At 71.0% G+C, this 56,732-nt stretch carries 48 protein-coding genes, 5 tRNA genes and 4 pseudogenes; 23 read left to right on the forward strand and 34 right to left on the reverse strand.

The annotated features are described in order from the left end of the window. From ABD54_RS03990 to ABD54_RS04035, 10 genes are all read right to left on the reverse strand, one after another. A partial coding sequence (locus ABD54_RS03990; protein ID WP_047868104.1) for a cytochrome P450 occupies window positions 1-1,163 on the reverse strand: 1,163 nt, incomplete at its 3' end. A gap of 260 nt (window positions 1,164-1,423) precedes the next feature. Continuing rightward, on the reverse strand, window positions 1,424-3,718 hold the full coding sequence (locus ABD54_RS03995) for a cation-translocating P-type ATPase (protein WP_047868057.1): 2,295 nt from the start codon (window positions 3,716-3,718) through the stop codon (window positions 1,424-1,426). Window positions 3,719-3,895: 177 nt separating this feature from the next. Beyond that, complete coding sequence (locus ABD54_RS04000) at window positions 3,896-4,111, reverse strand: heavy-metal-associated domain-containing protein (protein ID WP_047868058.1); 216 nt, start codon at window positions 4,109-4,111, stop codon at window positions 3,896-3,898. 361 nt (window positions 4,112-4,472) lie between these two features. Further along, the gene (locus ABD54_RS04005) at window positions 4,473-5,072 is read right to left on the reverse strand and encodes a GNAT family N-acetyltransferase (protein ID WP_047868059.1); all 600 of its coding nucleotides are present in this window, start codon (window positions 5,070-5,072) and stop codon (window positions 4,473-4,475) included. A 255-nt stretch (window positions 5,073-5,327) separates the two neighbouring features. Continuing rightward, the gene (locus tag ABD54_RS04010) at window positions 5,328-6,821 is read right to left on the reverse strand and encodes a sodium:alanine symporter family protein (RefSeq protein WP_047868060.1); all 1,494 of its coding nucleotides are present in this window, start codon (window positions 6,819-6,821) and stop codon (window positions 5,328-5,330) included. 164 nt (window positions 6,822-6,985) lie between these two features. Beyond that, a complete protein-coding gene (locus tag ABD54_RS04015) occupies window positions 6,986-7,273 on the reverse strand; it encodes a GNAT family N-acetyltransferase (RefSeq protein ID WP_047868061.1) in 288 nt (95 codons plus the stop codon). 166 nt (window positions 7,274-7,439) lie between these two features. Then, window positions 7,440-8,192, reverse strand: a complete 753-nt coding sequence (narI, locus tag ABD54_RS04020) for a respiratory nitrate reductase subunit gamma (RefSeq protein ID WP_047868062.1) — start codon at window positions 8,190-8,192, stop codon at window positions 7,440-7,442. Next, on the reverse strand, window positions 8,189-8,923 hold the full coding sequence (gene narJ / locus ABD54_RS04025; RefSeq protein WP_047868063.1) for a nitrate reductase molybdenum cofactor assembly chaperone: 735 nt from the start codon (window positions 8,921-8,923) through the stop codon (window positions 8,189-8,191). Before narJ ends, narI begins: the two co-directional genes overlap by 4 nt. Further along, window positions 8,920-10,686: a nitrate reductase subunit beta gene (gene narH / locus ABD54_RS04030; RefSeq protein ID WP_047868064.1), complete on the reverse strand. Its 1,767-nt coding sequence runs from the start codon at window positions 10,684-10,686 to the stop codon at window positions 8,920-8,922. Before narH ends, narJ begins: the two co-directional genes overlap by 4 nt. Then, window positions 10,686-14,363: a nitrate reductase subunit alpha gene (locus tag ABD54_RS04035; RefSeq protein ID WP_047868065.1), complete on the reverse strand. Its 3,678-nt coding sequence runs from the start codon at window positions 14,361-14,363 to the stop codon at window positions 10,686-10,688. Before ABD54_RS04035 ends, narH begins: the two co-directional genes overlap by 1 nt. A 162-nt stretch (window positions 14,364-14,525) precedes the next feature. Between ABD54_RS04035 and ABD54_RS26980 the strand changes: the two are divergent. Next, window positions 14,526-15,287 (forward strand): annotated as a pseudogene (locus ABD54_RS26980) (nitrate/nitrite transporter); the annotation flags it as partial. 43 nt (window positions 15,288-15,330) lie between these two features. Here ABD54_RS26980 and ABD54_RS04045 read toward each other — a convergent pair. Together ABD54_RS04045 and ABD54_RS04050 are read right to left on the reverse strand one after the other, a co-directional pair. After that, window positions 15,331-16,062, reverse strand: a complete 732-nt coding sequence (locus ABD54_RS04045; RefSeq protein ID WP_047868067.1) for an rRNA methyltransferase — start codon at window positions 16,060-16,062, stop codon at window positions 15,331-15,333. A gap of 82 nt (window positions 16,063-16,144) precedes the next feature. After that, window positions 16,145-16,219: transfer RNA gene (locus tag ABD54_RS04050), tRNA-Asp, on the reverse strand. A 96-nt stretch (window positions 16,220-16,315) separates the two neighbouring features. Here ABD54_RS04050 and ABD54_RS04055 point away from each other — a divergent pair. Continuing rightward, the gene (locus ABD54_RS04055) at window positions 16,316-16,732 is read left to right on the forward strand and encodes an RNA-binding S4 domain-containing protein (protein ID WP_047868105.1); all 417 of its coding nucleotides are present in this window, start codon (window positions 16,316-16,318) and stop codon (window positions 16,730-16,732) included. 86 nt (window positions 16,733-16,818) lie between these two features. Here the strand turns inward: ABD54_RS04055 and ABD54_RS04060 are convergent, their stop codons facing one another. The 6 genes from ABD54_RS04060 to ABD54_RS04085 form a co-directional block, all read right to left on the reverse strand. Beyond that, window positions 16,819-17,616 (reverse strand): alpha/beta fold hydrolase, encoded by a 798-nt coding sequence (locus ABD54_RS04060; protein ID WP_047868068.1) that lies wholly within the window; start codon window positions 17,614-17,616, stop codon window positions 16,819-16,821. Window positions 17,617-17,726: 110 nt separating this feature from the next. Continuing rightward, on the reverse strand, window positions 17,727-18,101 hold the full coding sequence (locus ABD54_RS04065; RefSeq protein WP_235431971.1) for a DUF6188 family protein: 375 nt from the start codon (window positions 18,099-18,101) through the stop codon (window positions 17,727-17,729). A 172-nt stretch (window positions 18,102-18,273) separates the two neighbouring features. Continuing rightward, window positions 18,274-18,347, reverse strand: a tRNA-Phe gene (locus ABD54_RS04070). A 25-nt stretch (window positions 18,348-18,372) separates the two neighbouring features. Beyond that, a tRNA-Asp gene (locus ABD54_RS04075) sits at window positions 18,373-18,447 on the reverse strand. 89 nt (window positions 18,448-18,536) lie between these two features. Beyond that, window positions 18,537-18,609 (reverse strand) — tRNA-Glu (locus tag ABD54_RS04080). Between the two features lie 96 nt (window positions 18,610-18,705). Then, window positions 18,706-20,262 (reverse strand): metallophosphoesterase, encoded by a 1,557-nt coding sequence (locus ABD54_RS04085; RefSeq protein WP_047868106.1) that lies wholly within the window; start codon window positions 20,260-20,262, stop codon window positions 18,706-18,708. A 97-nt stretch (window positions 20,263-20,359) separates the two neighbouring features. Between ABD54_RS04085 and ABD54_RS04090 the strand changes: the two genes are divergently transcribed. Then, the gene (locus ABD54_RS04090; protein ID WP_047868070.1) at window positions 20,360-20,710 is read left to right on the forward strand and encodes a metallopeptidase family protein; all 351 of its coding nucleotides are present in this window, start codon (window positions 20,360-20,362) and stop codon (window positions 20,708-20,710) included. A gap of 334 nt (window positions 20,711-21,044) precedes the next feature. Continuing rightward, window positions 21,045-22,349 carry an MFS transporter gene (locus ABD54_RS04095; RefSeq protein ID WP_047868071.1) on the forward strand — a complete coding sequence of 435 codons (1,305 nt, stop codon included), beginning with the start codon at window positions 21,045-21,047 and terminating at the stop codon, window positions 22,347-22,349. Window positions 22,350-22,486: 137 nt separating this feature from the next. Here the strand turns inward: ABD54_RS04095 and ABD54_RS04100 are convergent, their stop codons facing one another. The 3 genes from ABD54_RS04100 to ABD54_RS04110 all read right to left on the reverse strand — a co-directional run bounded on the left by ABD54_RS04100 (window position 22,487) and on the right by ABD54_RS04110 (window position 24,148). Then, window positions 22,487-22,747 carry a PspC domain-containing protein gene (locus tag ABD54_RS04100; protein WP_047868072.1) on the reverse strand — a complete coding sequence of 87 codons (261 nt, stop codon included), beginning with the start codon at window positions 22,745-22,747 and terminating at the stop codon, window positions 22,487-22,489. Between the two features lie 273 nt (window positions 22,748-23,020). Next, window positions 23,021-23,635 (reverse strand): TetR/AcrR family transcriptional regulator, encoded by a 615-nt coding sequence (locus ABD54_RS04105; protein ID WP_047868073.1) that lies wholly within the window; start codon window positions 23,633-23,635, stop codon window positions 23,021-23,023. Between the two features lie 126 nt (window positions 23,636-23,761). After that, the gene (locus tag ABD54_RS04110; protein ID WP_047868074.1) at window positions 23,762-24,148 is read right to left on the reverse strand and encodes a PPOX class F420-dependent oxidoreductase; all 387 of its coding nucleotides are present in this window, start codon (window positions 24,146-24,148) and stop codon (window positions 23,762-23,764) included. A 275-nt stretch (window positions 24,149-24,423) separates the two neighbouring features. On the opposite strand from ABD54_RS04110, the gene ABD54_RS04115 reads away from it, so the two are divergent. Together ABD54_RS04115 and ABD54_RS04120 are read left to right on the forward strand one after the other, a co-directional pair. After that, window positions 24,424-24,918, forward strand: a complete 495-nt coding sequence (locus tag ABD54_RS04115) for a GbsR/MarR family transcriptional regulator (RefSeq protein ID WP_047868075.1) — start codon at window positions 24,424-24,426, stop codon at window positions 24,916-24,918. Beyond that, on the forward strand, window positions 24,915-25,787 hold the full coding sequence (locus tag ABD54_RS04120) for an alpha/beta fold hydrolase (RefSeq protein WP_047868076.1): 873 nt from the start codon (window positions 24,915-24,917) through the stop codon (window positions 25,785-25,787). Before ABD54_RS04115 ends, ABD54_RS04120 begins: the two co-directional genes overlap by 4 nt. A 224-nt stretch (window positions 25,788-26,011) precedes the next feature. On the opposite strand, the gene ABD54_RS04125 is transcribed toward ABD54_RS04120, so the two are convergent. The 3 genes from ABD54_RS04125 to ABD54_RS04135 form a co-directional block, all read right to left on the reverse strand. Continuing rightward, window positions 26,012-27,283 (reverse strand): hypothetical protein, encoded by a 1,272-nt coding sequence (locus ABD54_RS04125; RefSeq protein WP_047868107.1) that lies wholly within the window; start codon window positions 27,281-27,283, stop codon window positions 26,012-26,014. Between the two features lie 126 nt (window positions 27,284-27,409). Then, complete coding sequence (locus ABD54_RS04130) at window positions 27,410-27,976, reverse strand: NADPH-dependent FMN reductase (RefSeq protein ID WP_047868077.1); 567 nt, start codon at window positions 27,974-27,976, stop codon at window positions 27,410-27,412. Window positions 27,977-28,112: 136 nt separating this feature from the next. Further along, the gene (locus ABD54_RS04135) at window positions 28,113-28,601 is read right to left on the reverse strand and encodes a MarR family winged helix-turn-helix transcriptional regulator (protein ID WP_235431972.1); all 489 of its coding nucleotides are present in this window, start codon (window positions 28,599-28,601) and stop codon (window positions 28,113-28,115) included. A 149-nt stretch (window positions 28,602-28,750) separates the two neighbouring features. On the opposite strand from ABD54_RS04135, the gene ABD54_RS04140 reads away from it, so the two are divergent. Next, window positions 28,751-29,176: a Rid family hydrolase gene (locus ABD54_RS04140; protein ID WP_047868079.1), complete on the forward strand. Its 426-nt coding sequence runs from the start codon at window positions 28,751-28,753 to the stop codon at window positions 29,174-29,176. 318 nt (window positions 29,177-29,494) lie between these two features. Here the strand turns inward: ABD54_RS04140 and ABD54_RS04145 are convergent, their stop codons facing one another. The 3 genes from ABD54_RS04145 to ABD54_RS04155 all read right to left on the reverse strand — a co-directional run bounded on the left by ABD54_RS04145 (window position 29,495) and on the right by ABD54_RS04155 (window position 32,439). Further along, a complete protein-coding gene (locus tag ABD54_RS04145) occupies window positions 29,495-30,883 on the reverse strand; it encodes a DEAD/DEAH box helicase (protein WP_047868080.1) in 1,389 nt (462 codons plus the stop codon). Window positions 30,884-31,125: 242 nt separating this feature from the next. Continuing rightward, entirely contained in the window at window positions 31,126-31,329 is a 204-nt protein-coding gene (locus ABD54_RS04150) for a cold-shock protein (protein WP_047868081.1), read from the reverse strand. A gap of 474 nt (window positions 31,330-31,803) precedes the next feature. Further along, window positions 31,804-32,439: a TetR/AcrR family transcriptional regulator gene (locus ABD54_RS04155; protein WP_047868082.1), complete on the reverse strand. Its 636-nt coding sequence runs from the start codon at window positions 32,437-32,439 to the stop codon at window positions 31,804-31,806. 109 nt (window positions 32,440-32,548) lie between these two features. On the opposite strand from ABD54_RS04155, the gene ABD54_RS04160 reads away from it, so the two are divergent. The 5 genes and pseudogenes from ABD54_RS04160 to ABD54_RS04175 all read left to right on the forward strand — a co-directional run bounded on the left by ABD54_RS04160 (window position 32,549) and on the right by ABD54_RS04175 (window position 36,391). Continuing rightward, window positions 32,549-33,331 carry an SDR family NAD(P)-dependent oxidoreductase gene (locus tag ABD54_RS04160; protein ID WP_047868083.1) on the forward strand — a complete coding sequence of 261 codons (783 nt, stop codon included), beginning with the start codon at window positions 32,549-32,551 and terminating at the stop codon, window positions 33,329-33,331. Between the two features lie 340 nt (window positions 33,332-33,671). Further along, a pseudogene (locus ABD54_RS29460) lies at window positions 33,672-33,863 on the forward strand (NUDIX hydrolase); the annotation flags it as partial. A gap of 614 nt (window positions 33,864-34,477) precedes the next feature. Continuing rightward, a complete protein-coding gene (locus ABD54_RS04170) occupies window positions 34,478-34,918 on the forward strand; it encodes an NUDIX domain-containing protein (protein WP_235431974.1) in 441 nt (146 codons plus the stop codon). Window positions 34,919-35,784: 866 nt separating this feature from the next. After that, window positions 35,785-36,033: pseudogene (locus ABD54_RS26990) on the forward strand (tyrosine-type recombinase/integrase); the annotation flags it as partial. 282 nt (window positions 36,034-36,315) lie between these two features. Beyond that, window positions 36,316-36,391, forward strand: a tRNA-Lys gene (locus tag ABD54_RS04175). Window positions 36,392-36,810: 419 nt separating this feature from the next. On the opposite strand, the gene ABD54_RS04180 is transcribed toward ABD54_RS04175, so the two are convergent. The 4 genes and pseudogenes from ABD54_RS04180 to ABD54_RS26995 form a co-directional block, all read right to left on the reverse strand. Beyond that, entirely contained in the window at window positions 36,811-37,470 is a 660-nt protein-coding gene (locus ABD54_RS04180; RefSeq protein WP_047868085.1) for an ABC transporter ATP-binding protein, read from the reverse strand. A 17-nt stretch (window positions 37,471-37,487) separates the two neighbouring features. After that, the gene (locus ABD54_RS26665) at window positions 37,488-38,165 is read right to left on the reverse strand and encodes a hypothetical protein (RefSeq protein ID WP_053063532.1); all 678 of its coding nucleotides are present in this window, start codon (window positions 38,163-38,165) and stop codon (window positions 37,488-37,490) included. Between the two features lie 66 nt (window positions 38,166-38,231). Next, entirely contained in the window at window positions 38,232-39,560 is a 1,329-nt protein-coding gene (locus ABD54_RS26670) for a hypothetical protein (protein ID WP_053063533.1), read from the reverse strand. Window positions 39,561-39,608: 48 nt separating this feature from the next. Beyond that, a pseudogene (locus tag ABD54_RS26995) lies at window positions 39,609-39,812 on the reverse strand (lactococcin 972 family bacteriocin); the annotation flags it as partial. 365 nt (window positions 39,813-40,177) lie between these two features. Here ABD54_RS26995 and ABD54_RS04190 point away from each other — a divergent pair. Then, window positions 40,178-42,265, forward strand: coding sequence for a hypothetical protein (locus tag ABD54_RS04190; RefSeq protein ID WP_047868086.1), 2,088 nt, complete (start codon window positions 40,178-40,180; stop codon window positions 42,263-42,265). A 557-nt stretch (window positions 42,266-42,822) separates the two neighbouring features. Then, a complete protein-coding gene (locus tag ABD54_RS04195; RefSeq protein ID WP_047868087.1) occupies window positions 42,823-44,385 on the forward strand; it encodes a GMC family oxidoreductase in 1,563 nt (520 codons plus the stop codon). Window positions 44,386-44,495: 110 nt separating this feature from the next. Here the strand turns inward: ABD54_RS04195 and ABD54_RS04200 are convergent, their stop codons facing one another. Beyond that, the gene (locus tag ABD54_RS04200) at window positions 44,496-45,395 is read right to left on the reverse strand and encodes a metalloregulator ArsR/SmtB family transcription factor (protein WP_047868088.1); all 900 of its coding nucleotides are present in this window, start codon (window positions 45,393-45,395) and stop codon (window positions 44,496-44,498) included. Between the two features lie 98 nt (window positions 45,396-45,493). Between ABD54_RS04200 and ABD54_RS04205 the strand changes: the two genes are divergently transcribed. After that, entirely contained in the window at window positions 45,494-46,822 is a 1,329-nt protein-coding gene (locus tag ABD54_RS04205; protein WP_047868089.1) for an FAD-dependent oxidoreductase, read from the forward strand. 5 nt (window positions 46,823-46,827) lie between these two features. Here the strand turns inward: ABD54_RS04205 and arsB are convergent, their stop codons facing one another. Together arsB and ABD54_RS04215 are read right to left on the reverse strand one after the other, a co-directional pair. Then, the gene (gene arsB, locus ABD54_RS04210; RefSeq protein WP_047868090.1) at window positions 46,828-47,910 is read right to left on the reverse strand and encodes an ACR3 family arsenite efflux transporter; all 1,083 of its coding nucleotides are present in this window, start codon (window positions 47,908-47,910) and stop codon (window positions 46,828-46,830) included. Then, window positions 47,910-48,194, reverse strand: a complete 285-nt coding sequence (locus ABD54_RS04215) for a helix-turn-helix transcriptional regulator (protein ID WP_019607642.1) — start codon at window positions 48,192-48,194, stop codon at window positions 47,910-47,912. Before ABD54_RS04215 ends, arsB begins: the two co-directional genes overlap by 1 nt. A gap of 228 nt (window positions 48,195-48,422) precedes the next feature. Between ABD54_RS04215 and ABD54_RS04220 the strand changes: the two genes are divergently transcribed. The 8 genes from ABD54_RS04220 to ABD54_RS04255 all read left to right on the forward strand — a co-directional run bounded on the left by ABD54_RS04220 (window position 48,423) and on the right by ABD54_RS04255 (window position 56,682). Next, window positions 48,423-48,842, forward strand: coding sequence for an arsenate reductase ArsC (locus ABD54_RS04220; RefSeq protein WP_082166688.1), 420 nt, complete (start codon window positions 48,423-48,425; stop codon window positions 48,840-48,842). A 575-nt stretch (window positions 48,843-49,417) separates the two neighbouring features. Beyond that, window positions 49,418-50,584: an undecaprenyl-diphosphate phosphatase gene (locus ABD54_RS04225; protein ID WP_047868091.1), complete on the forward strand. Its 1,167-nt coding sequence runs from the start codon at window positions 49,418-49,420 to the stop codon at window positions 50,582-50,584. A gap of 744 nt (window positions 50,585-51,328) precedes the next feature. Then, window positions 51,329-51,553 carry a hypothetical protein gene (locus tag ABD54_RS28805; RefSeq protein ID WP_235431975.1) on the forward strand — a complete coding sequence of 75 codons (225 nt, stop codon included), beginning with the start codon at window positions 51,329-51,331 and terminating at the stop codon, window positions 51,551-51,553. Between the two features lie 505 nt (window positions 51,554-52,058). Further along, entirely contained in the window at window positions 52,059-52,862 is an 804-nt protein-coding gene (locus ABD54_RS04235) for an ABC transporter ATP-binding protein (protein ID WP_047868093.1), read from the forward strand. A 14-nt stretch (window positions 52,863-52,876) separates the two neighbouring features. Continuing rightward, a complete protein-coding gene (locus ABD54_RS04240; protein WP_047868094.1) occupies window positions 52,877-53,722 on the forward strand; it encodes an ABC transporter permease in 846 nt (281 codons plus the stop codon). 9 nt (window positions 53,723-53,731) lie between these two features. Then, window positions 53,732-54,841, forward strand: coding sequence for an ABC transporter substrate-binding protein (locus ABD54_RS04245; protein ID WP_047868095.1), 1,110 nt, complete (start codon window positions 53,732-53,734; stop codon window positions 54,839-54,841). A gap of 141 nt (window positions 54,842-54,982) precedes the next feature. Continuing rightward, window positions 54,983-56,077 carry an LLM class flavin-dependent oxidoreductase gene (locus ABD54_RS04250; protein ID WP_047868096.1) on the forward strand — a complete coding sequence of 365 codons (1,095 nt, stop codon included), beginning with the start codon at window positions 54,983-54,985 and terminating at the stop codon, window positions 56,075-56,077. A 269-nt stretch (window positions 56,078-56,346) separates the two neighbouring features. Further along, a complete protein-coding gene (locus ABD54_RS04255; RefSeq protein ID WP_047868110.1) occupies window positions 56,347-56,682 on the forward strand; it encodes a DUF2795 domain-containing protein in 336 nt (111 codons plus the stop codon). Window positions 56,683-56,732: the final 50 nt, after the last annotated feature.

Raw genomic sequence — 56,732 nt, forward strand, 5'->3', positions numbered from 1 at the left:
GCCTCCTCGGGCCCGCTGGGCGGGGGCTCCCGCGGGGTGAACTCGACGGGGAGCCGGACGGGGGACCAGGACAGGGCCGACAGCCGCCAGCGCAGCCGGTCGGGCGGCACGGCCAGGCGCAGCCCGGGCAGGCGGGTGAGCAGGACACGCACCGCGACGGCGACGACGGTGGTCGCCTCCTCGATGGCGGGGCACCGGTGCGGCCCCGCTCCCCAGGCCACGTGCGCCCGGTTGGCGGTCTCCTCCATCCGTTCGGCGTTCTCCAGGGCGAAGAAGCGGTTCGCGGCGGCGAAGGCCATCAGCACGGGGGTCCCGGCCACGATCACCCGGCCGTCGGCGAGGGGCACGTCCACGCGCGGGTAGAGAACGGGGAAGTTGGTGATCGGCGGGTCCCGCCACAGCACGCGGTCGAGGGTCTCGGCCAGGGAAGCCTCTGAGGGCGGGGGCGTGCCGGGCCCGGAGGGGCCGGTCAGGCAGGCGCGCAGGACCGCGTCGATCAGGTGCGCGGTCGGCTCGTTGGCGGCGGCGACCAGCAGGAGCTGCATGACCGCCTCCTCGTCGCTGAGGGCGGCGCGGTGCCGGATCATCCGCGTCGTGAGGTCGTCCGCGGGTTCGCGGCGCCTGGCCGCCACCGCCTCCGACAGCACCCGCTCGGCCTCCGCGCCGGACCTGTGCGCGTCCACGCCGAGCCACAGGTCTCGCACGGCGGCGGCGAAGCGCGCGCCCTGGTCCTCGTCGAGGCCGAAGAGGTCGTTCATGACCAGCGACGGCAGCACGCGCGCGTACTCGCCGAGGAGTTCGGCCCGCCCCCGCGCGCAGAACTGGTCGATCAGCCGGTCGGCGTAGCGGCTGGCGGTCCGGCGCAGGCGTTCGGCGCCGACGCCGCCGAGGACGTCGGTGACGACCCCTCGGTAGCGCTCGTGCTCCGCGCCGTCGACGTACAGGGCGCTGGCCCGGGGGGCCAGCATCGGCACCAGAGCGGAGCCCGGGCCGACCCGCCCCTCGGTGAGGTCGCGCCACAGCCTGGGGTCGTGGCTGAACGCGGTGGTGTCCCGGGACCAGGAGATGAGGGTGGCGTAGTCGGTGACCAGCCACCCGTGCACGCCGGATTCGATCTCGACCGGGACCACGGGCCCGTGGTCGGCGCGCATCCGGGCGTACACGGAGTAGGGGTCGGGGTGCGGCTCGCCGCGGCGCAGCGCGGCTCGGGGACATCCGGAGGACACGGGTACCTCGGCTGGGGGATCGGGTACGGGCACGGCGTCGCGCAACCCTAGCGGCCCGCCCGGACGGGCGCGAGGCCCGCCCTCGCTTCCTCCGCCGGGGCGGAGGGCCCCTCGCGGCCGAGACGGCCTCCACGAACCGGGGGGAGGGGCGCGGACGCTCCCCGCGCCCCTCCCCCCGCCGTTCTCCGGCACGCCGGTCAGGAGGCCCGGTCGGCGGCCCCGTCCCCCGCCAGCGGGCGGAACCTGCGCAGCCGCTGGCTGTTGCTGACGACGAAGACGCTGGAGAAGGCCATGGCGGCTCCGGCGATCATGGGGTTGAGCAGCCCCGCCGCCGCCAGCGGGATCGCGGCCGCGTTGTAGGCGAAGGCCCAGAACAGGTTGCCCTTGATGGTGCCGAGGGTCCTGCGGGACAGTCGGATGGCGTCGGCGGCGGCGCGCAGGTCGCCGCGCACCAGGGTCAGGTCGCTGGCCTCGATGGCCGCGTCCGTCCCAGTGCCCATCGCCAGCCCCAGGTCCGCCTGGGCCAGGGCGGCGGCGTCGTTGACCCCGTCGCCGACCATCGCCACCGTGCGCCCCTCGCCCTGCAGCCGCTGCACGGCCTCGACCTTGTCGCGGGGCAGGACCTCGGCGATCACCTCGTCGATGCCGACCCGGTCGGCCACCGTACGGGCCACCGCGCGGTTGTCCCCGGTGAGCAGGATCGGGGTGAGCCCCAGCTCGCGGAACCTGCGGACGGCCTCGGCGCTGGTGGGCTTGACCGTGTCGGCCACCACCAGCACTCCCCGGACGCGGCCCTCCCAGCCCACCGCCACGGCGGTGCGGCCCTGCGCCTCGGCCTCGGCGAGGGCGGCGGCCAGCCGCTCGGGCAGGACGGCGCCGTCCTCCTCCAGCAGCGCGACCCGGCCGACGGCGACGGCACGGCCCCCGACCGTCCCCCGGACGCCCAGGCCCTCGGCGTTGGCGAAGTCCCCGGGGGACGGGAGCGGGCCCACGCGGTCGGCGGCCCCGGCCGCTACCGCCCGCGCGATGGGGTGCTCGGAGGCGTTCTCCAGGGCCCCGGCCAGGCGCAGGACCTCCTCCTCGTCCTCGCCCTCGGCGGTGGACACACCGGTCAGGGTCATCCGGCCGGTGGTGACGGTGCCGGTCTTGTCCAGCACGACCGTGTCCACGCGCCGGGTGTCCTCCAGCACCTCCGGGCCCTTGATGAGGATGCCCAGCTGGGCGCCGCGCCCGGTGCCCACCATCAGGGCCATGGGCGTGGCCAGGCCCAGGGCGCACGGGCAGGCGATGATGAGCACCGCGACCGCGGCGGTGAAGGCGGCCGGGGCGGACGCCCCCAGCACGAGCCAGACGACGAGCGTGGCGAGCGCGACGAGGATGGCGATCGGGACGAAGACGCCGGAGACGCGGTCGGCCAGGCGCTGGACCTCGGCCTTGCCGTTCTGGGCCTCCTCCACCAGGCGAGCCATCTGGGCGAGCTGGGTGTCCGAGCCGACCCGGGTGGCGCGCACGACGAGGCGCCCGCCCGCGTTGACGGTCGCGCCGACCACGGAGTCTCCGGGCCCGACCTCCACCGGCACCGACTCGCCGGTGAGCATGCTCACGTCCACGGCGGAGGTGCCCTCCTCCACCACGCCGTCGGTGGCCACCTTCTCCCCCGGCCTGACGAGGAAGCGGTCGCCGACGACGAGGCGGTCCACGGGCACCGGCTCCTGCCGGGAGTCCGCGCCGCGCAGGACGGTGGCCTCCCCGACCCCGAGTTCGAGCAGGGCGCGCAGGGCGGCGCCCGCCCGCCTCTTGGAGCGGGCCTCGAAGTACTTGCCGAGGAGGATGAAGGTGGTGACCCCGGCGGCCACCTCCAGGTAGATGTCGGCCGACCCGTCGCCGCGGGCGACGGTGAACTCGAAGGGGTGGGTCATCCCCGGCATGCCCGCGGTCCCGAGGAAGAGCGCGTACAGCGACCACAGGAACGCCGCCGACACCCCGAGGGAGACCAGCGTGTCCATGGTGGCGCTGCCCAGCCTGAGGTTCTTCCAGGCGGCGACGTGGAAGGGCAGCGCGCCCCAGACGACGACGGGCGCCGCCAGGGTCAGCGAGGCCCACTGCCAGTAGGTGAACTGCAGGGCGGGGATCATCGCCATCGCGATGACCGGCACCGACAGGACCGCGCTGACGGTCACCCGGTCGCGCAGCGCGCGGGCGGGGTCGGCGGGTTCCGCGGCGGCCTCGGCCGCCTCGGGTTCGGCCCGGGGGACGGTGGCGGTGTAGCCCGCCTTCTCGACCTGGGCGACGAGGTCCTCCACCGGGGTGGGCGCGCCGTCGAAGGAGACGCGGGCCCTCTCGGTGGCGAAGTTGACGGTGGCGGTGACCCCGTCGAGCTTGTTGAGCCGCTTCTCGACCCGGTTGGCGCAGGCGGCACAGGTCATGCCGCCGATGTCCAGTTCGACCGGTGCGGTGTCGGCCCGGCCCGCCGCGGCTGCGCTGCTGCTCATAGCCCTTCCTCGGTCCTCCGTGACGTCCCCGTGCTCTCGTGGACGGTCCTGTGCTCCGGTGCCGGAGGGCCCCGGAGCCCGGCGCGGTCGGGCGTCCCGCCCGTGCGCCGGAACTTCCCCGCGGGCCGGGGAGGGCGGTGCGCCGCTCCCGTCCGGACCGCGGGGCCGGTGTGCGCGTCAGCCGCGCACCTCGTATCCGGCCTCGTCGATGGCGGCGCGGACCGACGCGTCGTCGACCGGGCCGTCGCTGGTGACGGTCACCTTCTTGCTGTCGAGGTCGACCTTGACGTCGGTGACCCCCGCGACCCCGCCGACCTCCTCGGTGACGGAGTTGACGCAGTGTCCGCAGCTCATGCCGTCAACGGTGTAAACAGCGGTGCTGGTGGCAGCCATTTCGCCTCCTGGGGCATGTGTGCTGTACCGGCCCTCCTGGGGCCGGTCTCCGATGCACTCAACATACCCCTTGGGGGTATGATGCTGTCAAATGTCCGCCGAGCGCGCCGCCCGGGAAACGACGAAGGCCCCCGTACGCGACGCGCGGGGACCTCGGGCTGCGGCCACGGGGGCCGGGGAGGCGTTCGGCGCCCCGGCGGGCGGTCCGGATACCCTCCCCCCGTTCTCCGGGGGCGGCCCGTGTTCGGACCGGAGAGCGGGGCGGCGGGTGCACCGGACCGCGCGCGGCGGAGCTGCCGGAAGCTGGAAGGGGGACGGGGGGTGGGGACGGACCGGGAAAAGGGCGAAGAGGGGGCGGGTACTACTCGGTTTTGAGTTCCAGGCGGGCGACCACGCGTTCGCTCGCGTGGTGGTTGTTCAGCGTGAACCCGGCCCGCCGGAACATCTCCACCGTTCCCGTGTAGACCTCGGCGCTGGGCGCACGCCCTCCGGCGGTGTCCACCGGATAGGCCTCCAGGACACGGGCGCCGTTGGCCCGGGCGTACTCGATCGCCCCGTCCAGCAGGCGGCTGCCCAAACCGCGCCTGCGCCGACGGGGCGGGAGCCAGAAGCAGACCAGCGACCACACGCCGGGCTCGCGGGGGTCGGCCGGGCGCAGGGACCGCGACCGGGACAGCCGGATGAAGTCCTCCCGGGGGGCCACGGACACCCACCCGCAGGGGCCGCCCTCGTCGTAGGCGAGCAGGCCGGGCACCCGCCCGTCCAGGGTCAGGCGCCGCAGTTCCTCCTTGTTGTCCACACCGCGCTGGGAGCGGTCACAGGAGGTGCTCGCCGTGTGGTCCTTGGCCCGCCTCCGGAAGAAGGTGCACCAGCAGTGCCCGTAGGCTCCGGTCGGTCCGAACAGGTTCTCCAGGTCTTCCCACCGCTCGGCGGTGGCGGGCTCGATTGAGACGGTGGACATCGGACTCCCTCGACGAGACACACGGGCCGCCACAACTGTGATCCAGCACACTAGCGATTATTCGCCGTGACCGAAAGAACACAGATGCACTGAAAAGCCTTACCTGGTGGGTTCTGTAATCGAATGACCCCCTTGAAGACGCGGGTGGGGCGGGGGATGCGTACTCCCCCGCCCCACCCGCGGACGGCTCAGAACCCCGGCCGGAGCGCGGCACGGCTCGGGGCCCGGTGCGGCGCGGGCACAGTCCCGCGGCCCTCAGACCCGGTCGGCCTCCGCCGCCGCCTCCCTCTCCCTCGGCTCCCAGCACTCCACGCCGCGCAGGTCGGGCAGCCGGTCCCGCGTGAACACGGGGTCGATGCCCTGGCGCCGCTGGTCGTTGTAGTCCTTGAGCACCCGTGCCGCGATCGCGGCCAGCGGTGCGATGGCCACGAGGTTGATCAGCGCCATCATGCCCATGGTCGTGTCCGCCAGCGTCCAGACCAGGTCGATCGAGCCCAGCGAGCCGAGGAAGCTGGCCACGAGGAAGACGATCTTGTAGCCGAGCATGACGCGCCGGTCGGCGGTCAGGTACTCCACGTTCGACTCGCCGTAGTAGTAGTTGCCCAGCACCGACGTGAACGCGACCAGGAGGATGATCAGCGTCATCAGGTGCAGCGCCCAGGGGCCCAGCGCCTCGGTGACCGCGATCTGGGTGAGGTCGCCCTCCAGCTCGCGCTCGGAGCCGCCCTCGTAGCCGACGAGGATGATGAAGGCCGTGACGGAGCAGACCACGAGGGTGTCGAAGTAGACGCCGAGGGTCTGCACCAGGCCCTGCTTGGCGGGGTGGGTGACGGAGGCGCTGGCCGCGGCGTTGGGGGCGGACCCCAGGCCCGCCTCGTTGGAGAACATGCCCCGGCGCACGCCCTGGATGATCACCGTGCCCAGACCGGCGGCGGCGAACTCGCGGATGCCGAAGGCGTGCTCGAAGATGAGCGCGAACATGCCGGGGACGCGCTCGAAGTTCATCCCCACGATGATGAGGCCCATGATGAGGTAGATCAGCGCGAAGGCCGGGATCAGGGCCTGGGCGGTGTTGGCGATCCTGCGCACGCCGCCGAAGATCACCATCGCGGTCACCGCGACGAGCACGACCCCGACAGCGGCCGACAGCCCCAGGCCCGCGTCCACGTTCATGCTCTCGGCGGAGTTGGTGACGGCCCCGGCGATGGTGTTGCTCTGCACGGCGTTGAAGACCATCGGGAAGGTCAGGATGAGGACGACGGCGAAGAGTACGCCCATCCAGCGCTGGCCCAGGCCCTTCTCCATGTAGTAGGCCGGTCCGCCCCGGTAGCCGGTGGAGTCCCTGACCTTGTAGAGCTGGGCCAGGGTGGACTCGACGAAGCTGGCCGCGCACACCACGAGCGCCATCGCCCACATCCAGAAGACGGCGCCCGGGCCGCCCAGGGAGATGGCGACGGCCACGCCGACGATGTTGCCGGTGCCGATGCGGGCCGCGGCCGAGATCATGAACGCCTGGAGCGAGGAGACGGCCTTGCCCCCGTCGGGGGCGGTCTCGGGCTTGCTCTTGAGCACCCGGAACATCTCCGGGAGCATCCGGAACTGGACGGCTCCCGTCCGGACGGTGAGGTAGAGGCTCACCACCACGAGCAGCGGGATCAGGACCCAGGCCCAGAAGAAGTCGTTGTTGAACGTCGCGATGGCGTCGGTGAGGCGCGCGTCGAGGGTGGGTGCCGCGTCTGCGACTAACACGGGAGGGGCTCCTTTTGCTCCGGATAAGGACAACCGGTCCCACATACCCGTGAAGCATGCGTAATCACCATCCGGGACGCGCCGTGCCCGGATGGTGATGTCCCCGTTATCCGGGCCCCCGGTCGGCGGAGCCGCCCCGGAGGGCCCCGCGCGGAGCCGCCGGCTCAGCCCTCGTGGACCAGGTCCGCGTAGGACGGGTTCTTCTCCAGGTAGGCCCGGGCGAACGGGCAGATCGGGACGATCTTGAGCCCACGCGACCGGATGTGGTCCAGGGAGTCGCGCATGAGGCGGCTCGCCACACCCTTGCCCTCGAAGGAGGGGTCGACCTCCACGTGCGGCAGGGCGTACACGCCCTCGTCGATCAGGTGGTAGGCGGAGAACCCCACCACCGCCCCGTCCGCGCTCACCTCGTAGCGCGAGCGTTCCGGCACGTCGACGACCGTCAGGTCCATGGCACTCTCTCCCACTCCCCGTGTTCGCGCACACGGTGTGCGCGGGCCAATGACCACGTTCCCACACATAACCGCCGCGCACACCCCGGTCGCACGGTCACCGCCCGTGACCGGGGCGGACCGGGGGCCGGACCGCTCGCAGGACCGCGCCGCGCGGGCGGCCGGGTCACCAGCCCCGGCGGGCGGACCGCTCCGCCTGTCCCGCGGCGGTCGGGTACCGGTCCCGCGTGCGGTAGACGACGTAGGGACGGAAGAGGTAGCCGATCGGCGCGCTGAACGCGTGCACCAGGCGGGTGAAGGGCAGCAGGGCGAACAGCCCCAGGCCGACGAGGGCGTGCAGCTTGTACGGTGCCTCGGCGGCGGACATCGCCGCGACGTCGGGCTGGAGCACCCAGATGGAGCGGAACCACGGCGACACCGTCCGCCGGTAGTCCTGGGTTCGCCCGCCCGCCACCTCCACCCCGGCGAAGTAGGCGGTCATGCCCAGCCCGGTGACGATGGCCAGGACCAGCACCAGGTACATGAGCTTGTCGTTGCGCGTGGTGGCGCTGAACACCGGACCCGTCGTGCGGCGGCGCCAGATCAGCAGGGCGATCCCGCCGAGCGTGCACACCCCCGCCACGAGCCCGAGCGACAGCGCGGTGACGTGGTAGACGGTGTCGGACACCCCCGCAGCCCGGGTCCAGCCCTCGGGTACGAGCAGTCCCACCGCGTGGCCGCCGATCACCAGGAGAAGGCCGGTGTGGAACAGCGGACTGCCGATCCGCAGCAGCCTGGACTCGTACAGCTCCGACGAGCGGGTCGTCCAGCCGAACCGGTCGTACCGGTACCGCCAGACGAGGCCGCCCACCACGAGGACGAGGACCGCGTAGGGCAGGACGCCCCACAGAAGCAGGTCGAGCGCGCCGTACCCGTTCACCGCTCCTCCCGTTCGTACCCGGGGGCCTCGGTCCGAGGCTGCGGCGCCCGCACGCCGTACGGCTCCAAGCCCACGTCCTCGGCGGGCGGCCCCTGGGCCGCGAGCCTGCGCACGGCCTCCAGGTCCCCGCGCTCCCGGGCGGGCAGGGTCATGCGGACCGCGTCCACGATCCGCGCGTAGGGCGTGCCGTGGTCGTGCAGGGTCCGGGCCATCAGGTCCAGGCCCGGCCGGAAGCGCAGCAGCAGGGCCTCGCCCGCGCGCGCGTCCCCCCGGGCCGCGAACTCCAGGACCACCGCCAGGTGGTCGGGCAGCTCGCGGTTCTCCACCCGCCACCCGGCCTCGGCGTATACGCGCTTGACCTCGGCCAGGGCGTGCCCCCTGCGGCGGGTGTCGCCGTCGGTGTAGTAGGTCATGTGCAGGGTCCGGCGCCTGCGCAGGTCGAACACGTCCACGTAGTGCTCGCACAGCTCCAGCTCGGAGACGGTGGAGGCGTGGTCGCAGAACTCCTGGAGCGCCGCGCGCACCCCTCCCCTCGGCAGTTCGGCGACCGCGCGGGCCACAAGCGGAAGGCGTTCGAAGAACGCCTGGTCGGGATAGCCGAGCAGGACCGAGGCGGCCTGGTGGGTGACCGCCACGCGGTGCGCCCGGCGGATGGCGCGCGCCTCCCCCAGCCACCCGGTGCCGCTCCTTACCGTCCCGCCCGCTCCGTCGGCGTCAGCGGTGGTGCTCATCCTCTCCCCCTCCTCGGCGGCGCGGACTCGCCGCCGCCGTCGTCGTCACCACCCCGTCGGGGTGGGAAGAGCCCTGCCGGGCGGCCGTTGCCGTCCCAGTTGAGGAGGTTGACCCTGCCGCTCGTGTCCGCCCGGGAGTCGCTGGTCTGGCGGGAGCGCAGGGCGTGGAAGTTCTCCACGGTCGCCGCCCGGGGCTGTCCGGAGGCCTCGCCGAAGGGCGCTCCCCCGCCCATGCCGCCCATGCCCGGACCGCCCTCGAAGTCGAGGCTGCACCCGATCTCGTCGATGACCCCGCGGTCGGCCTCGTCCACCCCGTATGCGGTGGGGACGACGTAGCGCTCGTCGTACTTGGCCAGGGCCAGGAGCCGGTACATGTCCTCGATCTCGGTGCCGGTCATCCCGACGGAGGCGGCGATGGAGCCGTCGCGCTCCCGGCCCAGGTTGATCCGGCGCATGTACGAGCGCATCGCCGCGAGCCGCCGCAGGGCCAGCTCCACGGGGCCGGTGTCGCCCGCGGTGAACAGCTCGGCCAGGTACTCGACCGGGATGCGCAGGGTGTCGATGGCGGCGAAGAGGTTGTCGGCGTCCTCTCCGTCGTGCCCGGTGGAGGAGAGCGCGTCCACCACCGGCGACAGCGGCGGAACGTACCAGACCATCGGCATCGTGCGGTACTCCGGGTGCAGCGGCAGCGCCACCCGCAAGCGCTTGGCCAGCGCGTAGACCGGCGAACGGGCGGCCGACTCCACCCAGCGGTCGGGGATGCCGTCGCGTCGGGCCGCGGCGCGCACCGCCGGGTCGGAGGGGTCGAGGAACACGTCGAGCTGGGCGCGGTACAGGTCCCTCTCGTCCGCCACCGACGCCGCCTCGCGGACCCGGTCGGCGTCGTAGAGGACCACTCCCAGGTAGCGCAGCCGCCCCACGCACGTCTCGGAGCAGACGGTGGGCATGCCCACCTCGACCCGCGGGTAGCAGAACGTGCACTTCTCGGCCTTGCCCGTCTTGTGGTTGAAGTAGACCTTCTTGTAGGGGCAGCCGGTGACACACATGCGCCAGCCCCGGCAGCGGTCCTGGTCGACCAGGACGATGCCGTCCTCGACCCGCTTGTACAGGGCGCCGCTGGGGCAGGCCGCCACGCACGACGGGTTGAGGCAGTGCTCGCAGATGCGCGGCAGGTAGAACATGAAGGTCTCCTCGAAGGAGAACCGCACCTTGTCGCCGAGCCTGCGCACGATCGGGTCCCGCCGGGTCAGCTCGGGTCCGCCGCCGAGGTCGTCGTCCCAGTTGGCGCTCCAGCTGACCTTCATGGGCTCGCCGGTGAGCGCCGACCGGGGCTCGGCCACCGGGAAGTCGTCGCCCAGGGGCGCGTTGGTCAGCGTCTCGTAGTCGTAGGTCCAGGGCTCGTAGTAGTCCTGGAGGGAGGGCATGACCGGGTTGGCGAAGATGGTCGCCAGCCGCTTGAGCCGCCCGCCCGCGCGGGGCTTGAGCCGCCCCCTGGCGTCGAGGACCCAGCCCCCCTTCCAGCGCTCCTGGTCCTGGTAGGTGCGCGGGTAGCCCTGGCCGGGCCTCGTCTCGACGTTGTTGAACCACACGTACTCGACGCCGCCGCGGTTGGTCCAGGCCTGTTTGCAGGTGACCGAGCACGTGTGGCAGCCGATGCACTTGTCCAGGTTCATCACCATGGCGACCTGCGCCATGACCCTGCCGACCGGCCGCTCCCCTCCGGAGCCGCCGGCCCCGCCCCCGCCGCCGTGGGCCCGTGCCATCAGTAACGCACCTCCGTGGTCCGCTTGCGCACGACGGTGACCTCGTCGCGCTGGTTGCCGGTCGGGCCGAGGTAGTTGAAGGCGTAGGAGAGCTGCGCGTAGCCGCCGATGAGGTGGGTGGGCTTGACCAGCAGGCGCGTGAGCGAGTTGTGGATGCCGCCGCGCCTGCCGGTGGTCTCGGACTTGGGCACGTCGATGGTGCGCTCCTGGGCGTGGTACATGTACACGGTTCCGGCGGGCATCCGGTGCGAGACCACCAGCCGCGCCACCACCACGCCGTTGCGGTTGACCGCCTCAACCCAGTCGTTGTCGGCGGCGCCGATCGCCTCGGCGTCTGCGGGGCTCATCCAGATCGTGGGACCGCCGCGGGAGAGGGTCTGGAGCAGCAGGTTGTCCTGGTACTCGGAGTGGATCGACCACTTGGAGTGCGGGGTCAGGTAGCGCACGACCACTTCGCGCTGGCCGGTCGGGCCGAGGCGGGGCTCGCCGAACAGGCGGCTGATGTCGAGCGGCGGCCGGTAGACGGGCAGGGCCTCGCCGAACTCGTGCATCCAGTCGTGGTCGAGGTAGAAGTGCTGGCGGCCGGTGAGGGTGTGCCAGGGCTTGTCGTGCTCGACGTTGACGGTGAACGGCGAGTACCGGCGGTCGGGGGCCTCCTTGCCCGACCACTCCGGGCTGGAGCCCAGCGTCGTGGGGCCCCGGCTCGCGTCGGAGAAGACCACACGGCGCTCGGCGGCCCGGTGGATCAGCTCGTCCATGTCGGTGCCGGTGCGCTCGGCCAGGAGTCGGAAGCCCTGCGCGGCCAGACGGCCGTTGCTGGTGCCGGACAGCGCCAGGATCATCTCGCAGGCCTTGACGTCGGTGTCCAGGGAGGGGCGGCCGTCGGCGACCCCGCCCCGGACGGCGCCGTTGCGCCGGCGCAGCCACTCCACCTCCTGGTCCGGGGTGAAGGACACGCCCTTGACCGGCAGCCCCTTGGCCTCGGCCAGCGGTCCCAGGGCGGCCAGCTTCTGCGCGACCTCGGAGTAGTTGCGGCGCACGGGCACGACGGCGGGCATGGTCCGGCCGGGGACGGGCCGCGCGCCGTCCGCCTTCCAGTCCGGCGGGACGCCGTGCGGCTGGGCCAGCTCGCCGGGGGTGTCGTGCTGGTGGGGCACGGCCACCAGGTCGGTGACCTCGTCCAGGTGGTCGGCGGCCAGCGCGCTGAACGCCTTCGCCAGGGCGTGGAAGGCGTCGAAGTCGGTGCGGGTCTCCCAGGGCGGGTCGATGGCCGGGTTGAACGAGTGCACGTAGGGGTGCATGTCCGTGGTGGACAGGTCGTACTTCTCGTACCAGGTCGCGGCTGGCAGCACGACGTCGGACAGCAGGGTCGTGCTGGTCATCCGGAAGTCGATGGACAGCAGCAGGTCGAGCTTGCCCTCGGGGTCCTCCTCGCGCCAGGTGACGTCGGCGGGCCGGTCCGCGGGCCCGGCGGGCTCGGCCATCAGGTTGGAGCGCGTGCCGAGCAGGTGCTTGAGGAAGTACTCGTTGCCCTTGGCCGAGGAGCCGAACAGGTTGGACCGCCACACGGTGAGCACCCGGGGCCAGTTGGCGGGGGCGTCCGGGTCCTCGGCCGCGAAGCGCAGGTCACCGCTGTGGAGCTGGTCGGCGACGTACTCCGCGGGGTCCTGCCCGCGCTCGCGCGCCTCGCGTCCCAGCTCGGTCGGGTTGCGGTCGAAGGTCGGGTAGGAGGGCATCCACCCCATGCGGGCCGAGGCGGCGACCAGGTCGGCGGTGTGCTGGCCGCGCACCCGTCCCGGACCGAGCGGCGAGGCGAGGGCGTCGGCGCGGTAGGTGTCGTAACGCCACTGGTCGGTGTGCAGGTACCAGTAGGAGGTCCCGGCCATGAAGCGCTGCGGCCGGGTCCAGTCCGCGGCGGAGGCGAACGCGGCCCAGCCGGAGGAGGTGCGGCACTTCTCCTGGCCGACGTAGTGGGCCCAGCCGCCGCCGTTGACGCCCTGGCAGCCGGTGAGCAGCAGCAGGGACAGGAAGGCGCGGTAGGCGTTCTCGCCGTGGAACCACTGGTTGGTGCCGGCGCCGAGGATGATCATGGCCCGGCCGCCGGACTCCTCGGCGGTGGCGGCGAACTCGCGGGCGATGCGGGCCGCACGGTCGGCGGGGACCCCGGTGAGTTCGGCCTGCCAGGCCGGCGTGCAGGGCTCGGCGGCGTCGTCGTAGCCGGTGGGCCAGGTGCCGGGCAGGTCGTGCCGGTGCACACCGTAGTGGGCCAGGACCAGGTCGAAGACGGTGGTGACGAGGCGTCCGCCGACCCTGCGGACCGGAACGCCGCGGGTGAGGACCCCTGCCGTGCCGCCGGGGGTGTCGAAGCGGTTCAGGGCGACCTCGGCGGCCTCCCCGCCCTCCGCGTAGAGGGTGAGGGCGGGGACGCGGCCCTCCAGGTCCAGGTTCCACCGCCCGGCCCCGGCCCCGCCCCAGCGGTGGCCGACGGTGCCGTTGGGCGCGACGGGCGCGTCCTCGCCCTCGGGCCAGAACACCGGCTTCCACTCGGCGTTCTCCCCCGTGTCCCCCAGGTCGGAGGCGGTGAGGAACTTGCCGGGGACGAGGCGGCCTCCGCGGCTGTCCAGGGCCACCAGGAACGGCAGGTCGGTGTAGCGGCGCACGTAGTCGTCGAAGCGCGGCGTGGTGCGGTCGACGAACCGCTCCTTGAGGATCACGTGCCCCATGGCCATCGCCAGGGCCCCGTCCGTGCCCGGGTGGGGCGCCAGCCACTCGTCGGCGAACTTGGTGGCGTCGCTGTAGTCCGGGGAGACGACCACCACCTTCTGGCCCCGGTAGCGGGCCTCGGCCATCCAGTGGGCGTCGGGGGTGCGGGTGACGGGGACGTTGGAACCCCACAGCACCAGGTAGGCGGCGTCCCACCAGTCACCGGACTCGGGGACGTCGGTCTGGTCGCCGAACACCTGCGGCGAGGCCACGGGCAGGTCTGCGTACCAGTCGTAGAAGGACAGCATGGAGCCGCCGAGCAGGTTCACGAACCGCGCGCCCACGCCGTGGGAGACCATCGACATCGCGGGGATCGGCGAGAACCCGGCGACGCGGTCCGGTCCGTACCTGCGGATGGTGAGCACGTGCGCGGCGGCGGCGATCTCCAGGGCCTCGTCCCAGGTGATCCGGACCAGCCCGCCCTTGCCCCGGGCCCGCTGGTAGCGGGCGCGCCTGTCGGGGTCGGTGGTGATCTCCTCCCAGGCCGCCACCGGGTCGCCCAGACGGGCGCGCGCCTCGCGGTACATCCGCACGAGGACGCCGCGCGCGTAGGGGTAGCGGACGCGGGTGGGCGAATAGGTGTACCAGGAGAAGGCGGCGCCGCGCGGGCATCCGCGCGGTTCGTATTCGGGGCGGTCCGGGCCGACCGACGGGTAGTCGGTGGCCTGCGTTTCCCAGGTGATGATTCCGTCCTTGACGTAGACGTCCCAGGAACACGAACCCGTGCAGTTAACGCCGTGCGTGGAACGGACCACGCGGTCGTGGCTCCACCGGTCGCGGTAGAAGGAGTCGCCCCGGCGGCCGCCCTTCCTGACCTGGGCGCGGTCGCCGTCCAGAGGCTCGGAGCGGGTGAGGTGGTTGCCCAGCGCGAGGAGGGCGTTCCCCGCGCCTCCTTTTTTGCTTTCCGCCGCCATACGGACAACACCCCGTTTACCGTTCCTTGGCCCCGAGCGGGGACACCGGGCCAGAACCCGCTGCATTCCGCCAACAAATATGCCTTCTCCGGCGCGAGAAATGCGCATCCCACACCGGATCGGGTGACAATCGCCTGGAACGGCGGAGGAAGGAATGCGCATATGCGCACGGAATCGGGAAAAAGGGTGTCGCACCGCGGCACGGCGGGCGGCAACCTCGCGCTGGCCACGGCGGCGTTCACGCTCACCTTCTGGGCGTGGAACCTCATCGGGCCCCTGTCGCGCACCTACACCGAGAACCTGGGGCTGACACCCACGCAGACCTCGGTCCTGGTGGCCTTCCCGGTGCTGGTGGGGGCGTTGGGGCGCATCCCCGTGGGCGCGCTGACCGACCGCTACGGCGGGCGGCTGATGTTCACGGTCCTGTGCTTCGCGAGCATCGTGCCGACGTTCCTGGTGGGCGTCTCGGGCGACTCCTACGGAATGCTGCTGCTGTGGGGCTTCGTCCTCGGTGTCGCGGGCACGTCGTTCGCGGTCGGCATCCCGTTCGTGAACGCCTGGTACCCGGCGAACCGGCGCGGGTTCGCGACGGGCGTGTTCGGCGCGGGGATGGGCGGCACCGCCCTGTCGTCCTTCCTCACCCCCTGGCTGGTGGACACGGTGGGGTTGTTCACCACCCACCTGCTGCTGTGCGCGGCGCTGGCGGCCATGGGCGTGGTGACGTGGCTGGTGTGCCGGGACTCCCCGGAGTGGCGGCCGCGCACGGAGCCCGCCCTGCCGCGCATGGGAGCGGCCGTGCGGCTGCGGGCGACCTGGCAGGCGTCGCTGCTGTACGCGGTCGCCTTCGGCGGTTTCGTGGCCTTCTCGACCTACCTGCCGACGCTGCTGACGCTGGCCTACGACTACGGGCAGACCGCCGCGGGTCAGGAACCCGTTGTCACACCGGCAACGGTTCCGGCGGCCCGGCTCAGTGCGCGATGTCGCGGGCGCGCACCAGCACCGCGGCCCGGTTGCCCACCTTCACCCGCTCCAGCGCGCGCACGCCCTCGGGCAGGGCGACCCGCCGGGTGCGGGCGGTCACCACCACGACGGCGTGGTCGGGCAGCGCCCGGCCCAGGGAGGCCAGCAGCCCCCGCATCGGCTCCCCGGCGCCGCCGGGGACGTCCCCCTCCCACCTGGTCATCTCGCCGTAGGGCACGTCCGTCACCACCAGGTCGGCTGCCACGTCCTCTTCCAGGGAGAATACGTCGGCCACGGCCGCCTCGTGGGGCAGGTCGCCTCCCTGCGCGGCCAGCCCCGCCGCCAGGTCCCGGGCGGCCTCGGCGCGCTCCACGAAGGCCACGCGGCCGAAGTCGCGGGCGGAGCGGCGCAGCTCATCCTCGCGTTCGGTGAGCCCCTCGGCGTTCAGCAGCCGCAGGTTGCGCGCGGCCAGGGCGACCGCGTCGGCGTCCACGTCGGTGGCGCGGACGCCGGTGAGCAGGTCGCGGTGGAGCAGGCCCAGCACCGTCGCCAGGTACCCGCTGCCGCAGCACGGGTCCCACAGGCGGACGGGCTCCCCTCCGGTGTGCACCATCGCGCGCTGGAACAGCTCACTGGCCAGCCGCACCGGAAAGCCCGGAAAGCCCGGCGCGGACCGCAGCACGTGTCCGCTAGCCAGGGCCGAGTGGTCGGTCCGCTCGACGGCGTACCGGTAACCCAAGGTCCCTCATGCCCTTCTGTGTCCGTGTCGGCCGCAGAACGCCGAAAGCCCGGTGTCTTTTCGACACCGGGCCTCCATCATGCGGTCCTGACGGGATTTGAACCCGCGGCCTCCACCTTGACAGGGTGGCGAGCACTCCTAACTGCTCCACAGGACCTCGCTGCATGAACAACTCTAGCGCGACTCCGGAGTGCTTCGTACCGGCGGCCGCCTAGAGTGGCGGGAAACGCCCAGGAGAGTGGAGGGAACCGGCGTGAACGAGTTCTCGGCGCCCCTGCCGTCGGGCCCGGAGAGCACCCGGGTCGACCGCTGGCTGTGGGCCGTACGCCTCACCAAAACGCGCTCTGACGCGGCCCAGGCCTGCCGGGGCGGGCACGTGCGCGTCAACGACCGCCCGGCCAAGCCCGCCACCGCGGTCAAGGTCGGCGACGAGGTGCGGGTCCGGCTGCACGGGACCACGCGCACGGTCGATGTGGGCCATGTCATCGAGAAGCGCGTGAGCGCGCCGATCGCCGCGCGCTGCTACACCGACAGGACGCCGACGCCTCCTCCGCAGGCGACCGCTCCCGTCATCCGGCGCGACCGGGGTGCCGGAAGGCCGACCAAGCGCGACCGCCGCATGCTGGACAGGCTGCGCAGCGACTTCCCGCCGGGCCCGCCCGCTCCGTAGCGCGCGGTCGGCGGTACCGGTCATCGGGAGCGGCTGCGCCCAGGTCTCGGACCCCGCCGACCGGTCCCGTCCTTCGACGCCGCCGGTCAGTCCCGCGCGGGGAGCGGGTGCTCCGCCAGGAAGTCCAGCACCTCGCGCGTGGCCTTGGCCGCGTCCTCGTGCAGGTAGCCGTGGCGCATGCCCGGCAGGACCAGCAGTCGGGCGTCGGGGACGCGTTCCGCCAGCAGGGCGGCGTTGCCGACCGGGGTGAGGACGTCGTCCTCACCGTGCACGACCAGGGTCGGCGCCTGGACGGAGGGCAGCAGGTCCCACCCGTCGTAGCCCGCGCTGGCGCCGAAGTGCAGGCGCTGGGCGCGCAGCGGCCCGCGCGGCAGGACGCGGTCGACCGTGTCGGGGTGGGCCGCGGCCCACTCGGGACCGTAGAAGAGTTCGGCGACCAGGTCGCGCCCCTCCGCCGTACTGGCCCGGCGCAGCGCGAGGGTGGCCGACCTCGGGCGTTCGACCTCGTTGCTCCCGCCCGGCGCGGTGGAGCCCAGCACGAGCGCGCCGAGGCGTCCGGGCCGGGTGGCCGCGAAGGTCTGTGCGACCTTCCCGCCCATGGAGAACCCGTAGACGTGCGTACGGGAGATGTCCAGGGCGTCCAGGACGGTGAGGGCGTCCTCCACGAACAGGCCGAAGGTGTAGGGCTCGTCCAGGGGCGCGTCGCTGCCGCCGGTCCCCCGGAAGTCCATCCGCACGACCCGGTGGCGCCGGGCCAGGTCGGCGTGCACCCCGTCCCACATCTCGTGGTCGAGGGACTGCCCGTTGAGGAGCAGGAGCGGGTCGCCCTGTCCGAGGGCGTCGTACCAGATACGGGTTCCGTCGGCTGCGGTCACGTGGCTCACGGGTCCGGACACTACCCGAGGAGCCCCGCGTGCGCCGTGGTCGGCGTCACCCCCCGCCCGGAGCGGGGCCGCGCCCTTCGAGGAGCCCGCGCCTCTGACGGTCAGCGCCGTCAGTCGGCTTCCCCGCCCGGACCCACCAGGACGGGGTCGGGTCCGACGCCGGTGAGACCCCACGACTCGTAGTCCGGGTCGGGGACGGCGCTCAGCCACGTACCGTCGTCGAAGACAAGGCGCAGGGTCCGGCGCCCGGTGATCCCGACTCCGGCGACGGTCCTGGCGAACAGGCCGAGCAACGGAGCCAGACAGGTACCGGTCCCCGGGGTCAGTGCGACCTGCCTTCCACCCGCGTCCGTCAGGGACAACGTGGTTTCGATGGCGAGTTCGCCGTCGAGACGGACCCGGCCGCCGGGGCCGTGACCGGTGAAGGTGATCCCGACCTGATGGTCGAAGGCCGTTCGCGTGACCTGGGTACCGATTAGCTCCACAGGGATCTTCACCGCGCCTCCGGCGGTGTGGGCAGGCGCTCGAACGTGGCCGCGCATTGGCCGTGGACACCCACCGGGGACCGCAGCCGTCCACCGACGACCACCGACCAACGCAAAGGCCCCGCCGCCTGCTTCCGCAGGTGGCGGGGCCTTTTCGCATGTCTGCCTGGAGTGGCTAGGGGCGGGGTCGAACCGCCGACCTTCCGCTTTTCAGGCGGACGCTCGTACCAACTGAGCTACCTAGCCGCACTCGCCGATCTCTCGGCGACGGCGGTCCTGACGGGATTTGAACCCGCGGCCTCCACCTTGACAGGGTGGCGAGCACTCCTAACTGCTCCACAGGACCTTGTTCGGTTGTCGCACCGGGCCTCAGGCCCTGTGCTCTCGCTGCGGTTCCCATTCTGCCAGATGTCCGGGAGTCCTCGAACCGCCTCGTACCCCCAACGGGATTCGAACCCGCGCTACCGCCTTGAAAGGGCGGCGTCCTAGGCCGCTAGACGATGGGGGCCCGTGTGACACGTCAAGCATAGGGGAGATTCGCAACCAACACCAAAGTGATAAGCGCGGCCGGTCGCCGCTTCCTCCACCTGCGGTGACGCACGGGTCAGGGAGTCCTCTGCCCGTCGCCGGCCTCCTCCTCGGCCTCCTCCTCGGTTTCCTCCTCCGGATCCTCGGAGGGTTCGCCCACCGGGCGCTGCGGGTCGGTCTCGATGTGTCGCTCGACCTGTGCCGACGTCAGCCCGACGCCGCCCAGGTCGATGTCGTCGCGGGCCTGGAGGCGCCCGGTCTCGGCGTCGAAGTACAGCACCGACGCCTGGTAGGGAGTCGGGCGGCCGGGGCCGTGGTCCAGTCCCCGCAGGCCGGCCCCTCCGGTGGACCCCTGTACGAGGAACCTGGTGCCCTGGTCGGTCAGTTCGGTGGACCTCAGGTGGTCGTCACCCGTCAGCACCAGCGGCACCACCCCGTCGAAGGCCTCCGCCTGCGTGCGCGTGTGCATGACGACCACGTCCACGTCCTCGCGGGAGTCCACCACCTTCTCGGCCTCCTCCTCGCCCCGGGCGGCCACCTCGGAGGCGTCGGGGTTGAGCCGGGTCGCGTCCGGGACGAAGCGGGGGTCCCCCGAACCGTAGAAGGTCAGGCCGCCCACCTCCTGGACCTCACCGTCCAGCACGACGGCGTTCTCCTGCGCCGCGACCGCGCGCTGCGTCCCCGTGGAGTCGTGTCTGCCGCGCACCCACACGTACGGCACGTCCAGATCGCCGATCTCCTCGGCGAACGCGTCCTCGGCGGCGCTCCCCCGGTCGGTGAGGTCTCCCGAGTCCACGACCATGTCAGCCCCGTACTGCTCCCGGAGCGTGCGGATGATGCTCCACGAGGCCGGGTTCAACTGGATGTCGGACACGTGCAGCACGGTGATGACGGACTCGTCCTTCTCGTACACGGGGAGGGTGGATGTCGCCTCGTAGATCATCGCGACGTTGCCGACCAGCCCCGCCAACTGCTCCTGGTACTGGCTGAACCGGCCCACCACCTCCTCCGCGCTGCCCACCACCTGCGGGGCGCCCGCGATCAGCCCGGTGTAGCGCGGCTCGGCGATGGCGCTGGGGTTGAAGGTGTTGGCCGCCACGGCCCCGGAGGCCACGAGCACTCCCAGCGACACCAGGGCGCTGGCCAGGGCCCGCCACACGTTGCGGAAGAGCAGCAGCCCCACCAGTGCCGCCCCCAGGGCCGCGGCGATCACCGCGCGCACCAGCAGGCCGATCACACCGGCGCGCAGGTCGGCGCCGATCCCCGCGGCCATGCGGTTGATCGCCTCGGGGTCGGCGAACACCTCCTCGGCCGCGGACAGCCGGATGTTGGAGATCCTCGCCTCCAGCTTGATCGGGGCGCTGTGGGTGTCGAAGGCCAACTGCCCCAGCGGGGCCACGTCGACGACCGTCTCACCCCGCCACTGGGGACTCAGGCTCATCGTGACGTCCGCGGGGCCGATGGGGGTGACCACCTGGCCGCCCAGGGCCAGGCCCAGCCAGCCGCCGACCAGGCCCGCCACGACGACGCACCCCCACCGCCACGCGCGGCCGGAGCGCAGCCGGTCGAAGGTGCCGCGGAGCCGTCGGAGGGCTCCGCGAAAGTCGTATCCGCGGATCGCTTCCCAAGACAACACACCCCCATCATGCCCCTCCGGGGGAAGCGTTCCCGTGTTTCCTCCCCTTCGAGAGTGTTATGTCGCTTCCGGCACGTCGCGGCGAGGCCGCACAATGGCAGGTGTGGTGGAACTGACGCGCAGGGACTTCGAGGAACTGGTCGCCGACGCCCTCGACCAGATACCGCCCGAGCTGGCACAGCTCATGGACAACGTGGTGATCACCGTCGAGGACGAGTCGCCGGAGGGACTGCTGGGCCTGTACGAGGGCATCCCGCTGACCGAGCGGGGCGACTCCTACTTCGGCGTGCTCCCGGACCAGATATTCATCTACCGGCGCAACATCTGCGCCTTCTGCGAGACTCCCCAGCAGGTGGTGGAGGAGGTGCTCGTGACAGTGGTCCACGAGATCGCCCACCACTTCGGAATCGACGACTCCCGTCTGACCGAGCTCGGCTGGGGCTGAGCCCGGTCCTCCCCCGGCCCCTCGCCCCAGGGCCGCGGCCTCCTTCGAACCACGCTTTTCGTCACTCTTCGCACATGTGGATCCACATTATGCTCATCGACAACATTCCGGGGCGGCAGCACGACTCCGCGCGCACGCGCCGCGAGCAGTGGAAACAATCCGTCCAAGGCGACCTGACAACATGGACGAATCCACCTGGCATTCCTTACCCACAGCAACGAATCAGACACGAATTTCCCCAAACGGCTTGCGACGAAGCTCACCATCCGGAACTGTTGGTTATTGGGACACGACACAGAGTGATTACAACCCTGTAACAGTAAGGGAGTGCCGGGTGGCCAATCCGCGCCTCGACAACACACCTGACAACGGAGACCACGAGCCTTCGAGCGCCCCCGACAACGACGACTGGCGGAGCAGCTACCGCGACGTCATGGCGATCGCCGAGTTCCGGTCCGTCTGGCTCGCCCACGCGCTCTCGGTGATCGGCACGAACCTGCTGAACATCGCCACCAGCGTGCTCGTCTTCCAGATCACCGGCTCCGCGCTGGCCGCGGGCGTCACCCTGGCCCTGACCTTCCTGCCCCCGGTCATCAGCCCGCTCATCTCCGGGCTCGCCGACCTCCTGCCGCGCCGCCGCGTCATGATCGCCTGCGACCTCGCGCGCGCGGCCGTGATCGTGCTCATCGGCATCCCCGGCATGCCGATCTGGGCCGTCTGGATACTGCTCTTCTGCTCGGTGGTGCCGTCGGTCCCCTTCGCCGCGGCCCGCGCCGCGATGATGGCCGAGATCGTCCAGGGCGAGCGCTACGTCGCCAGCACGGCCATCATCCAGCTCACCTCACAGCTGGGCATGCTCGCCGGACTGGTCGCCGGCGGCCTGATCGTCGCCGCCATCGGCCCGAACATCGCCGTGATGTCTACCGGCGTCCTCTTCGTGCTGTCCGCGCTCGTCGTGCTGCTGGGCGTGGCCGCGCGCCCGGCCCCCCGCGGGGAACGGTCGGACCGCCCGGGGTTCGTCGCGATGACCCGCGACGGGGCCAAGCTGGTCTTCGCCGACCGCAGGCTGCGCACCCTGGCCCTGCTCGCCTGGCTAGCCGGCCTGTACGGCATCCCCTACGGACTCGCCAACCCGATGGCCGAGGAGATCGGCGCCGGGGCGGCGGCGGCCGGGTTCATCATGGCGGGCTCGGCGATCGGCGGGTTCGTCGGCGGGTTCGTCCTGACCCGGTTCGTCCCGCCGCCCGTCCGCATGCGCCTGCTCGGCCCGCTGGCCGTACTGGCCTCGGCGCCGCTGCTGCTGTGGCTGACCGAACCGCCGCTGTGGCTGATGGTGTCCGCCCTCGCGCTCTGCGGTGTGGCGGGTTCCTACCAGTTCGTGGCCAACGCGGCGTTCGTGCTGTGCGTGCCCAAGGAGGGCCGCAGTCTGGCCTTCGGCCTGGTCGCGGCCGGGCTCCAGGCCGCTCAGGGCGTGGGCATCCTGGTCGCCGGTTTCTTCGCCGAGAAGTTCGGCACCGGTGTCGTCATCGCCGCGGCCGGCGCCCTCGGCGTGGTCTGCGCGCTGCTCCTGGCCCTGCCGTGGACGCGGATGGCCGGTGAGACCATCGACCGGATGAACGCGACCGGGGACGGTGCCTAGGACCCCCGGCGCACCGTGCCCCTAGCGCTCCTCGCCGCACTCCGCGGGGGCTTCGCGGGTCTGGTCGACCTCGCGTTCCTCTCGCGGGGTGCGCAGCTCGCGTCGTTTCCAGCCCGGTTGTGCTCTGAGGGTCCACATCAGCTCTGGCTCGGCTTTCCCTGGAAGTTGCGGATGATCTGCTCCAGCAAGGAGCGCTTCTCGTTCTCGGCCGGCATGATCAGCCAGGCCAGGATGTAGACGAAGACGCCGCTGAACCCGAGGGCCGTCAGGACCACGAAGACCAGGCGGACCAGCGTGGAGTCGACGTTGAGGAACTCGGCGATCCCCCCGCAGACGCCGGCGAGGTAGCGGTCGCTCCCACTGCGTCGGAAGCGCTTGCTCTGGAAGTTCTGGTTCATGTCTCCACCCTGCCCGCTCCTGACGACGATTCCCATCCGGGACAGCCCTGGGCGGCCCCTGACATCCCCCCGAGCCCCCGGAGGGGCCGGGCACGGGGCGCCGACGCGCCCCGCGGGGATTGGACGCGGGCGGGGGTGCGCGGCGTTCCGGCCCTGCCCTGAGGCGTGGAGCACACCGGCACGCGCGGACCGTGCCGCCCGAGGCGGCGGGCCCGGCGGCCCGGCCGGGGTCCGGCCCCGGGGGTCGGGCGAGGGCTTGGGCGGAGGCCTCGGTCAGTCGGCGGGCCCGGGCCTCCCGTAGACCTCGCCCAGGAAGCGGAAGTCGGTGCGGAGGCTGGCGCGGACGTCCGACGCCTCCTCGTTCTCCGAGAAGCGCAGACGCCTCATGGTGTGGCGCATCACCGCCATGGCCGCCGCCGCGACCACGACCGAGCGGTCGTCCTCGGCGGGGACACCGGTCCGCTCGGCGATGGTGGCGGCGAGTTCCATCTCCACGGTGTGGAAGCGGGCGAGCATCCTGGGCACGAGCTGGGGCTCGCGGTCCATGAGCTGTTTGCGCAGGCGCATGTCGTCGCGCTGGGTGTCGAGGTCGTCGGTGCTGACCAGGAACGCGATCAGCATGGTGATGAGGTCCTCGACGAAGTCACCGGTGGGGCCGCCCTCCGCGAACTGCCTGCGCATGTCCTCGTCGGGGCGCCGCGGGACCTCTCCCAGGAGGGCGTCCTCCTTGGTGGCGAAGTAGTTGAAGAACGTCCGGGTGGAGACGTCGGCCTCGGCCGCGACCTCCTCGACGGTCACGTTCTCCAGGCCGCGCTCCAGCGTGAGGCGGACGGCCGCGTCCTGGAGGGCACGGCGCGTGGCCTGCTTCTTGCGTTCGCGAAGCCCCAATGGTCCTCTCCCGTACAAGGTCGATCCTTGCAGCCCATGCAAAGTTTCCCACAAGTATCCCCCGGGACGGCGACCGCGCGCGCCGGAGGGCGCGGCCCCGCCGGGAGAGGGGGCCGCGCCCGTGTGCTAGCGGCCGACGAAGCGCTCCGGCCGGACGCAGACGATGACGCGCTCCTCGTCGGGGTTGTCCCAGGGGTAGGGGGTTCCGAGGTACTTCTGCGCCATCTCGTTGATGAATGCCTTGTCCGGGTCCCCCTCCACCCGGTCGACCACGCCGCGGACCTCCACGTACATGTAGGGGTCGTCGGGGTCGGTGGCCGAGATCGAGATCCTGCCGTCGCGCCTGAGGTTCTGGAGCTTCTGCCGCGTCGTGGTCTGGCTGAACCTGAGGAACTCGCCGTCCCAGTCGATCCACACGGGGCTGGACTGGGGGGAGCCGTCCGGGCCGAGCGTGGCCACGTGCCCGAAGGCCGGTTTGCGCAGGACCGCCTGCTGCTTCTCCGAGAACGCCATGTCACTCCTTGTCGCCGGTTGACGCCGATGGCCTCGAGTACACCAACACGTCCCGCGGCGGAGGCGGCGACGCGCCCGAGGCGGACGGACCGTATCGGAGAACGGCCGGGAAACCGAGGACCGACCTGCGCCCCGGCGGCCCGGGGCCGCCGGGGAGGCCCCGGCCCCCGCCGCTTCCCGGCTTCTCCCGAAAGCCGCGGGCCGCCGAGGTCGTGCGCCTCCCCTGCGGCTTCCTCTCATTGCAGTAATTACTGCAACGGCTGTAATATCGTCGCATGAGCGAACCCCCGAGCGAACCCCCCGAGGACGAACTGGCCTTCGTCGACGAGGTCGCCGTGTTCTTCGAGCGCGAGGGCCTCCCACTGATCGCCGGGAGGGTCGTCGGCTGGCTGCTGATCTGCGATCCACCGGAACAGAGCGCCGCCCAGCTCGCGCGGACCCTCCAGGTCAGCCGAAGCTCCATCAGCAGCGCCACGCGCCTGCTCACCCCCAGCGGCCTGGTCGAGGGGGTGCGCAAGCGCGGACAGCGCCAGGAGTATTTCCGCGTCGCCGCGGACGGCTGGAGCCGGATGCTGGAGCGCCGGTACGCCCGAACGGCCGCTTTCCGCGAGGTCACCGAGCGCGGGCTCAGCATGCTCCGGGAGGCCCCGGAGGAGCGCCGCGAACGCCTGGCCAACGTCCACGAGCTCTACGGGTTCCTGGAGACCGAGCTGCCCCCGCTCTTCTCGCGCTGGCGGAGCGAACACGACGGGAGCGGTCGGCGCCCATGAGCTCTCCGCTGTCGGACCCCTTCCCCCGCGTCCGCGTCGAGCGGCCCGAGGGCGCCCTCAGCGTCATCACGGCGGGGCGGGGCACGAGCACGGTCCTGCTGCTGAGCGGGGCGGGCCTGGACAACGCGCTGCTGAGCTGGCGCCACATGATCCCGGCCCTGGCCGCCGACCACAGGGTCCTCGCCCTGGACTGGCCCAAGCAGGGGCACAGCAGGCCCTGGAACGGCACGGCCGACCACACCCGGATGCTGGAGTGCGTCACCGCGGTCCTGGACCGCTTCGAGGTCGAACGGGCCTCACTGGTGGGCCTGTCGCAGGGCGGGGCGATCGCCCTGGCCTACGCCATCGACCACCCCGACCGGATGGACCGGCTGGTCGCCATGGCTCCGGCCGGGATCATCTCGTTCCCTCCCCTGGTGCACCAGTTGCTGTGGCTGACGGCCAGGAGCCGCCTGCTCAACCGCACACTGCCCACGCGGCTGTTCCGCAGCCGCGAGGGGGTGGCCCGGTTCGCGCGCACCAGCCTGTTCGCGGGCCCGGTCGACGACTTCGACGACATCGTGGAGGAGATCATGCCCGAGGTACGGGCCAACGGCGCGGGCTCCTCCGACTGGCAGAACGCCTCCATCGGCCCGTGGCGGATGAACGTGGACCTGCGCCCCCGCCTGGGCGAGATCCGCTGCCCGACCCTGTTCGTCCAGGGGGGCGGGGACGTCGGCGTGCGCCCCCGGCACACCGTGGCCGCCGCACGGCGGGTCCCCCGGTCCCGCCTGGAGGTGCTGGGGGGCCACGGCCACTGGGTCAACCGGCAGTCCCCCGAGCGGGTCAACGCGCTGGTGCGCGACTTCCTCACCGGGGCGGGGGCCTGACCGGCCCGGCCGTGTCGAGGCGCGTTCCGCGCGGGGCTCCCGCTGGCCCGAGTGTTCCCGGCCCCGGGGCGGCGGCGCGGACGCCCGGAGCACCCGCGCCGCCGCCGGGCCACGCCGAGGCCTCAGGGGCCCGTCGGAACGCGGTGTCGGGTTGGGAAACCTCCGGGGCCCGTACGGACGACACGGTGGCGGGGGCGTGACAGGTGAGGCCCGCCCCCGGGACGTCACCCGCGAAGCACGGCCGCGACGATGTCCTCCACCTGGCCGACGATCGCCGCGCGGTCGCGCTCGAACTCGGGGTCGGTGACGCCGTCGCCGGGACCGAGGTCCAGGACCGGGGTGTGCACGTGGCCGGCGGGGATGTCCAGGCCGGTCGCGTCGCGCAGCAGGGTGTTGCGGTAGGCGATCTCGTTGGAGAGGTAGTCGCCCCCGCCCCCGGCCCGCGCCTCGGAGCCCGGGGTGGGCCCGTCCTCGCTCACCACCGGCTCGGTCCCGCCCTCGGGGATCTCGGTCACCGCGGTGTTGTCGACCACGGGGAACGGCGCGCCGGTGGTGCGCTCGACGATCGCGGAGTGGTCCAGGGAGGAGTCCGACCACTGCGGCTGCGGTGCGACGGTGGGGACGCCGTCCGGAACGGGCACCGTCTCCGCCGTGCCGACGGACTCGTTGTCCGGGGCGCCGCCCCGCCAGGCGCCGTTGTGGGCCTCCAGGTCGAACCGGCCCGGTCGGCCCTGGCTGACGGTGACGACCGCGTCGACGGGCCGGTCGCCGGTGTAGTGCGGCAGGAGGGCCTCCTCGACCATGCCGTCGGTGAAGTCGCGCCAGCGCACCGGGAAGAGCATGGTCTCGACGACCGCGACACCGGCGTCGGTCTCGATCACCGCCCCGTCCAGGGCGAGGGCGGCCGCGCCGGAGGGGTTGGCCTGGCGGATGTCGTCGTCGAGGCGGAACGGGTCGAACCCGGTCACGACGACGTGGAGGGCCTCGGGCTCCCCGCGGACCTCGGCGAAGCCGGTGTCGTCGTGGCCGCGGGAGCGGCGGTCCATGTCGGCCACGAGCCCGGCTCGGTCGGCGTCGCTCAGCTCGAAGTCCGGCTGCCAGCGGTTGAGTGCCGAGGTCATGGCGAGCCGGGTCCAGTAGACCGGCCGGTCGTCCCCGTCGCTCAGGCTCCCCCCGACCTTCCCGTTCCCCTGGACCCGGTCCACCGCCTCGCGCCAGAGCGCGTCGCCGTGGCGTTCGACGACCGCGCTCGCCTCGTCCGTTCCGGACGCCGCGCAAAGTTCCCGCGTGAAGCGGTCCGCGTTCATGACCAGCCCGGACCTGCGCAGGATCTCCTGCGGAACCTCCTCGTCGACCCGCGCCTCCTCGACGGTGGCGCCGTCCCGGCCGAGGCAGTCGGTCGCCCGCTCGGCCCGGGCCGGGGCGCCCAGGGCGATGACGGGGGCGGCGATGAGCGCGGACGCCGCGATGCGGGGGATGGTCTGGTGGATGCGCACGCTGGCCTCACTCCGTTGTTCGATGTGTTCGGCGAGGGGGAAGTAGGAGCTTCCCTCTTTCACAGGAGTCACACCGTCCCCCTGCATAGGACAGGAGCGGTCGGCCTCGCCCGCGAAGGAGCCGGGCTACTCCAGGAGCAGGTCCGTCGCCTTCTTCTGACGGGAGTAGGACAGCGCAGCGGCCATCTCGTCCATGGCCAGCCGGACCCGCTCCAGCACCGCCGGATCGCGGAACTCGCCATGGGAGTCCACCCTGGCGGGAGCCCCGGAGACCGTGACCGAGTCGACCAGGACGCTCCCCATCAGGGTCAGCGTGGGAATCAGTGCGAGGTGGCCGCGCATACCGCCCGCCTGCCCCGGTGACGCGCTCATGAGGAGGGTCGGCTTGCCGGTGAGCCCTCCGGAGCCGATCAGCCAGTCCATGGCGTTCTTGGTGGCTCCGGAGGGGCCGTGCGCGTACTCGGGGGTCGCGATGATCACGCCCTCGGTCCGGTCGGCGCAGGACCGGAACCTCGCGACGACCTCCGGCAGGTCCTCGTCGTTGTCCAGGTCGGGGTTGAACAGGGGGAGGCGTCCGGCCAGGTCACCGCCGACCACGGAGACACCGGGGTTGCTGCGGCCCGCCAGACGCAGCAGTGCTGCGTTGTGGGAGTTCCTGCGCAGGCTGCCGCAGATACCCAGTACCGTCCACACGGCCGTCCCCCCGTTCCGGAGTCGTCAGCACAGTACCCCCCGAAGCCCCGGCGTGTTCGTGGAAGCCACCCGAAACGGCGGATCGGGGACCCGGCCCCCGTCCCGGGTCGCGGCACGGGACGGGACGGAACCGCTGTCAGCCGAGGCCGTCGGGAACGATGCCGAGTTTTTCCGCGATGCGGGCGAGGGCCTTCAGGTCGGTCGCGTTGAGCGGGTCGAGGACGGTGCGGCGCACGGAGCGCAGATGCGTGGGCGCCGCCGAGCGCACGAGGTCGAAACCGACGTCGGTGAGTTCGGCGATGGTGTAGCGGCCGTCGTCCGGGTCGGGCTTCCGCACGGCCCAGCCGCGCTGTTCACAGCGTTTGACGACGTTGGACAGCCGGGAGAGCGAACCGCTGGCGAGGAAGGCCAGCTCCCCCATCCGCAGCCTGCGTCCCGGTGCCTCGGAGAGGTGGCTGAGCACGAGGTACTCGAACAGGCTGAGGCCGTTGTCCCGCCTCAGCGGTGACTCCAGCTTGCCGGGCAGCAGCAGGACGAGGGAGACCAGGCCCGTCCAGGCCGCCTTCTCCTGCTCGTCTAGCCATCGCGGCTCCCCGTCGTCCCCGTGCCCGTGTGTGCCGCTCATGGGCCCTTCCGTGCCGCTCATGGAACGTCCCGCCCTTCCGGCGAATCCCGCCATCACCTGACGCTTGAAGTCATTGCTTGCTAGTTTCACTTTACGCTTGAAGTCAATGAAGGGGAAACCCACCCCTGCGGCAAGGAAGAGGGAGCATCATGAGCACCGTCACCTTCGGCATCGCTCCGGGCTACGGCGAGAAGCTGCACGCGGCCCTCGGCTACAGCGGGGCCGTCCGCGTCGGCGACCGGGTCGAGATCTCCGGCCAAGCCGGAGTGGACGACGACCTGGCCATCCCCGACTCGCTGGAGGACGAGATCGTCCGGGCCTTCGACAACGTGGAGCGCACGCTCGCCACGGTCGGCGCGACCTGGAGGGACGTCATCCACGTCAACTCGTACCACAAGGTCACGCCGGGAGACGACGTGATCGGCGACGACCACAACAGGGTCATGGCCGAGCAGTTCCGCCGCCGCCTCGGCGGTCGCGCGCCGATCTGGACAGAGACCGGCGTCACCGTCCTCGGCCTCGCCGCGATGCGCGTGGAGATCCGCGTCACCGCCATCGTCGGCTCAGGGAGCTGATCCGCCGCCCCGCACAGCGGGCGGGCCGCCGGGGAGGCGGGCCTCACCGGCCGGGCCCCCGACCCCGGTGACAGACCTTTCCCGCCCGGCCCTCGCCACGACGGCAAGACGCTCGCGTCCGCTGCCGGTGCCCAGGGGCGGTTGACGCAGTGCCTGGCGGGTGTCACGCGTCCGAGGCCGGAGAGCGATCATCGGAGCGGCCCGGCGGCCCCGGGCGGGGAGCGGCCTCTTTCCGGGCGTGGGCGGGCATCCGCGTTTTGGAGAACCAGCCCGACGGGGCCCCGGGGCATCCTGCTCCGGAGCCCCGTCGTGGTCGGGTCAGCGGCGCGGTCGGCGTGCCGCGGCACCGCGGTGCCGCCGCTCCCGCGGGCCCCCGGCGGGCACGGCGACCGGTACGCCCGAGGGCTCACGCGCTCCGGTCACCCTGGTCAGCTCCACGTCCTGGGCGTCCACCCGAGCGGTGTGCGCGTCGATCCGGGCCCGGCTCATCAGCCGGGTCATGTCGCGCCGCTGGCTGGGCAGCACGAGCGTGACCACGCTGCCCGTCTCGCCAGCGCGCGCGGTGCGCCCGCCCCGGTGCAGGTAGTCCTTGTGATCGGTGGGCGGGTCGATGTTGACCACCAGGTCCAGCCCGTCCACGTGGATGCCGCGCGCGGCGACGTTGGTGGCGACCAGCGCGGTCACGGCGCCCCTCTTGAACTGGTCGAGGGTGCGGGTGCGCTGAGGCTGGGACCGCCCGCCGTGCAGCGGCGCGGCGAGGACCCCGTTGGCCAGCAGGTGCTCGGCCATCCGGTCCACGGCGCGCTTGGTGTCCAGGAACATGATCACCCGACCGTCGCGGGCCGCGATCCAGGTCACGACGTCCTGCTTGTCGGCGTGCGACACGTGCATGACGTGGTGCTCCATGGTGGAGACCGCGCCCTCGGACAGGTCGACCGAGTGGACCACCGGGTCGTTCAGGAACCGGCGGACCAACGTGTCGACGTTGCGGTCCAGGGTGGCCGAGAACAGCATGCGTCGACCGTCGGCCGGAACCTGCTGGAGGATCGCGGTGACCTGGGGCATGAAGCCCATGTCGGTCATCTGGTCGGCCTCGTCCAGGACGGTGGCGTCCACCCGGTCCAGAACGCAGTCGCCGCGCTCCATCAGGTCGCGCAGACGGCCCGGGGTGGCCACGACCAGCTCCACACCCTGACGCAGGGCGCGGGCCTGACGGCTGATGGGCATGCCGCCCACCACGGTCACCGTGCGAGTCCCCACCGACCGTGCGTAGGGCGCGAGCGCGTCGGCCACCTGTTGGGCCAGCTCCCGCGTGGGGGCGAGCACCACGGCCAGGGGGCGGCGGGGCTCGGCCTTGCGCCCGTCGAGCTGGGCGAGCAGCGCCAGTCCGAAGGCCAGGGTCTTGCCCGAACCGGTCCGACTGCGGCCCAGGACGTCGCGCCCGGCCAGGGAGTTCGGCAGGGTGGCCGCCTGGATCTCGGACGGGACCGTCAGCCCCTGCCGGGCCAGGGTCCGCTTCAACGGTGCGGGCATGTCCAGCGCCTCGAAGGACTCCACCGGCGGGAGGGCCGGGGTGACGGTGACCGGGAGGGCGAACTCCCCGGAAGGGCCGCCGGGCCCGGGGTGTCCGGACGTGCGGGGACGCTTTCGGCCGTATCCCCGGGAGGGACGGCCGCGGCTGGTGTCGGTGCGGTGCGGATAACTCATATGAGGCCTTTCGCCAGCGGCGTTCGCCGGGCGGGAGGCCTTTCGGCCTCGCAGGGGGAAACCGGAGTACGCCGGAGAAGTAATGCGGGTGTCCGCGCCCGCCCGGAGGACTCCGGGGCGCGGTGGACGCCGGTGCCGTTCGGGGGGGCGACGGCTGGAAAAACCGGCGGAGAAAAAGAAAAAGCGGCAGGGGCCCAGCGCCCTGAGGGCGGGCCCCTGCCGCAGGAGGAGCGTCAGCTCCCCTAGACCAGGGTGATGTTCTCAGCCTGGGGACCCTTGGCCCCCGCGACGGCGTCGAACTGCACGCTCTGGCCCTCGGCCAGTTCACGGTAGCCCGTGGCCTGGATGTTCGAGTAGTGGGCGAAGACGTCGGGACCGCCGCCGTCCTGCTCGATGAAGCCGAAGCCCTTTTCGCCGTTGAACCACTTGACCGTACCGGTCGCCATAGGGATACCTCTCGTTCGGAACATGAAGAAAACCGCAGATGACGATTTTCCCGTCACCGCGGTGATCGCCCGAAAAGATGGAGTCCATCGGGGTTCACGACTGCAACTACTCAGAACCTACCACACAGGAATCCCCCTGTCCCGAAAAAGCGGTGTGCCGCAGGACACCGGAATGCGTGGTGCAGGGGATGGAGGAAATGTGTTGCGACCGAAGTATTTTTTCTGGGCCGGGAAAACTCAGATCCGGTTTTCGGGGAATCCCCGGACCGCCCCGCTCGACCCGGCGCCGGGTGGCCGCCCGTCGGGCACGGGCGTTGGGCACGGGCGTTGGGCACAGGCCACGGCCAGATCCGCCCGTTTTTCCGCGATTACCAACGCATCCGTCTTCGCCCCCGGCGTTCGTCGCGGCGCCGGTCCGGTCGGAGCGACGTCGCCGAGCAGCCGATCGTCATTCACGCACCGCGCACGGCTGCTTCAGGCGGCGGTGTTCGCCGTGCCGTATCTGGCCTCCATCATCAGTACGGCCTCGTCCACGACGCGCGCCGTCGACGCGTCGTCGGGTGACCAGTCGACGAGCAGCATCCGGGGCCAGAGGACGTAGTTGGAGATCATCCCGAGGAACTGGGTCGCCGCCAGCTCCGTGTCGTCCAGCCGGGCCGTTCCCAGGGCGTTCTCGGCGTCGAGATAGCGGCGCACCGAGTCGAAGTAGGGCATCTTGCCGCGTTCGAAGTGGGCCTCGCCCAACTCCGGGAAGCGCGGCAGTTCGGCGATGACGATGCGGAAGAGGGCCGCCATTCCGGGCCGGGTGAGGAGGGTGACGTACCGGCGGCCGAGTGCCGTCAGGCCCGCCCGCAGGTCGCCCGCCGCTGGGTGCAGGCCGTCGTCGTCCTCGACCGCCCAGGACTCCGCCACCATCGCGTCGAACAGCGCCGCCTTGGTCGGGAACTGCTTGAACAGAGTCGCCTTCGACACCCCTGCCGCCTCGGCGACCTTGGCCAGTGAGGTGCCGGCGTACCCGGCGTCGAGGAACAGGCGGGTGGCGGCCTTGAGGATGGCCGCCCGCTTCTGCTCGGCGACGCGCCGGTGGTAGGGCGAGGACTCCGTCGTCATGGGCACCACTCTACGCGAGGCGAGTCACTTGACTCACCACCTGCCATGTGCGTAGCTTTGGCGAGGCGAGTCACTCGACTCACCACTATTCCACAGGGAGGACCCCGTCATGGGACGCTTCGACAAGCAGACCGTTCTCGTCACCGGTGGCACTGGCGGGCAGGGGGCCAGCCACGTTCGCGCCTACCATCAGGAGGGGGCGAACGTCGTCGTCGCCGCGCTCTCCGAAGGGCTCGGCCAAGAGCTCGCCGCCGAACTCGGCGAGCGGGCGCTGTTCGTCCGCCTGGACGTCACCGACGAGGACGCCTGGGCGGCGGCGGTCAACGAGACCGAACGCCGGTTCGGCCCGATCTCGGTCCTGGTCAACAACGCCGGCGTCCAGAACCCCGCAGCGCCGATCGAGGCCACCGAACGGCGGGTCTGGGACCGCGTACTCGACGTCAACCTCACCGGCGCGTTTCTCGGCGTCAAGACCGCGGCCCCGTCACTGCGCCGCAACGGCGGCGGAGTGATCGTCAACATCGCCTCCACGATGGCCCACGCCGGGACCCCGCTCTACGCGCCGTACGTCGCCAGCAAGTGGGCGTTGCGCGGGCTCACCAGGACCGCCGCGCTGGAGCTGGGCCGGGACGGCATCCGGGTCAACTCCATCCACCCCGGCGTCATCTCCACCCCGTTGATCAACGAACCGATCGCCGGGCAGCCGCCCATCGCCGACTTCTACTCGCCCGAGCCCTACGCCGTCCCCCGGATGGGGACCCCGGCCGACGTCACCACCCTCCTCCTCCACCTCACCTCGGCCGACGCCTCGTTCGTCACGGGATCGGAGTTCGTCGCGGACGGCGGGCTCCTGCTCGGCCCCGCCCTGCGGCCCGACACGACGGCAGCCTGACCGGATCGCCAGCCGCGCCCCGCACGCCCCCGCCGCCCCGCCGACACCGCCCGGCGGTCCGGCACCCATGGAGTTCCGGAAGAGACAGCCGAGCAGCGTGACCTGAGAGCCGTGGAGCACGGCTCCACAAGATCCGGTACACGCCAGCCAGTGGATCGAGGGCACGCTCCGGAAACCGTTCCCCGGCACACGGCAAGGAGACGGGGTGGTCATGGGCCGTCAGCACGGCCGGGGCTGAAGAGCGCGCATGGAGAGACCGGACGGCCCCGGGAACGGGGAAACCCCAGGGCGGAATCCTCAAATAGGGACTCTGAACTGGGGTTTTGCGGGTAGGCCCCCAGGGGTTCGAAACCAGCCCCAGATCATCTACCTGGCCCGAGGCGCCGACCTCACCGACACCCCTCCAGACGTCAACGAAGCCCAGGAGATCCGCTGGTGGCCCCTGGAGGAGGCAGTGGAGATGATCACCCGGGGAGAGGTCGTCGGCGCCTCCACCGTGGTCGCCCTGTACCGGGCACTCACCCTGGCATGACCTCCCTGACCCGTGCCGTGAACTCCTCCACCTCGGTCAGGTTCTCGTGAGGCCGGAGCCGGTGCCGCAGACGGTGCGGGTAGGACGACACACGTTGTGACTGCAAACCCTCCACCAGGTCCAAGGCCACCCCAGCGACCCATACCGCCTTCTACGCTTCGTCGCTCAACTCCATGCTGTGCTCTGCGTTCCCTGAGTGCTCTAGGCATTACGCAGAGGGGCGCCCAAATCGGTGACCGAAGAGTGGGTCGGACAAATCCGCACTCGGTTGTTCCGGGCGTAGGCGGCCAGAGCCAAGGACAGTTTGGGTGCGGCGCCATGAGGCGCGGTGTGACCGTGGTGACTGTTCTCGAGTACCGGCCGCGCCCGTGAGGAGACGAAGTCGGCGTAGTAGGGGTGGTGAACCAGCACCGCACGCACACGCCCCAGCTTCGCGGCCTCCTCCAGCAGGAGGGTGATCCCCGGTTTTCCGCCGACCGGGAAATGCTCTTTCGGTAGGTACAGTGTCAATTCGGACCTACGCGTCCCGAGCCCGCCCGCGGCGATGGCGACGTGGGCGTACGGGATCTTCTTTTGCCGCCGCACGGATGACCTTCCGTGGCTAGGGTTCGGTTATGGACGTACGAGTGACGGGCCTCCTCGTAGAGCACGGGAAGGTGCTGCTTCTCGACCAGGACACAGACGGCCCGCGCCGTTGGAGCCTGCCCGGGGGCCGGGTTGAGGAGAGGGAGCCGCTGCGGAACGCACTGGTCCGCGAGATGCGTGAGGAGACGGGCCTCGACATCGAGGCGGACCGGCTGCTGTACGTGTGCGACCACATCATTCCCGAGAAGGAACTGCACATCGTCCACATGACCTTCGAGGTACGGCGCGCGGGTGGAACGATCGGTGGGATAGCGGAAGGCCTGGACACCCGACCGATCCGGGGCGTGGAATTCGTGAAACTCGGTGATCTGACCGGCCTCGGCTTCAGCGAGCGGTTCGTCCGGTTGATCGAGGACGGCTTTCCCGGAGCGGGTTCCTACATGGGACCCAAATCAGCCATCGGGCTGTGACAGGGCTTCGGCCACGGCCCGGTCGAGATCGGCCAAGGGGTGGCCGCCGGTGTCCAACAGCGAGAGCCATGACCGGAGCCGGTCCGCGATCTCTCGGGCTGATCGCGGCGAACCGGATGAGGCACCTCCGATCAGGCGCATCCCCACGCCTCGGGAGGCACCCAGCAACGTCCGCGACCGCCTGCGGACGACTTCTTCGCGGGAGCCCGGCGTGTTCCACGCGGCCCCGTGGAGATAGCGGCTGACCGGTGCCCGGGGCGGCCCCGATGGCCCGTCCACACACCACACCTGGAGATTGCCCACCGGTGGTGGACCGCCGTACAGGGCAGCCCCGGTTCGCCGACCGGTGCCACATCCCCACCCGGTAATCGCAGTTACCCGCCTGAGCGTCTGCGGTGAACGTGTTCATCTCCATTCGGGACGGCAGTCGTGCGCCTTCCCAGAGTGCGCAGGCGGCGGCGCCGATCCACGTCACCCAGTAGGCCGGGTGGTCCTCGGAGCCGGGGCTCACAGACCAGCTCCCGTCCGGGGCGGGACGCAGGCGTCCTCCCCGCTGGTGGGGCATGGGGATCGCCATCAGGTGGGCGTCGCCGTGGGTGTTCCTCAACCCGGCCTTGTTCAGCGCGTTGAGCAGGGCGCACATGTCCTCGTTGGCGACCAGTGTGTTCCGCCAGGTGATCCCGAGGGCTCGGCCTGGACCAGGTCCAAGACCTTGCGGCGGAACTCGGCGGGGTATCCACGACGTCCCACGATGTCTCCTTGAGGTCACGTGGTCCCAGAATCCAGAAATCCGACTCCGAAGAACGCTGGACACACCACCACCTCCAATAAACCAGGTACGAAACACCGCCTGGCGCCCGGCCCGGGCCACCGACTGGTTCGCCCGCATCGCCCACGCGGCGGGCCTGCCGCCGATCAGCCTGCACGGACTGCGCCACGGAGCGGCGTCGATGAGTCTGGCCGCCGGGGTGGACGTCAAGGTGGTCCCGGCCGAGCTCGGCCACGCCACCGCCCACTTCACCCGGGACACCTACCAGACCGTGTTCCCCGACGTGGCCAAAGCCGCCGCTGAGGCCACCGCGGCCATGCTCAAACCCGCCACCAGCAGGGCGTAGACAACAGCACACCGTCAGCCCCCGCTCGGGTTATCGGCGCCATCGCCCGAGCGGGGGCCTTGCTGCGCGCCGAGCCGAGGAGGTGCCGTCGAAGCGGGGCGGTGTTGGTGTGCTCGGTGGTGGCTCCGCCGTCGCCGCCCTGCTTCCCCAAGCAGGGCGCGGGTGTGCCCGAGCAGTGAGCAGCCTCGGGTCCTGCAGGGGTGTACCAGCCACCGAGAACCCGTATGGCTACGGTAGAGTTGGCTCCGGCGACGGCCAGGACCACGCTCCGAGTCGCATCGCGGGCCTCTAGCTCAATTGGCAGAGCAACGGACTTTTAATCCGTGGGTTCAGGGTTCGAGCCCCTGGGGGCCTACCAAGAAAAACCACAGGACCAAGCCTCATATTTTCGATCTCAGGCCTCGAGTTTCCTTTTGGTTGAATTAATTCTTCACAGAAACATGTTTGGCATTTGCCAGGCTTCACGGATTCAATAGTCGAGGCTGAGACTAAGGCCGTGAGCGACCACCCCGAACCGAGCCTTAATAGCGCTTTAAAGGTCGGCGTCGGGCGATAATACGGCGCGCCGCGCACCTACTCGGGCGATAGTACTGTCAACCCCGGTCAGGCCCGGTGGTGTGCCTGTGGCTACATCTCCCTGGTGGCGGGTTCGAGCATGGCCGCAGCGGTCTTGGCCACGCCGGAACCCGGCACGAGACAAGGGGTAGACGGGTCGGTAGACCATGACAGGCTCCAAACGTTGGGCGGCCTCCTTCGCCTACTCCTCCCCGGCCCTTTTCAGATGCCCTCCCAATGGCCTCCGAATCCGGCAGTGAGCTGGTTGGCATGAACATCGAAGATCGCGTCGCAAGCATCACGCACCCCATCGTTGTGGGTGGCGATCACCACCGCACAGCCCTCACGGCTCATCTGACGGAGCACATCCACGACCATGGTGCCGTTGCCGTCGTCCAACGCGCCGGTGGGCTCGTCAGCCAGCACCAGGGAGGGCCGCTTGACCATGAGCCGGGCCAGGGCGACGCGCTGCTGCTCACCACCGGATAGGTAGTGCACCCGCTCCGCCTCACGCCCGGCCAGACCGACTCGTTCCAACGCACCAGCGTGGTCGGGCTTGCTGCCGCGGCGTCGGGCGATGTCGAGATTGGCCTTGATGGTGGCGTTCTCGATCAGGGCGTAGTTCTGGAACAGATAGCCCAGGTGGTCACGGCGGAAACGCCTTTGAGCACCGGGGCCCAAGCGGGTGACATCGCGGTCGTCGAAGAGGATGTGCCCGTGGCTGGGCCTTTGCAGCAAACCCATGCAGTTGAGCAGGGTGGTCTTGCCCGAGCCCGAAGGGCCGGTGAGGGCGAGCATCTGGCCGGCCCGTATGTCGAGGTCGATGTCTTCCCACAGGGTGCGGGAGCCGAAGGACTTGGACAGGTTCTTCACGACAAGCATGGTGTTCCCTGGGATGTTCAGGCCTGTGAGGCGCCTTCGCGGACGATCCGACGGTGAACGTAGGCGAGTACGGCAAGGATGAGCAGGAGTCCGGCAGTTGCGATGGCAAACGCGAGAAGGGGTTCGAGGCCGGTGATCGATGCCTCGGGCGATACGGACATGGGGTGGGACGGATCAGCCTGCTGTTCGAGTCTGATGACGGTACGCCAGATGACCCAGCCGACGAACGCGAGTGCGAGCAGGCCCTCGGCGATCAGCAGTCGCCGATGGGTCGATGCGAACGACCATCCGCTGATGTGGCGGGCGAAGATCGTCTGGGCCTGAGTCCGGACGTGGATGATACACACAGCGACAGTGGTCATCAGCAGCACCGAAGTGGCGGCGGCGAGGTTGAAGCTTTGCAGCCGCAGGTCGCGGACGAGGGAGGCGTGATGGTCTGCGGCGCTGGTGACAACCATCTGGAGACCGTTGATGTAGGTGGAGAACGGAGGGTGGGCGATGGATTCCTCGACCACGTCGGGGTCGGGGAAGACGATCGCCGACTGGGTGGCGTAGGTGGTGTAGTTGAAGTCGGACAGTACGGCCCCGTTGGGCAGCGCGATGATCACCGGATCGTCGAGGAAGGGCTGGCTGTGGAGCTCACCGGGCTTGGTGGATCCGTAGGTGAAGATCTGCTGGCCCTCGGCTGCGGGCAACGTCTCGATATCGATGACCGCGTTGTTTTCGGAGCCGCTGGCGAACTCAACCCACCTCTCTGCTCCCTACGCAAGGGCTTCTTCCTGGTCAGCAAGGGCCACGGGTAGAAGGACGCGCACACTGTCGGCGGTGCCGTAGCGCTCTCCGGTGGGCAAGAGGACCTCTTCGTGCTCCAGATAGGTGTCGTTGACCACCAGTACATCGAAATCGGGGCGGGGCGCTCCCTGAGGGGCTATGACCTCCCCTCGTTCCTGGGCGGTGAGGATGATCTGTCCCTCGGTATCGGCTTGGCGCAGCCATCCGCCGATGAGCGGGTCCATCATCTCGCCCATCTCCGCGAAGTCGACACTTCCCGACAGCATGATCCGCGATGCCTGCCCGGCCTGGGCGAAAGTGTCGAAGCTTTCCTGCTGGCTGCGTACGTTCTGGGCCGAGACGACGACAGAGCCGATGATCGTGAGCACGAGTACCAGCGCGGGAATCCGGACGAAGTAGGCGCTCGTACCGGCCAGCCGGGCCGGGATCCTTCCCTTGAGGGCGCCGGGGATGTCGGTGGTGTGAAGCAGGGCCAGCGCGAGAGTGTGGGCGAGCAGACCGGTGAGGAGGAACAGGGCCAGGAGCCAGCCCGTGATGCGGGCGAACAAGGCGAACTGGGCGAGCCCGTTGTACAGCAGGAGGGCCGCGATGATGCCTGCTGTCACGCAGCCGCCCACGGTGAGGTAGAACCGGAGGAGCTGGGCCAGGTCGCGTGCGAGTATGCGGCCGTAGGAATACCCCTGCAGGCGCAGGACACCGTAGGTTTTGGCGTTCAGCAGGACACCGGAGCCGCTGACGGTGACACCGAGCAGCAGGATGATGATGAGGGCGGTGTTGAGGTCACCGCCGTAGAGGAAGAAGTCAGTCCAGTGCATGACGGAACCGCCACCGCTGTTGGTGTCGCGCAGACCGATACCAGCGAGAGCGGTCTCGAAGGCCGCGGTGTCCTCCTCGTTTCCGAAAACCAGGTAGAACCCACGGGGATCGGATCGGTCCAGCTCGTCGAACGGGTGGACCTCGGTGCGCATGCTGTGCCCGAACGACGGATAGCCGTCCTCCACCCAGTTCGCGGCGAGTGAGCCGGGTTCTCCGGTCGCCAGGTAGAGGTGGCGGACACTGCCGGGGTCTCGCAGGTCAGGGACCTGGAGTCCGACGGAGACGCCTGTGTGCTCGGCGAAGTCTTCGACGGTGTCGACGATCCGCGCGATATCGGCGGTGTCGTCGTTGCCGCTGATCCAGACAATTCCCGCCGGTACTGTGGTCGCCAGCTCTTCGTATGTCCGGATCGCAAGGAAGGACAGGAAGGCAGCGAAGAGGAGGAAAGCCAGATGGATGAAGGTGATGCTTCGATGAAGCACAGGGGCTCCGTGATGTTCAGTGGCACGAAAGAGACCGCCGGTGGTATGTCACCGGCGGCCTGTACGGCGCTGGTCGGCGTTTAGAAAACTAAAATAGCAACTGGTGCGCCAGTAGGTTTCGTTGTTCTTGTTGGCACGGGGCGCACTGGCATATGACCAACTGCCGGCCGGAGCCGAGTCGCGTGAGGTGTATGTGCCTACCGCAGTGGATCCGTGGCAGACGGTCGGGTGGTCGTAGTTGGAAAACACACGGGCCGAACTCGATGGTCGATCGTAGGCGCCCGAACGTCCAGTTCAAAAAGGAAAGTGACGCCGAAAGAGCACACCCACTGCATCCCTTGGGGTTGCGAGAGCGTTCCGCCGTTCCCCAAGGTCCGCCACCGAATCATCCTGGGCAGCCGAGTCGAACACTCCCGGTGGAAGGCCGTGGGCGCCGGTGACGTCAACGTGCGTCGACGGTAACCGTTTCCAGGTAGGCTACGACGATCCCCTCAGTCCGGGCGGCCATGAGAACAATCGTCCACCGCTTCATGCCGAGAAGCTGAGCATCAGCGAAACAGTTCACCATTCGGACTCGTTCAGCTCACACCATCACCCTCCTCCCCTAGAAGAAAACCATGCCGATCCGCGGTATCGCTTTCGCACACACGGCCTTTCTCCTGCTCTCCGCACTCCTGTCGTTCCTCGTCGCCAGAGAGCTTTTGGAAGCCACGCCGGACCCCGAGGCGACGCTCGTGCAGGTGCAGGGCGGCAACACGGCCGCCGAGCAGAACGGTGTCTCGGAGGCGATCGTGTCCTTCGCCGAGGAACACAGGGTGAACATCGCCATGGAAACCGCCGATGTGCGCGATCCAGGAGGTCTACGCCATCTCCACATGGCCGTGGGGAACCCCGAACAGCCCGGCGCTTCCTGGCTCGACGAAGGCTATCCCGGCCTCTCCTTGGACCATCGGACCGAGGTTCACCCGTGGAACGAGGCCGCTGAACTGGATCCGCGCGGCACCTACCACCTCTTCGGCGAGGAAGGCAGCGCGACGGCCTTCCTCGACGCCATGTCCGTGTACGGGCTGGACGGCTACGTCGCTCCGGAGTACCAGACGGTCGAGTGGTTCGAGATCGTCCGGGACGCGGCCCTGTTCGACGCCTTCACCGTCGCCCTCCTGTGCGGAGTGATCGGTATCGCCACCAGTGTGCTGCTCAACGCCCGCTCCTACGCCGTCCTGCGCTTGCACGGCATGTCACCGTCCCGCATCCTTCTGCGCGACCTGGGGCAGTTGGCACCGTACTGGTCGGCTGCCGCCGTGACCATCACGACGCTCATGACGGCGCTTCTCTGCGTCCACGGAGCGCTGCCGCGTTGGGGACTGCTCCTGGAAGTGGCCCTGTTCTACCTCTCGGCGTTCAGCGCCGCAGGGGTTGCCGCACACATCGCCGCGCTGGCTCTGGTGCACGCCACCGACGTCCTTCCGGCCCTCAAGGGTCGGCTGGCCGTGCGGCTGGCCACTGTCTCCACCTACGCCGTCCGCGTTCCAGCCCTGGTCCTCGTCCTCGGTCTGATGGCGAGCCTGGCCCTGAGCCTTCAGGTTCTCCAAGGCCAGCGCCGAGCCCACGAAGCCTTCGCCGAGGCCGGTGACACCTCCCGGTTCCACTTCTCCCAGGCGGCGGACGAGTTGCAGGGGCAGGAGACGACACAGGCGTTCGGTGAGTCGCTCCGTGCTCTCGACGAGCGGGGGCGGCTTCTCCTCGCGGCTCCCGGCGAGAGCGCTTCCGTCCTGCGTACGACGGCCGTGCCCGAGGACCTGTCCCTGATCGTCGTCAACGACACGTATCTGCGACGGCATCCCGTCCTGGATCCCGAGGGGAGACCGTACGGCCCCTCCACCGGCAGCGGTGAGGTGCGCGTCCTGGTCCCCGAGGCCCGCGCCGACCTGACGGACGTTCTCCGGGAGGAGGTCGGACTGTGGCTGTGTGAGTCCTGGGAGACGAACGGCGGCGTGCCCCCGCGTACCCGGGTGGAGACGGCACCCAGCCGGGCCGGGCAACAGTTGTTCACCTACGGCGCCACGCCCCTGGGGACCCAGAGCGACGTGCCCTTCGTCCAGGACCCCGTGATCGTCGCCGTACCCAACGGTTCCGCGGCCCTGCACCCCTTCGTCCACTACCACTCCTACGCCACCATGGGCGCGGCCCTCCCCCTCGACCGGGAGGGTGCCCTCGAAGTCGTGGATGAGCAGGAACTGTCCGCCTACGTCGACAGCGTCCAACCGGTGGCGCTGGCCGCCGCCGATGAGTACCGGGAGGCCTCCGCCCGGGTCCGTATGGAAGCAGCGACCCTCATCGCCGCGTTCTGCGTCCTCCTTGTCACCGGAGTCACCGTATGCGTCGTCCATGCCCGGGCACATGGTCAACTGGTCCTGGCCCGACACCTCCACGGTTGGCGTTTCCTGACCACGCACCGGTCGCTGGTGACTTTGGAAGTAGTACTCGCTGTCTTCTTCGTCGGGTGGGCTGCGTGGAACACGATGGGGAATCTGGCGTTCTTCGATGCCTCGTCGGCGGCGGTTCCGAGTGACACCGCCATGCGGGCCGTGGTCGTGGAACCCTTCATGGCGGCGGGGATCTCCGTGTCGAGCTTGGGGCTGATGGTGGCGGTGCTGGTGCTCTTCCACCGCCGTATCGTTCGTGAGTCCTCGGCTGCCGCATAGAGGTGGAGGCACGGGCGAGGCTGGCGAGCGCACATGGAGCGAAACCAAGGTGGAATGGGCACCCGTTTTGTCCAGACCACCCGCCCTGAACTGCGGTTTTGACGCGGACAAGCGGTGTGATCACGCTTATTAAAAGTCCGTTGCTCTGCCAATTGAGCTAGAGGCCCGCGACACGGCTCGGAGCATGGTCCCGGCCGTCGCCGGAGCCGACTCCACCGTAGCCATACGGGCTCTGGACGGCTTGGTACACCCCCACCGAACCCGAGGCCGCCCATAGCGCGCGCCGGGACCCGGAGCCGCCGGACCCCGCTCCGACACGGAGTCACCGTCGCATCCGGCGGTGCTCGCGGCGGGGCGGTGCGGTCCTCCGCCGGATCCTCCGTGCGCGTCGGGGCCACCGTTCCGGGCCGTCGGAGCGACACACGGGGTTTGACCCCACCCATTTGGGGATGAACGTTCATTCTTGAGGGCATCGGGGACGCGGCGGAGAACGCCAGCCCGCAAGGGCCGGGGCGGTACACGCCTGCGGCAGGTCACACTACGGCGGAAGGCGAGACATGACGGGCGACGGCTGGGACGTCATCGTGGTGGGTGCGGGATCGGCGGGCGCGGCGCTCGCGGTCCGCACAGCCGAGAAGGGCGGGCGGGTCCTCCTGCTGGAGGCCGGTCCCGACTACCGTTCGGCGCAGATGCACGAGGCGTGGCGCTCACCGAGCCCGGCCGTCGCCCTGATGGACCCCGCGGCCCTGGAGGGGATGCTCTGGACGGGGCTGGACTCCTCGCGCACCGACAGCCAGGAGCGGGCGCCGTACTGGCGGGGCCGGGGCGTGGGCGGCAGTTCCTCGGTCAACGGCCAGATCGCGATCCGGCCCCCGATGGCGGACTTCGAGGACTGGGCCGCCCTCGGCTGCACGGGCTGGTCTCCGGAGGACGTCCTGCCCTACTTCGCCCGGCTGGAGGACGACGAGGAGTTCGGCGACGGGCCCCACCACGGCCGCGGCGGCCCGACCCCGATCCACCGGGCACCTCGGGAGCGGTGGGGGGCGGTCGACGCCGCGCTGTGCGACTCCGCCCTGGCCGCCGGGTTCGCGTGGGCCCCCGACGTCAACGCACCGGGCGCGACGGGGGTCTCCCCCTATCCGATCAACTCGCGCGACGGGCGCCGGGTGTCGGTCAACGACGCCTACCTTGAGGGGGCCCGGAAGCTGGACAACCTCACCGTCCGCGGGGACGCGCTGGTGGACCGGGTCCTCTTCGACGGCGACCGGGCCGCGGGGGTCCGTTACGTCACCGGGGGCGGCGCGGTGACCGAGCACGCCGACACGGTGGTGCTCAGCGCCGGCGTCATCCACTCCCCCGCGATCCTGATGCGCTCGGGGGTGGGTCCGGCCGACCACCTGCGCTCCCTCGGCGTCGAGGTGCGACGGGACCTTCCCGTGGGGCTGGGCATGCAGGACCACCCGATGGCGATGCTGGCGCTCCCGCTGACAGGGGAGGCGTCCGTGAAGTCACCGCACGACCGGCACACCAACGTCTGCGTCCGCTGGACCAGCGGCGCCGACGCCCCGGCCAACGACATGATGTTCATCGCCATGAACCAGAACGTGCTGGCCATGGCGTCCGCCTCCACCGACGCCGTCGCGGGCGCCTACGGCGTGTGGCTCAACCGGAACCACTCCCGCGGGGTGCTGACGCTGGCCTCGGCCGACCCCTCGGAGCAGCCGCTGGTGCGGCAGCGGATGCTGTCCGACGAGCGCGACCTCTCCCGGCTGCGCCTGGGTGTACGGGAGCTGGTGGAACTGGCCGGTCGCCCCGAGACGGCCGCCGTCACGAGGGGGCCGCTGGAGGAGGCGAACCGGGAGCTGTTCGCCGCGCTCGACGACGACCGTGCGCTCGACGCCCACCTGTTGGCGACCGTGGGCGACGCGCAGCACGGCACCAGTACGTGTCGCATGGGCCCTCCCGGAGACCCCGACACGGTCGTCGACTCCGCGTGCCGAGTGCTGGGTGTGGAGGGCCTGCGCGTGGTCGACGCGTCGGTCTTCCCCTCCGTGCCCCGCGCCAACACCAATCTCGCCGCGATCATGGTCGGCGAACTCATGGCCGACCGCCTCGGCTGAGGGACCGCACGTCCGCCCGCACCGCCGCGTCCGGAGCGCCTCTCCCGTGAGGCGGTGGCGCCCTCTCCTCGGCGGGCCGCTCCGCGCCGCCGGGGCAGCTCCTATCGGTGTCAGGGGTGCGGGCGGCCCGGAGCGTCGGCACGGGGAGCATCGCCGGACCCGGTTTCCTCCTCCGGGCTCCGCCGCTCCAGCAGGACGGTGTCGCGCCAGACCCCGTGGTGGCGGGCGACGCGCTCGCGCACGCCCACGGTGCGGTAGCCCGCTTGGTGGTGCAGGGCCAGGCTGGCGCGGTTCTCGGGGAAGACCGAGGTCTGGAGCGTCCACAGCCCGGCGGCGTCGGCCTCGGTGACCTGCCGGTACAGCAGCGCCTTGCCCACGCCCCGGCCGCGCGCGTCCTCGGCGACGTAGACCGAGGTCTCGGCCACCCCGGCGTAGACCTCTCGGGTCGAGACGGGCGAGGCGGCGGCCCAGCCGACGACGCGGCCGTCCGACTCGGCCACCCAGCGGTGCCCGCGAATCCACCGGTCCCTCAGCGCGTCCGCTCCGGGGACCTCGGTCTCGAAGGTGGCGTGGCCGCTGGCGACGCCTTGGGCGTAGATCTCCCGGACCGCGTCCAGGTCGGCGTCGGCCATGGCGCGGGTGGTGACGTCGGCGGGCAGGTCGGTGGGGCAGCACGGGCGGGCGTTGAGCACGCCCATCACCGCGTCGGCGGCGTGCGGCAGGCCGGTGCAGCAGGCGGGGTTGACGGCGACCCGGGTGGAGGTGCCCGCCTTGGTGAGGGTCACGAAGCCCACGTCGGCGAGCTTGCGCAGGTGGTGGGAGACGGTGGGCTGGCGGACTCCCACCATCTCGGCGAGCTGGCCCACGCTGACCGAGCCGGGGGTGGTGGCGATGGCGTGCAGGAGCCGGACGCGCATGGGTTCGGCCAGGCAGGCGAACCAGGCGGCGTAGGTCTCGGCGTCGGCGGCGGGGAGGAGGCCGCCCCGGTGCTCGGGCGTCTTCACAGTCATGGCATCAATTATCGACGAAGATCTATGGTTGCGTCCATTGACTCACATCGATAGAGTCCCGATTCATAGACACCAGTCGATGAATGAGGAGAGACGTCATGGTCGCTCAGAGTCCGGTCGTGGTGATCGGTGCCGGTCCGGTGGGTCTCGCGGCGGCGGCGGAGCTGGCCGCGCGCGACCTGCCGGTCATGGTCCTGGAGAAGGGCGATCGAGCCGGTGCCGCCGTATCCGAATGGGGCCACGTGCGCCTGTTCTCGATGTGGCGCGACCTGGTGGACCCGGCCGCGGAGAAGCTGCTCACCGCCACCGGTTGGCGGCGCCCGGACGACGCGGGCTACCCGACCGGCCGCGAGTGGGTCGAGGCCTACCTCGCTCCCCTGGCCGGGGCCCTGGGCGAACGGGTCCGCTTCGGCGCCGAGGTGACCGGCGTGAGCCGCATGGGCCGGGACCGGGTCGTGGACGCCGGGCGCGGGGAGCAGCCCTTCACTGTGAGACTCCGTACCGACCGGGGTGAGGAGCGGATCCTGGCCCGCGCGGTGCTCGACGCCTCCGGTACCTGGGGCACGCCCAACCCGGTGGGCGGCGACGGGCTGCCAGCACTGGGCGAGTCGACGGCCGCCGAGCATGTCTCGTACCGCATTCCCGACACCGCCGCCCCGACCGAACGGGCCCGGTACGCGGGCCGCACCACGGCGGTCGTCGGCAAGGGTCACTCGGCGCTGACCGCCCTGGTCGCTTTGACCTCGCTGGCCGATCAGGAGCCCGGAACGAAGGCGTTGTGGGTGCTGCGCCGCGGGGAGGTCGGCGACGCCTTCGGCGGCGGGGCCGCCGACCAGCTGGCCGCGCGCGGCGCCCTGGGACAGCGCGCCCGCGAGGCCGTTCAGGCCGGGCACGTCGAGGTGGTGACCGGGTTCCGCACCGCCGAGGTCCGCACGGAGCGGGACGGACGCCTCGTGCTGGCCGACGAGGACGGCCGGGAGCTGGACCCCGTGGACGAGGTGGTCGCCCTCACCGGATTCCGCCCCGACCTGTCCTTCCTGTCCGAGATCCGCCTGGGCCTGGACAGCGCCCTCCAGGCGCCGGTGGAACTCGCCCCGCTCATCGACCCCAACCAGCACTCCTGCGGCACCGTCTACCCCCACGGCGCGGCCGAGCTCTCCCATCCCGAGGAGGGGTTCTTCCTCGCCGGGATGAAGTCCTACGGGCGCGCCCCGACCTTCCTGGCCCTGACCGGCTACGAGCAGGTGCGCAGCATCGCCGCCCACCTGGCCGGGGACCGCGAGGCCGCCGCCCGGGTGGAGCTGGTCCTGCCCGAGACGGGGGTGTGCAGCGGCGGAGGCCTGTCCGAGGAGCCGGACGCGGCGGTCGAGAGCGGCGGCTGCTGCGGGCCCGCGCCCGAGACCGCGCTGGAGCCCGCGGAGCGGTAGGCCCGCTACCTCCGTTCCGGGGCGAAGCGCCCGCGCCAGGCCAGGGACACGTACACCAGGCCCACCAGCACCGGCACCTCGATCAGCGGGCCCACCACCCCGGCCAGGGCTTGGCCCGAGGTCACCCCGAACGTGGCGATGGCCACCGCGATGGCCAGCTCGAAGTTGTTGCCCGCCGCCGTGAAGGCCAGCGTGGTGGTCCGGTCGTAGTCCATCCCGACCGCCTTGCCGAAGGCGAAGGTGCCGAACCACATGAGGGCGAAGTAGGCCAGCAGCGGCACCGCGATGCGCGCCACGTCCAGCGGTTGGCTGGTGATCCGGTCCCCCTGGAGGGCGAACAGCAGCACGATGGTGAACAGCAGACCGTACAGCGCCCACGGGCCGATCCGGGGCAGGAAGGCCGACTCGTAGCGCTCCCGGCCCAGCTTCCTCTCACCGATGCGGCGGGTGAGGAACCCCGCCGCCAGCGGGATTCCGAGGAAGATCACCACGTTGAGCGCGATGAGCCGGGGGGAGGCGTCCAGGCCGCCGGTGTCCAGGCCCAGCCACCCGGGCAGCAGGTCCAGGTAGAACCAGCCCAGCAGGCCGAAGACCAGCACCTGGAAGACCGAGTTCAGCGCGACCAGCACGGCGGCGGCCTCGCGGTCGCCGCAGGCCAGGTCGTTCCAGATGATGACCATCGCGATGCAGCGCGCCAGGCCGACGATGATCAGGCCGGTGCGGTACTCGGGCAGGTCGGCCAGGAAGACCCAGGCCAGCGCGAACATCACCGCGGGGCCGATGAGCCAGTTGATCACCAGGGAGGAGACCAGCAGCCGGGTGTCGCGGGTGACGGTGTCCAGCCGGTCGTAGCGGACCTTGGCCAGCACCGGGTACATCATGACCAGCAGGCCGAGCGCGATGGGCAGGGAGATCCCGCCGACCTCCATGGCGGCCAGGACCTCGTTCAGGCCGGGGACCAGGCGTCCCAGACCCAGGCCGACGGCCATGGCGAGCAGGATCCACACCGCCAGGAACCGGTCCAGGAACGACAGTCTCGCGACGACGGGCCCGCCCGTACCACTGGTGTTCCTGTCGGTCGAGGCCATCAGCAGGGCCTCCTGTTCGCTGCGGCGCCGCTGGTACGGGCGGTGGCGGCGAGCCCGGCCAAGGCCCCGGAGAGGTCCTCGATCCGGTCCGGGCACAGCCGGTAGTAGGTGAACCGGCCGCAGGGCTCGGTCTCCACCACCCCCGCCTCGCGCAGGATCCGCAGGTGGTTGGACAGGTTGGTCTGGCGCGCCCCGGTCTCCTCGACCAGGTGCGTCGTACACAGGGTCTCCCGGGCGAGCAGGGTCACGATCCGCAGCCGGAGCGGGTCTCCCAACGCCCTCATGAGGTCAGTGTCGACTGATATCAGCATGCGCTGATACTATCTCCCCAGTCGTCGTCGGCGATCCGTCGGACGCCCCGGCCCTTCCCGTCGAACCCGGCCACCCCGGCGGACCCGGTCCGCGCCCGGTCCGGCGCCTTCCCGTCCGGACCGGGGCCGCCCACGGCCGAGCGCGGCCCCGCGCTCCGGCGACGTCCGCCCACCACCGAGACGAAGCAGAGACGAGTGACCGTGAGCAGCCCCGACAAGCCGTCCGTCCTGTTCGTGTGCGTCCACAACGCGGGCCGCTCCCAGATGGCCGCCGCCTGGCTGTCCCACCTGGCCGGGGACCGCGTGGAGGTCCGCTCCGCCGGGTCCGCGCCCGCCGACGCGCTCAACCCCGCCGTGGTCGAGGCCATGGCCGAGGTCGGCGTGGACATCACCGGCCAGCGCCCCAAGATCCTCACCACCGAGGCCGTCGAGGCCTCCGACGTGTGCGTGACCATGGGCTGCGGCGACACCTGTCCCGTCTTCCCCGGCAAGCGCTACCTGGACTGGACCCTGCCCGACCCCGCCGGTCGGGGCGTGGCCGCCGTCCGCCCCATCCGCGACGAGATCAAGAAGCGCGTCGAGGAGTTGGTCGGTGAGCTCCTTCCGGGTCCGCGGTCGTAGGGGCGTTCCGGCTCCCCTCGGCCGCCGGGGCCCGCAACCCTCTCCCCGGGTGCGCTGCCGTAGGACGTGCTCTCTCCGGAGGGCCCCGACGCCCTCCCCGGCCATCCCCGCCGGGTGGTCCGCGGCACGCCGACATCGTGCGACAAGGCGTGCACGTGAACGGCACCCGACGGCGATCCGTCCGGAGGGCAAAGGATTGACCGCATAAACCTGCTCTGTACGGAGATGTCGCCGCGTCCGCCAGCCGTGGTCCCAACGCCGGAGGGAGCGGGTTCCACCGAACACCCCCGGACCGCCCGCGGGCCGGACGACCTCGTGGGCGGCTCCCCCTCCGGTGCGCACGGCGGTCCCCGGCCGGACGGCCCCGCGCTCCCTGCGCACGCGTGTTCGCACCCGCCCGGAAGCTGAGGCGCAACGGCGCCGTTTCCGCACCCGGTGATGCCACGCCGACCCGAAGACCTCAGTAAGCTTCGTGGGCCGCCCCCTTTTCCCCGAGCGCGCCCCCGCCGTGCCCTGTCCACCGTCGCCGCGTCCCGCCGAGGAAGGCGACCGAAGCAGCTGGAGCAGACTCTGCCGTGTCCCTCTTCGAAGCAGTCATCCTTGGCCTGATCCAGGGACTGACCGAGTTCCTCCCGATCTCCTCCAGCGGGCACCTGCGCGTGGTGTCGGCCCTCTTCGGCTGGCCCGACCCCGGCGCCGCCTTCACCGCCGTCAGCCAGATCGGCACCGAGCTGGCCGTGGTGATCTACTTCCGCCAGAGGGTCTGGGCGATCCTGTCCACCTGGACCAGGTCACTGGTCAACCGCGAACTGCGCGGGGACATCAACGCGCGCATGGGCTGGTACGTCATCCTCGGCTCCATCCCCATCGGGGTCCTGGGCCTGCTCCTGGAAGACCAGATCGACAGCGTCTTCCGCGACCTGCGTCTGATCGCGCTGAACCTCATCATCTTCGGCGTCATCCTCGGCGTCGTCGACCGGTACTCGCGCAAGCACCGCACCCTGGAGGACCTCAACGTCTCCCGGGGCGTGACCTTCGGCCTGTTCCAGGCGCTCGCCCTCGTCCCGGGCGTCTCCCGGTCGGGCGGCACCGTCACCGGCGGGATGCTGCTCGGCTTCAAGCGCGCGGACGCGGCCGAGTACGCCTTCCTGCTGGCGCTGCCCGCCGTCTTCGCTTCGGGCCTGTACAAGCTGACCGACATCGGTGAGAACGAGTACGCCGGGTGGGGCGCCACCATCGTGGGCACGCTCATCGCGGGCGTCGTCGGCTTCGTGGTCATCGCCTGGCTGATGCGCTTCATCTCCACGCACAGCTTCATGCCCTTCGTGTACTACCGCGTCGGCCTGGGCGTCCTCGTCCTGGCCCTGGTGAGCTGGGGTGTGCTCGACCCGCAGGGCGGCGCGGGCGCGCAGCCCGCGCAGAGCGAGATCGTCAGCGAGCAGGAGACGCCGGAGGAGGAGTCCGAGCCCGGACCGGAGACCGACACCGGGGCCGACGCCGGTACCGGCCCGTCCTCCGAGGCGCCCGCTGAGCCGTCCGAGGCGCCCTCCGAGGAGGCCGTGCCGACCGTTGACCCGGTCACCGGCTGGGAGATCGACCCCGAGGTGGGCCTGCCCCGCAACCCCGAGACCGGGCTGTACCACGACTCGGACCTGGGCATGGACGTGGACTACGACCCGGTCAGCGGCCTGGCCACCAACCCGGTGACCGGTGAGACCTACGACCCCGAGGCGGCCGGTTAGGGGGCTCCGCCCCACCGGGCACGGGCACACGACGAATGCGGGGCTCCGCGACGGGCCCGCCGCCCGGGGGCAACGGCGGGGGACCGGCGGATGTCCGCCGGCCCCCGGCCGACCACAGGCCCGGTCCGGAACTCGGCGCGCCGCGCAAATCGCGGTCCCGCGCATATCATCACCGGGTGAACAACGGCTGGCATCGGTCCACTGTGCGGACCCGCGCACCGCGAACTGGAGTTGTCGAACCGCGTTCACCCGCGCAATTACCGGGACATTTCTCTCCGGGACCCGCTTCGACCAGGGGATACGTTCAGTTCCGCAGCAGCCGGGGACGGCGGGCGGACGCCGGGCGGACAGGGAGGGCCTACCGGAGCGGGACTTCGGTCACGAGTTCGATCCAGGAAAGACCGATGTGAAGCACAACACGGGAGCTTCCCACAAAACCGCAGGTCAAAGAGCCGATACTCACTCCGGCCTGGGGCGCGCCGAGGCAGTCGCGATGCCGCTGGGGCCCATGTGCACTAAAGTTTCCTTGCTATGGGGCATTCAGCGAGAAGTCCGTCATCGGGGGACATAATCCGATCGACCCGGGAGGGTAATCCCGAGCTCACCAGTGCGCTCTCCGCGTACCTGGGGGTCGAGCTCGCCCCCCGGGAGTTCACCCTCGCGGACGGGACCCGGGTCGGGGTCGACTGCGCCGACGGCGGTCAGCCGACCGTCCTCGCCCAGTTCTCCCCCCTGCACGGGCCGATGAAGTCGGCCCAGCGCAACAAGGTCATCGCCGACGCCTTCAAGCTGGCCTGGCTGCGGGACCAGCACTTCCCCGACGCACGTCCGCTCGTGGTGCTGGGCGAGCCCCTCGCCAAGCTCTTCGGGCGCGGCGCGTGGCTGCCCGTGGCCTTCGCCTCTCACCGGATCGCGGTCGCCCTCGTTGACGACCGTCTCAGGATTCGGGCACTCGATATCAGTATGTGATCAACACTTCATAACGCGTTAATCAGCAATCCCTAACGTTTTACACGTCAAGACTCCCGCGGGCCGTCGCCATGCTTGCTTCCACCCGCTCTCCATCGAAGGTCCTCGGGCACCCATGCCCGGAGCCAGCCATCTGGAGGGTGTCCCATGGGCCTTCCCCATGCGGTCGTCATCACAAGGACTGCCGTCACGGCGAGCGCTTCCGGCCCGCACACCGCCGCCTCCCCCGGCGGCTCCGCCACGCGCTCCGCCGCGCTCCCGCCGCGCTTCGCACCCCGCTCCGACTCCGTGCCGCCCGCCCCCCTCCTCGGTCGATGACGACACACCCCCGTGACCTGCGCGCCCGTTTTCACCCCCCCAGCACCCATTCACCGCCGGGACACGTCGTGCAATCATCCGATCACACAATTCGAGGAGAAGGTATGGCACGTCCAGCACGGCCGGAGACGGCCCCCGGGCCCGCGGCCCGGCGCACCGAACACGCGTACCGAGGGCGGGACGCCGCGTGAGCGACGACCGTATCGAAGTACGCGGACTCAGCAAGACCTACGAGGGCGGTGACCCGCACCGGCCCGCGCTCGACCGCATCGACCTTGACATCCCCCGCGGCGAGTTCGTCAGCCTCATCGGCCCCAGCGGCTGCGGCAAGTCCACCCTGCTGCGGGTGATCGCCGGGCTGGAAGGCCACGACAGCGGCGACGTCACCGTCTTCGGCTCCACGCCCAAGCGCATGTGCGAGGCCAAGGCCGTGGGCCTGGTCCCCCAGACCCCCGCCCTGCTGCCCTGGCTGAACGTGCGGCGCAACATCTCCCTGCCCTCCCGGGTCAACCGCCGGGCGGGCAGGGGCAGCGAGGACCCGGACCAGCTACTGCGGATGGTCGGCCTGGACGACTCCGCCCGCAAGTACCCCCACGAGCTGTCCGGCGGCATGCAGCAGCGGGTGGCGATCGCCCGCGCCTTCGGTCTGCGGCCCGACCTGCTCCTGATGGACGAGCCGTTCTCCGCGCTGGACGAGTTCACGCGCGAGGCGCTGCAGCTCCAGCTCCTCAACCTGTGGGAGCGCATGTCCACGACGGTCGTGTTCGTCACCCACTCGGTGCGCGAGGCCGTCACGCTCTCCGACCGCATCGTCGTGATGTCGGCCCGGCCCGGCCGGGTGCACGAGGTGCTGCCCGTCGACCTGCCCCGCCCCCGCGACAGGGCCGTGGTGACCGGACCGCACATGCACACCCTGGAGGACCGGGTCCGCGCGTCCCTCCAGTCCGCCTGGGAGGCCGGAGCCGCCCCCGACGACCTCGTTCCGCTGTGAGAGGAGGAGAGACCATGGCCACCAGCACACCCGTCCGGCCCCGCCCCGAGGGCGAGGCCTCCCCGAAGCGCGGTGCCGCGCGTCGGCGCCGCCCCAACCTCGGGCTCAGCGTGTGGCTGCCCACCGCCGTGGCGGTGTTGATCGTCGGTTTCGCCTGGTCGGCGACCGCCGAGGACCAGCCCTACCTCCTGCCTCCGCTGACGGAGGTCGGGGGCATCCTGGTCGAGGACCCGCTGCTGTTCCTGAACAACGCCTGGGCCACCCTCAGCATCGCCCTGACGGGTGTGGCCTTCGGCGCGGGCACCGCGTTCGTCCTGGCCCTGCTGATGTCGGAGATCCCGCTGCTGCGGCGCGCGGTCATGCCGCTCGCCGTCGTACTGAACGTGACCCCGGTCATCGCGATCGCCCCCGCCCTGGTGGTGGCGTTCGGCTTCGGCATGACCCCCAAGGTCATCGTCACCGCGATCATCACGTTCTTCCCGGTCCTCATCAACGTGACCACGGGGCTGCGGTCGGTCTCACGGCCCGTCCTGCACGTCTTCTCCACCCTGCACGCCTCCCGCCTGGAGGTGCTGCTCCGGCTGCGTATCCCCAGCAGCCTCCCCTACACCCTCGCCGCTCTGCGGGTGGTGTTCCCCCTGTCCATCGTGGGCGCCGTGGTCGCGGAGTTCGTCGCCGCCGGGTCCTCAAGCGGGCTCGGCACGATGATCCGCAACTCGGCCGCGACCGCCCGGTTGGAGTACGTCTACGCGGCCGTCGCCTGTCTGGCCGTCATGGGCGTGCTGATGCTCGCACTCATCACCGTCCTCGAACGCAGACTGCTGTTCTGGCACGAGTCCCAGCAGCGCACCACCTCCTAAGGAACCCCCATGACCAATCCGCCCCACCGCCCCAGTCCCCGGCGCCGACGCCCCCTCGCGGCGGCCGCCGCGGCATCGGTCCTCCTCCTCACCGCCGCGTGCAGCGGAGGGGAGGCGGCCGAGGAGGACCAGCAGGTAGCCGCCGTCATCGACGAGGAGCGCTGCCAGACCAACCGCGACGTCGGCACGGTCACCTACATCACCGGTTACCAGTACCAGGCCTCGGTGAGCATCCTGGAGGCCGTCGCCGCGGACGCGCTCGGCTACTTCGAGGCCGTCTGCCTGGACGTGGAGATCCAGCCCGGCAGCGGCGACACCATCGGCAACTCCCAGCTCGTGTCCGCCGGCACCGCGCACTTCACCTCCCTCGGCAACGAGGCCGAGGTCCTGCAGGCCAACGCCGCCGGACACGAGGTCATCGGCGTCTCGACCTACGGGCACGTCCCGATCGCCAGCCTGCTCACCGGCACCGGCATCGAGGAGCTCAAGGACCTGGAGGGCACCACCCTCGGCCACAAGGGCATGCTCCCCGCGCCGCTGGAGGCGATGCTCGTCGCCGACGGCGTGGACATGGACTCCGTCGAGATCGTCGAGGTCGGCTACGACCCCAGCGTGCTGCCGCGCGACCAGGTGCAGGCGCTCACCGCGTTCCGCTCCAACGAGCCCTTCCTCCTGTCCGACATGGGCGAGGAGTACAACGAGTGGCTCCCCGAGAACTACGGGGTCGTGGGCTCGTTCGGCGTGATGGCCACCAACCCCGCGTGGGCCGAGGAGAACCCGACGGTCGTCGAGGACTACCTGCGCGCGATCGCGAAGGCCTTCGAGTACTGCCAGGAGAACGGCGAGGAGTGCGTCGGCTACGCCGCCGAGCTGGCCGAGGCCGGATACGACACCGAGCACAACCTGCGGATCTGGAACTCCGAGCAGGAGCTGGTGACGGCCTCCACGCCCGACGACTCGACCCCGGGCTACATCGACCTGAGCCTGACCGAGTCCGAGGGCAAGACCCTCGTCGACAACGGCCAGCTGGACGAACTGCCCGACGTGGAGCCCCTGTTCGACCCCCGCTACCTGGAGGCCGTGCACGTGGCGACCGAGGTGTCCTGGGCGTCCGAGTAGGACCGGGCACAGCCCGTACAGCAGGACCGCGCGGACCGGCGCCGCGCACCGAGCGCCCAGAGCGCCCGGGCGCGGCGCGCAGACCGTGCTGCGCACGGGCGACCGCAGTGAGCGGCGCCCGAGAGGAATGAGGAGCCAAGGATGGCAGCAGAAGGCGGGCCGCAGGCCGCCGAAACCGAGTACGGCATCTTCCTGCCCATCGGCAACGGGGGGTGGATCGTCTCGGAGACCGCACCGCACCCCGAGGCGACGTACGAGTACAACAAGAAGGCCGCGGTCCTCGCCGACGCCTACGGACTCGACTTCGTCATGTCCATGGGCAAGTGGCGCGGCTACGACGGCGCGACCGACCACTGGGGGCGCACCCTGGAGTCGATGACGATGATGTCGGGGCTCGCGGAGGCGACCGAGCACGTCAAGGTGTGGGCGACCGTCCACACGAACCTGTTCCACCCGGCGCTCGCCGCCAAGATGTACACCACCCTCCAGGACATCAGCGGCGGACGCGCCGGGATGAACATCGTGGTCGGCTCCTACGTGGACGAGTTCGCCCAGATGGGCCTGTGGCGCGAGGACATCGGCCACGGTGACCGCTACCGGTACACCGAGGAGTGGACCAGCGTCCTCAAGCGGCTGTGGACCGAGGACTCGGTCACCCACGACGGCGAGTTCTTCAAGCTCGACGACTGCCGCTCGCGGCCGCACCCCGCCCCGGCGCCGACCCTGATCAGCGCGGGCCGCTCCGACACCGGCCTGAACTTCCAGGCGCGCAACTGCGACGGCTCGTTCCTGACCGCGGAGGACCTGCCCGGCCTGCGCGACGCCAGCCGCGACGTCAAGGAGCGCGCCCAGAAGGAGGGGCGCAGCATCAAGACGTACTCGATGCTCACCGTCGTCATGGACGACACCGACGCCGCGGCCGAGGAGCGGCGGCTGGAGTACGGGCGCGGCGCGGACATCGACGCGCTGGTCAACATGAAGCGGTCCTGGGGCCTGCCCCTGGACAAGGCCCTGTCGCTGACCTCCGAGCGGCCCGAGGACGAGGCGTTCCAGACGCCGTTCGTGACCGGGTCCCCGGAGACGGTGGCCGGACGCATCCGCGAGATCGTGGAGTACGCCGAGCTCGACGGCCTGATGCTGATCTTCCCGGACTACCACGCCGACCTCGCGGCGTTCGGTGAGAAGGTCATGCCGCTGCTGCGCCCCGCCGGGGGAACGGCCGCGGACCGGGGCTGAGGCCCTCCGCCGCGGACGTCCCCTGCCGCCCGCGGCGGTCGACGCGCGGTCGCTGCGGTGCGAGACGCCCCCGCTCGGGGTTTCGCACCGTGGTGGCCTGGGGCCGCGGCGCCCGCCGGACGCCGCGCGGGGCCCGGCCGCGCCGCCCCGCGAAGATTGGGCCCCCTCCGACCGGGTAGGCGCCCCCAGTGTCCTCACAGGTCGGGCGGCGCGCCCCCGGTGACCGGGGCGGAGACGCCCGGCCCTCGCACGAGTCGGAGGGACTGACGATGAGCGTCAAGCGTGGCATCGAAGGGCTGAAGGACGTCCTGGGGGAAGTGGACTTCCCCGCGGACAAGGACCGGATCGTGACGCACGCCCTGGACGCGGGCGCCGACGAGGAGCTGCTGAGCGCCCTGCGGGCGATGCCGCCCGCCCAGTACAACGAACCCAACGAGGTGCTGCGCTCGGTGCCCCTGCCCCTCTCCGAGAAGGACTCGCACACCGAGTCCGCCCGCGCGCAGCTGCGCAGGGAGCACACGAAGCCCGGCATGGCCGAGTCGATGAAGGAGAGCCGCCCGGTCAACCCCATCGAGGAGGAGCTGGGCGAGAACCGCAAGTCCTGAAGGCCCCGCACTGTGGTCCCGGCGCCCTGAGGGGTCCCGGGACCCCTCCC

This window comes from Nocardiopsis sp. RV163 (assembly GCF_001029525.1).
Taxonomy (GTDB): Bacteria; Actinomycetota; Actinomycetes; order Streptosporangiales; family Streptosporangiaceae; genus Nocardiopsis; species Nocardiopsis dassonvillei.

What these genes read in the sequence shown, in the direction of transcription:
- ABD54_RS28805 (WP_235431975.1), top strand. Translation starts at nt 51,329, where the DNA reads ATGAAGTCGGCCCAGCGCAACAAGGTCATCGCCGACGCCTTCAAGCTG.
- arsB (WP_047868090.1), bottom strand. Translation starts at nt 47,910, where the DNA reads ATGGCCTCGACCGACAGGAACACCAGTGGTACGGGCGGGCCCGTCGTC.
- ABD54_RS04100 (WP_047868072.1), bottom strand. Translation starts at nt 22,747, where the DNA reads ATGAACCAGAACTTCCAGAGCAAGCGCTTCCGACGCAGTGGGAGCGAC.
- ABD54_RS04190 (WP_047868086.1), top strand. Translation starts at nt 40,178, where the DNA reads ATGCCGATCCGCGGTATCGCTTTCGCACACACGGCCTTTCTCCTGCTC.
- ABD54_RS04205 (WP_047868089.1), top strand. Translation starts at nt 45,494, where the DNA reads ATGGTCGCTCAGAGTCCGGTCGTGGTGATCGGTGCCGGTCCGGTGGGT.
- ABD54_RS04170 (WP_235431974.1), top strand. Translation starts at nt 34,478, where the DNA reads ATGGACGTACGAGTGACGGGCCTCCTCGTAGAGCACGGGAAGGTGCTG.
- ABD54_RS04215 (WP_019607642.1), bottom strand. Translation starts at nt 48,194, where the DNA reads ATGAGGGCGTTGGGAGACCCGCTCCGGCTGCGGATCGTGACCCTGCTC.
- ABD54_RS04150 (WP_047868081.1), bottom strand. Translation starts at nt 31,329, where the DNA reads ATGGCGACCGGTACGGTCAAGTGGTTCAACGGCGAAAAGGGCTTCGGC.
- ABD54_RS04255 (WP_047868110.1), top strand. Translation starts at nt 56,347, where the DNA reads ATGAGCGTCAAGCGTGGCATCGAAGGGCTGAAGGACGTCCTGGGGGAA.
- ABD54_RS04090 (WP_047868070.1), top strand. Translation starts at nt 20,360, where the DNA reads ATGGCAGGTGTGGTGGAACTGACGCGCAGGGACTTCGAGGAACTGGTC.
- ABD54_RS04120 (WP_047868076.1), top strand. Translation starts at nt 24,915, where the DNA reads ATGAGCTCTCCGCTGTCGGACCCCTTCCCCCGCGTCCGCGTCGAGCGG.
- ABD54_RS03995 (WP_047868057.1), bottom strand. Translation starts at nt 3,718, where the DNA reads ATGAGCAGCAGCGCAGCCGCGGCGGGCCGGGCCGACACCGCACCGGTC.
- narH (WP_047868064.1), bottom strand. Translation starts at nt 10,686, where the DNA reads ATGGCACGGGCCCACGGCGGCGGGGGCGGGGCCGGCGGCTCCGGAGGG.
- ABD54_RS04180 (WP_047868085.1), bottom strand. Translation starts at nt 37,470, where the DNA reads ATGCTTGTCGTGAAGAACCTGTCCAAGTCCTTCGGCTCCCGCACCCTG.
- ABD54_RS04000 (WP_047868058.1), bottom strand. Translation starts at nt 4,111, where the DNA reads ATGGCTGCCACCAGCACCGCTGTTTACACCGTTGACGGCATGAGCTGC.
- narJ (WP_047868063.1), bottom strand. Translation starts at nt 8,923, where the DNA reads ATGAGCACCACCGCTGACGCCGACGGAGCGGGCGGGACGGTAAGGAGC.
- ABD54_RS04240 (WP_047868094.1), top strand. Translation starts at nt 52,877, where the DNA reads ATGGCCACCAGCACACCCGTCCGGCCCCGCCCCGAGGGCGAGGCCTCC.
- ABD54_RS04200 (WP_047868088.1), bottom strand. Translation starts at nt 45,395, where the DNA reads ATGACTGTGAAGACGCCCGAGCACCGGGGCGGCCTCCTCCCCGCCGCC.
- ABD54_RS04015 (WP_047868061.1), bottom strand. Translation starts at nt 7,273, where the DNA reads ATGGACCTGACGGTCGTCGACGTGCCGGAACGCTCGCGCTACGAGGTG.
- ABD54_RS04110 (WP_047868074.1), bottom strand. Translation starts at nt 24,148, where the DNA reads ATGGCGTTCTCGGAGAAGCAGCAGGCGGTCCTGCGCAAACCGGCCTTC.
- ABD54_RS04160 (WP_047868083.1), top strand. Translation starts at nt 32,549, where the DNA reads ATGGGACGCTTCGACAAGCAGACCGTTCTCGTCACCGGTGGCACTGGC.
- ABD54_RS04245 (WP_047868095.1), top strand. Translation starts at nt 53,732, where the DNA reads ATGACCAATCCGCCCCACCGCCCCAGTCCCCGGCGCCGACGCCCCCTC.
- ABD54_RS04005 (WP_047868059.1), bottom strand. Translation starts at nt 5,072, where the DNA reads ATGTCCACCGTCTCAATCGAGCCCGCCACCGCCGAGCGGTGGGAAGAC.
- ABD54_RS04115 (WP_047868075.1), top strand. Translation starts at nt 24,424, where the DNA reads ATGAGCGAACCCCCGAGCGAACCCCCCGAGGACGAACTGGCCTTCGTC.
- ABD54_RS04135 (WP_235431972.1), bottom strand. Translation starts at nt 28,601, where the DNA reads ATGAGCGGCACACACGGGCACGGGGACGACGGGGAGCCGCGATGGCTA.
- ABD54_RS04195 (WP_047868087.1), top strand. Translation starts at nt 42,823, where the DNA reads ATGACGGGCGACGGCTGGGACGTCATCGTGGTGGGTGCGGGATCGGCG.
- ABD54_RS04145 (WP_047868080.1), bottom strand. Translation starts at nt 30,883, where the DNA reads ATGAGTTATCCGCACCGCACCGACACCAGCCGCGGCCGTCCCTCCCGG.
- ABD54_RS04140 (WP_047868079.1), top strand. Translation starts at nt 28,751, where the DNA reads ATGAGCACCGTCACCTTCGGCATCGCTCCGGGCTACGGCGAGAAGCTG.
- ABD54_RS04035 (WP_047868065.1), bottom strand. Translation starts at nt 14,363, where the DNA reads ATGGCGGCGGAAAGCAAAAAAGGAGGCGCGGGGAACGCCCTCCTCGCG.
- ABD54_RS04155 (WP_047868082.1), bottom strand. Translation starts at nt 32,439, where the DNA reads ATGACGACGGAGTCCTCGCCCTACCACCGGCGCGTCGCCGAGCAGAAG.
- ABD54_RS04250 (WP_047868096.1), top strand. Translation starts at nt 54,983, where the DNA reads ATGGCAGCAGAAGGCGGGCCGCAGGCCGCCGAAACCGAGTACGGCATC.